The following is a 46,383-nucleotide window of genomic DNA, read 5'->3' as shown; positions in this document are numbered from 1 at the left end:
CGATAATGCTTAGAGTTCAAATCTATTTTTGAATAATAATTGCCATTAAATTTATATGGTTAATGATAAATATTGCTTTAATTCAATTAATTACAATTAATTTTTCATAATTGTTTAGTGTGAGAAATATTTGAAGTCACTGTGTTTTTTGTTCGGTGCTAGCTTCTATCGTTCATCGAAGAAATCCTTATTGCGGATGTATTTACTCATGAGGTGATAAGAGAAGGGGCGAACTAGCCAGCTCAATAAAGACCTGCCTAATCGAATGAACGTTGGTGTGTTTTCGTAAATACGCCCATTGTAAAGCCACAGCAATTTACCCACATGCCAATAGATTAAAGGAATGGGTGGCATAAAGGTGACGATGTCGAGGTCACAACAGATACGATAGGTTTTGTGACTAAGCGCGTAGCGTTGACGAAAACGCCAATTACCAATCGCGGGTTGGCCGAATGTCACAATGCGTTTGATGCATTTTGGGTATTTCTTTTCGATGTAGTCAGCAAAGATACACCCAATAGCCCCACCCGAAGAGTGACCAGTGATGGCAATGCGTTTGCCGCTCTCGATCAGAGGAACAACGACGGCTTCCAGCCGCTGTAAAACAGATAGGCCGAGTTTATCTTCGTTGCGCGTTGGCAGGCTCTCTTGATGCAGGAGATGGTAAAAGCCCGCATGAATACGGTAATCCAATCCTAAGTGCTGACAACTGCGTGTCCACATCGCAAAGTTCAAAAGCCAATCACTGACACTGTGCGAACCTTTAATGACGACCACGGCCTCTTCTTGGTTTTTACTCCACAGCACTCGAATCATGATTTTACCAAACTGGTTACGGATGATGTGCTGACCGTTCGGGTCAAAACCGTAACGTGTCTGCCTAAACACTCTGGGATAAGCAAGGTTGCACAGCACGGCATAGCGTTCGTATTGATAGCGTTTAAGTGGTTTCACATGACAGATCTCGAAGATATTGAGCTAACGTAGCGATTGAATGTGAATGCTTTATGAACGGTGCAGTTTAGGGTGGGGGAGTATTTATATTTAAATGCTGTCAGCCATAAAGATGCGAAGGACAGAATGTCAAAATTCCCTCCCCTTCAAGGGGTAGGGTAGGGTGGGGTGTTTCTTGGTTGCTGACACCTCTGTACACCCCCTCCTAACCTCCCCCTGAAAGGGGGAGGAACAGAACGGTTCAGCTTCCACTCTAGAGCATAATGTGGCAAAAATGAGCCAGCGAAGATCGGCCTGATACAAGTTTGTCGGATAGGCGACACCTGTTACCAGATGCCGCCCTCCTAAGAACCGTACGTGCAACTTTCACTGCATACGGCTCAAGCCTCCACTAAGGCGTTATTGTTACCCAGCAACTCACAAAGCAGTGGCGACAGGATTAAACCATGAGTTGCGACCTGTATTTTTCACCTTACGTTCATTGAGAAAACCTTCCCAAAAAGGATCAAACGGATTCGCTTGACTCATGATTTTAACATGTCGCTTAATTGGCACCTTAGCGATGTCAAACAGCCTGAACACGCCATACTTTCCTGCCTTTTTGAACCAGCCATGGAAAGTCCATTGACCTTGCAAGTTCAGAAAATACTTATGTGCGACCCACTTGCGCCCCTTGTTTGGGTGACGCCTAACTGACCATCGCCATAACGCTAGAAACATCTGATGACCAACATAGCCGAAGGTTTGTTTAGCAACACAATGGCGATAGTAATTCGCCCATCCTCGTAGCTTTGGATTTATCATCTTGATGAGATCGGCTACTGGGATTGTTGCGTGTTTTCTAATGAGGTCACGCATGTTTCGTAAGAATGATAATACGTTGGACTTGCTCGGTTTAATGAGCAGTTTCCCTTTGTACTTTCTGGCGTTGAAGCCAAGAAAGTCAAAACCATCATTGATATGAGTTACGTGCGTTTTCTCTTCAGAAAGCGTTAAACCTCTTTCTTGTAGGAAAGCCATCAGTTGCGGCTTGATGTCATTCACAAGAACTTCCTTTGAAGACCCAGTGATAACAAAGTCGTCAGCATAACCTATAAAGTTTACTCTGCTGCCTGTCTTGCGAGCGATAGACTTAGTTAGCTTTTCTAGTCCGACAAGAGTGAGCAACATCAGGGTGGGTGAAATTATCCCGCCTTGTGGTGTTCCCTCCGCCGTTTTGTAGAAGAGACCTTTGTCTATATAGCCACATTCCAGCCATTGCTTGAGCATCCTTTTGTCTGTCGGGATATTATCAAGTAGCCATTGGTGACCTATCTTGTCGAAACAAGCTTTGATATCCCCCTCAAGAACCCATTGTGCTGCTCCCTTTTTGCATAGACATTTGAAGCACTGTTGTATTGCATCGGCTGCGCTTCGATTGGGTCTAAACCCATAGCTGTTAGGGTCGGCAATTGTTTCAGATATTGGTTCTAGTGCTAGAAGATGTAACGCTTGTTGCGCACGGTCTATCATGCACGGGATACCTAATGGTCTGAGCTTGCCGTTTTTCTTCGGGATATAGATCCTTCTGAGCGGTTTGGCTCGATAGCCTTTTCTGCTCAGTAAACTGACTGCCGCCATTCGACGTGCATCGGTGTTCCAGATGTCGCCGTCAATTCCTGGCGTTTTACTGCCTTTGTTTTGTGAGACTCGACGAACAGCGAGAAGCTTTGCTGCTTTCGAGTGAGTCAGTATCCACTGTAGTGCTTTCGCCTTACCGTGTTTACCTTCTCGGATTGCTTTTGCAATGCGCATCTGGAGCCTTAACACATGGCGCTCAACCGCTTTCCAGTCGATGGATTGCCATTGGGCGCTGCCAGAAGGGGCACTCACTTCATGAGAAGAGATCATCTGCGTTCCTTCTTAAATAAAGTTTTCCAAATCATCTTGCAATGGGAGACCAGTTGGAAGTGGGCACACTTTCGTGTCAGACATCTGTCTGTATCTGCATCATTACAATGCAGCGTTCGCTTTTTCCAACCTCCTTTACCAGCACCGCTATCGGCTCTCTTCACAGACAGCTTTCCCGAAGGAACGATACTGGCTTACCGTGTTCCGCATGTCGCGCAATATCAGGTTAGATGCCCACTATAGTGCGAGGAGCCTGTCGATCACGAAAGAGCACTGTCCAATCTCTTTCCTACTCCCATCGCCGTTTTGGCCACAGCGTATTAACCACTTCCGCTGCTTCATCGCATAACGCACCTTACATGGATTCACTTTCGTTCATCATACTGATTCCCTAGCACTCACCCAATTCGTGGTTATCAGGAGGAGCATCCCCTCACGGTTCTGCTCCCGTTTGGCACAATGCCAAACTTCGTTACATTGTCAGGCTCGCTGCTTTATTCAGAGCCTTAGGGTCGTCTGGTGATACAAACGGTTCACTCTTTTCGCGGTGAACAGCGCTTCATGCGACTTCACGTCGCACGGACAGAAGCGTGTCAGTGACTTTGCTAAATTAGTAATTTTTTAATTACTTGAAGTACTGAAAACTAGGTTAACGGTGATAAAATTTATTGAGCCTCGCCCACCGAAAATGTACTATACACACTGTGTTTCATAGAGGTGACAGTTCTTAATAGCTGTCCACTCTTAGAAGTAAGAGTGAAACTAATTTCGAAGGGTTCGCCCTTAGTGTATCTTGTATATGCTTACTCCAGTAGGAGTGTTAACTTATTGTAACTAAACTACTTCTATGAAGCACACCCTCAACATTAGGAGAAGATGGTGGCTTTAGCTGACAATATTTGGTGGACAAGAAAAGCACGAATTCAAACTGAAAAACGACTTTTGTCTAACGCCTTTCACTCACAGGTAATACTACTCTGGTATTCATTCTTCTCTGTCGCCGTATCCGTTTATTATCTAAAGAACCCACAAAATGGAATCGAAGCGATCTCTTGGGTTGTATATTCTGTCCTAGTACTTTGCATTTCAGGATTCATCAATGGACTTTCGTTTAAGGAAAGAGCAAACCTAATCAAAGAATGTTATGAAAGTTTGAATAGCATTATGCATCACGCCTCCAAGCCAAATGCTGAAAATGCTGATTTGGCCAATTTATCAACAACCTACGAATCTAAGCTAAATGCTTGTGAAAACCACACTGATAAAGATTTTGCCATCGCACTATGCCAAGAGTATTGGGCAAGTACTAGCACCGTAAGGCAAGTAAGCAAAGATTTCCATTCAGACACCTCGGAAAACAAACAAAAACCAAAACAAGCTCTTACTAGAATACCCACATCACATCACTGGTTTTTAGCGGCATCTTATTTTATTGCTAGGTTGTTAACTCTTGTATTTTTTTATGTATTGCCTGTACTGATATTGCTTGCATTAAACTCGTCTTTATTCTTATCCGCTCCAACGTGTAATGGTGGATAAAATGCGTGTAGAAGACCAATTCAATAAAGAGTTTAGGCACGAGAATCTAAAAGAAATCTTTTCCAATCATGTTGTATATTCTGGTGCGACTGGCATAGACAATATGAATCAGTATGCTTTTAGAAAACAGTTAGACCCGCAAGTCGAAATCATTTCTCGTAAAATGATTGAAGGTTCGTATACGTTTTCCAAGTACAAGCTAAAATTGCTGACTAAAGGGAGAAATAAAGCTCCTCGTGAAATCTCTATCCCTACAGTGAGAGATAGAATTGCATTACGTGCTATGTGTAACTTTCTACAAGAGCGATTTGCAGAATCAGTGAAGTTCACGCTTCCTCAAGATGTCATTAAAGATGTCAAAGCTCACGCTTTATCTGGTGACTTTGATAGCTATATTAAGTTAGATGTTTCGAATTTTTACCCATCGATCAGACATAAAAACCTACGCTCTCAATTGAGAAAGCGCATTAGGCAAGATCACATACTAGACATGATCTTTTCGGCTGTGACAGCCCCTTCAGTTCTAGTTTCGAGAAAGGATGATGAGCCGAGTGAAGTCGGCGTACCTCAAGGATTGGCTATTTCCAACATCCTTGCAGCGATCTACCTCCAAAACATTGACAAGTTCTTATCTGAATTGCCTAACGTAAAATGCTACCGCTACGTTGATGATGTATTAGTTCTTTGTTCTGCTGATCAAGCACACGATCTAGCACAAATCATTATCAAGAAGTTTCGCAATATTGGTTTAAAAATACACTGCCCTGTGAAAGTACCAGAGAAGTCAAAAATTGACTCACTTGCTAATGGTTTTGATTATCTTGGGTATCAATTCACCAATGAGCATATCTCTGCAAGAAACGGTTCGATTGAAAAGTTAAAGGCTTCTCTTGCTGGGATTTTCACAAGCTATAAGCACTCTAAAAATAAGAGCTTAAAAATTTTAGAATGGCGATTGAACCTACGAATCACTGGCTGTGTGTTTGAGAAGAAATGCAAGGGTTGGCAATTTTTCTTCGCTGAGATCAATGATGAAAAGCTACTCCACAGATTAGATCACTATGTCCTGCGCCTATGTAAGCGTTTTGGGGTAGAAATGAGACCTAAAAAGTTTGTTCGTACTTTCAAAGAAATTAGCCACAACAAATATAACACCAGTTATGTACCAAACTTCGACCAGTATGACATACCTGAGATGAAAGAGGTTTTAGTTCAATATTTTAGTTTTGATTTGACCAATATGGTTGATGAAGAAGTTCGTTACCACTTCCATAAAAAAATAGGTTCTCAAGTTAAAGAGCTAGAAGTTGATGTGAAAGATTTTGGCTACTAGGTTAAGTGTAAAACAAGGGAATATGTCCCTCGTTCTTTTAAAAACCAGACTAGCATTAGGAAAAATAGGGCAAATGGTGATTCTAAGACGTGAGATCTAAATAGTGGCCAACTTGAAATGGAGCAAAAACATTCCAACAAACTATATCGCTCATCATAAATAGCATACCCAATACTCACGAAACTAATTCCCTCCCCCTAAAAGAGGAGGAACACCCCGTCATAAGCTTCTACTCGAAAGCATAATGAGCGTGTTTATATAACTTCTGCCAAGTGTTTTGACAGAGGAAAACTGACAAATTTTGTTGTAAATGATCAAGTTTGATTGGAAGTGATCATACTATATAAATTATCTTTCTATACCTGTCGTCCCCTAGTATTCACGATAAGGTGTTTATTTCTCTCTGATACTCCTCTTTATGGCTACCTCTTTAGGGTAGTTTGAGTTTGTAATTGATTTACATCAGTAATTCATTTTCTTTCATAATTAAAAATCTCGCTTAATGAAACGTTACCATAATTAGGAACCCATATGAGCAGGATGAAGCTGGTTGTCATCGGTAATGGCATGGTTGGCCATCGCTATATCGAAGATTTGGTCGAAAAAATGGAGGCATCGGCTGTTGATGTCACAGTTTTTTGTGAGGAACCGCGTGTTGCCTACGACCGCGTCCATCTTTCTTCCTACTTTTCGCACCATACCGCTGAAGAGCTTTCGCTTGTTAAGCCGGGTTTCTATCAAAAGCATGCGATTAATGTCTTGATGGGCGAGCGGGCGGTTAACATTAACCGCGAAAAGCGCGTGGTCTATTCAAATACTGGCCGTGAAGTGAGCTATGACAAATTAGTCTTGGCGACGGGCTCTTATCCTTTTGTACCGCCGATCAAAGGCAATGAAAGTAAAGACTGCTTTGTCTACCGCACCATTGAAGATCTAAAGGCCATCGAAACGTGCGCGAAAAAGAGCAAAAGTGGCGTAGTGATAGGCGGTGGTTTACTTGGCCTTGAAGCGGCTGGCGCGCTGAAAGCGTTGGGCGTACAAACCCATGTGATTGAGTTTGCTCCGGTATTAATGGCTGAGCAACTTGACTTGCAAGGCGGTTTACAACTGCGTAATAAAATTGAGCGGATGGGGGTGCAAGTTCACACTAGCAAAAATACGCTAGAGATCGTTGCTCAAGGCGAGAGCGCTCGTAATACCATGAAGTTTGCCGACGGTTCGGATTTGGAAGTTGACTTCATCGTATTTTCCGCAGGGATACGTCCTCAGGACAAATTAGCTCGTGAAATGGGCCTAGACATCGCGCCGCGTGGTGGGGTTGCCATTAACGATCACTGCCAAACATCCGATCCTGATATTTATGCGATTGGCGAATGTGCTTCTTGGAATCAAACTTTCTTCGGTCTGGTCGCTCCTGGTTACAAAATGGCAACGGTTGCGGTTGATCATCTTGTGGGCAATGAGAGCCAATTTAGTGGTGCAGACATGAGCGCCAAGCTCAAACTGCTGGGTGTGAAGGTGGGATCGATTGGTGATGCCAATGGACGAACTCCGGGTTGTAAAAGCTACGTCTATCAAAATGAAGAAGATGAAGTTTATAAGCGCATTATCGTTTCTGAAGACGGTAAAAAACTGCTTGGTGCAGTTTTAGTTGGCGACACGTCAGATTACGGCGATTTACTGCAACTCAAACTCAATGATATTGAGCTGCCCAAACACCCAGACACCTTGATTCTACCCGCGCATGCTGGCGCTGAAAAACCGGCATTAGGCGCGGATGCACTACCTGATACTGCGGTGATCTGTTCTTGTTTTGATGTGACGAAAGCGAAAATTGCCCAAGCCGTGGCCGATGGTCATCATACGCTCGGCGCGATTAAAGCGGTGACAGGGGCAGGAACAGGTTGTGGTGGTTGCGTGCCTTTAGTGACGTCGGTTCTGAATGCGGAACTGGCTAAATCGGGTGTGGAAGTCAAAAACGATATTTGTGAGCACTTTGCGTATTCACGCCAAGAGCTGTTCCATTTGATCCGGATTAACGGTATCAAACGTTTTGATGAGATGTTGGCAAAACATGGACGCGGTTATGGGTGCGAAGTCTGTAAGCCAACAATTGGTTCTATTCTGGCTTCGTGTTGGGGGGATCATGTGCTCTCGCCATCGCTGGTCAGTTTGCAAGACACCAATGATAACTTCTTGGGTAACATGCAAAAAGACGGTACTTATTCGGTGATCCCACGCATGGCGGGTGGTGAAGTCACACCACAAGCGCTTGCGGTGCTGGCGAATGTCGCTCAGGAATACAAACTTTACACCAAAGTGACAGGCGCGCAGCGCATTGGTCTGTTTGGTGCTCAAAAAGACGATTTACCTGAGATTTGGCGCAAACTGATTGATGCTGGATACGAGACAGGCCAAGCCTATGCCAAAGCTCTGCGCATGGCAAAAACGTGTGTCGGTAGTACGTGGTGTCGTTTTGGTGTGCAAGACAGCGTCGGTTTGGGTGTGCTGATTGAAAACCGCTACAAAGGTATCCGTACACCACACAAGATGAAGTTTGGTGTCTCAGGTTGCACCCGCGAATGTGCCGAAGCGCAAGGGAAAGATTTAGGCCTGATCGCGACCGATGCGGGTTGGAATATGTATGTCTGCGGTAATGGTGGTATGAAGCCTCGACATGCCGATCTGCTGGCCTCTGATTTAGATGAAGCAACACTACTGAAATACATCGACCGTTTCATGATGTTCTACATTCGCACAGCCGATAAATTACAACGCACCTCAGTGTGGCTAGACAACCTAGAAGGTGGCGTTGATTACCTGCGTGAAGTGATTGTGGACGATAAGTTGGGCATTAACGATCAACTCGAAGCAGATGTGGCAAAGCTTATTGCTGATTATCGCTGTGAATGGACAGAAACGCTTAATCATCCTGAGCAATTAACTCGTTTTACTCACTTCATTAATTCTGATTTACGCGATGAGAACGTCGTGTTCGTCAGCGCTCGTGAGCAGCACCGTCCTGCGACTTATAGCGAAAAACACCCAGAAGCGAAAGGCGATATATTCCACATTGCGCTTGCTGATTCGGCAATCTCTATCCCTGTTTTGGAGAAATAACTATGGCCAATAACACAGTATTTCAAGCCATCTGTGACATTAATGACATTGTTCCCGGAACGGGTGTGTGTGCACTGGTGAATGGTGAGCAAGTGGCTCTCTTCCGTCCGACTGAGGCGCAAGAAGTGATGGCGATAAGCAATATGGATCCCTTTGCTCGAGCCAATGTGTTGTCACGCGGTTTTATTTGCCAACATCAAGAGCAGTTCTGGATAGCAAGCCCGCTTAAAAAGCAGCGTTTCAATCTCATAACAGGCCAATGTATGGAAGATGAACGCTTTAGCGTGAAAGCTTATGCCGTGCGAGTCACCGACGGTGTGGTCGAAGTCGCGGCTTAACAGCCGCTTTTGAGACGATGAGATTCAATAGCAAAAAGGTTCCTTGTTCATCAAGTTCTCTTGATTATGCATTGATGGTTGGGAGCCTTTATCTATTCAATTTCCCTTTTTAATTTTAACTTTGGTGACAATAAGGACCATTATGTCTTATGTAAAACCTGCCGATTTTGTGCAAACAATGATTGACGCTGGCGAAAGCAAAATCTTCATGTCAACGCGCGATACCCTGATTCGCGGCATTATGGCGGGGGCGATTCTTGCTATCGCCGTCGCTGTGGCCATTACTGCGGCTGTGCAAACCGGAGTGCCTATTGTTGGTGCTCTGGTCTTCCCTGTGGGGTTTTGTATTTTGAACCTAATGGGCTTTGATTTATTAACGGGTGTTTTTGCTTTAGCGCCTTTAGCTTTGTTTGAAAAACGCGCCGGAGTAACCAAAGCGGGCGTTCTACGGAATTGGGGCTTGGTTGGGCTAGGTAACTTAATCGGTGCCGTTGCCGTCGCCTTTTTAGTGGCGCTAACCTTCACCATGAATTTCAGTATCGAGCCGAGCTCGGTTGGGCAAGCGTTTATCAAAGCGTCTACTGCTCGCACTCTTGGCTTTGCCGAACACGGTATTAATGGCTGGATCACCGTGTTTGTGAAAGGCATCTTGTGTAACTGGATGGTGTGTCTAGGTGTTGTCGGTGCTATGACATCAACTACTGTGAGCGGCAAAGTGGTCGCGATGTGGCTACCTATTTTTATTTTCTTCGGTTTGGTTTTTGAACACGCCGTAGTGAACATGTACCTGTTCCCACTTGGCATGATGTTGGGCGCTAAATTCACCATCGTCGATTGGTTGGTGTGGAACCAAATTCCGGCCACATTGGGTAACTTAGTGGGCGGCTTGTTATTTACCGGGTTAAGCCTTTACATGACTCACGGTAAAACCTTGCCACAACGCAACCTTGGCTAACCATTGTTAAGTGAGGTTTAACCTCGCTTAATGACGATATCCTTTTGTCGATAAGGTAGAGAGTAATCATGGTAAGCAGTGTAACGAGTCGCGGTTTTGTCTCTTTAGTGGGCGCAGGGCCAGGCGATCCCGATCTACTGACGGTTAAGGGGCTACGCGTGATCAGCCAAGCGCAAGTGGTGGTGTATGATCGTTTAGTTTCGCAAGCGATTTTAGATCTGGCGCCAAGCAGTGCGGAGATGATCTATGTTGGCAAACAGTTGGATTTTCATTGTGTGCCGCAAGATCAGATCAACCAAATTCTGGTCGATAAAGCCAAAGAAGGTAAAAAAGTTGTCCGTTTGAAAGGCGGCGATTCCTTTATTTTTGGCCGAGGTGGTGAAGAGCTCGAAACGCTGGCTGAACATCATATCGCTTATGAAGTGGTTCCGGGCATCACGGCAGCAGCAGGCTGCACGGCTTACGCGGGGATTCCGCTGACGCACCGTGATCACGCGCAAAGTGTGCAGTTCATTACGGGTCACTTACAAAAAGAAGGTAAAGCGATCAATTGGCGATGTTTAGCGCAAGATAATCAAACCTTGGTTTTTTATATGGGGTTAAAGCAGTGTCCGAACATCACACGAAACTTGTTGGATGCTGGCCTGAGCGCAGAAACGCCTTGCGCGATTATCGAACGCGGCACTACAGATAAACAGAGAGTATTGACGGGCTCGCTTGACGATTTACCCCTTTTAGCGCAACAAGCACAAAGCCCAGCCTTGATTGTGGTCGGCAGTGTGACTCGCTTGCACGACAAATTGAAGTGGTTTGGCGTATACTAAGCGCAATTTGCAAAGCAGCGGCGAACAGGCCGCTGTTTTTGTTTCTATTTGAGAAGAGAGCTCATGGAAAAAGTTGCCATTCTTGTCGACGTTCAAAACGTCTATTACACCTGTAAAGAGAAGTACCGCCAGCATTTTGATTACAACCAATTTTGGTATGTAGCCACTCAAGGGCGAGAGGTGATCAAAGCCAATGCCTATGCGATTGCTAGCCAAGATCCTAAGCAGCGCCAGTTCCACCATATTTTGCGCGGTATTGGTTTTGAGGTTCAGCTTAAGCCCTTCATTCAGCGTCGTGATGGCAGTGCAAAAGGGGATTGGGATGTCGGTATTACTCTCGATGCGATTGAGCTGGCAGAGCAAGCGGATGTGATTGTTCTGGTATCAGGAGATGGTGATTTCGAGCTATTGGTCGAACGGATTAAACAGCGTTTTAACAAAAAAGTAGAAGTGTACGGAGTACCAAGGCTGACGGCTCAAAGCCTTATTGATGTCGCCAGCCAGTTTGTTCCAATCGAGCAAGACTTACTGTTGTAGCTCACCTTCAGCAGGCACAATCTCACTATGTTGGGTATCTACCGTGCTGGTTGAAGCGGCTTGCTCTGCGTCTAATTTTTCACGTTCAGCTTTGGAAATATAACGAGGCTTATTGCTGCCGTGCAGCTTGGCATGCTTCTTTTTAAGATGCTTTTGCAGTGTTTGGTTAATTTTCTTTTTGCGGTTCATAGTCGTCTGCTCTTTGACACAAAGTCTTGGGTACATGAGGAACAAGGTGGCGCAGGATACTTGTTTTTATCTGCGATCTCAATGGGAGTTATTGGCAATGGAAAAAATGCATAGCGATCTTTTAACGGGAGAGCTGCTCAGTGAGTTTCGCACCGTAGAGGCGATGGTGAACATTTATTGTCAGCGCCATCATCGCTGTCAATCTGGCCTCTGTACGTGTTGCAAAACCTTGTTGGAATATGCGCAAGTACGCTTAGATCGCTGTCCTTATGGCCAACATAAACCCACCTGCAACCGTTGCCCAATTCATTGCTATAAGCCTGAGCCGAAAGAACAAATGAGATTGGTGATGCGTTACGCAGGGCCAAGAATGTTGCTCTCTCACCCTATATTGGCGATCCGCCATCTACTGCATGAAAAACGTGCACTACCAGAAAAACCAAAGGCGCATGCATCAAATCGCCATCAACGATTGAACCGTGCGCCTTGCGATAAAATATGATCCGCTTTGCTGCGACTTATTTCCCCGCCACCCACTGGCGTTTGGTTTTGAGGCTTGAAGCCAACATATAAATACAAGTCGCCAGTAAAGCAATAAAGAGATAACCCATTAAGCCTTGCGATCTTTGCATAAACCAATCAGCGATCACGGGGCCAACCACAGAGCCGATACTGTAGCTAAACAGCATAACTTGTGTCGCTGAGACAATGTAATTGGCATCGAGCTTATCACAACCTAAGTTGATGGCGATTGGGTACAGGGCAAACGTCGCCATGCCTAAGAAAAACAAGCTGGCAGCTAATATCATCATCGTTGAATCGAACAAGGTTATGGTAATCGCCGCAGATCCAATTAAGCAAAATAGTGCCATTAATAGTGTTCGGCCCAAAAACTTTGATAGCCAAGGCACCATAGGTTGCACCGCCATGCCACCCAAAACCACAAGCGCCATTAAGCTGCCAATATCGGTATGGCTGATACCGCGTTGTTCCAATTCAACAGGCATTAGACCGTAGATAGCCCCCAAAGTGAGCCCTGAAACTCCGCAACCGAGCAAGGCGGCATGGTTTAGTTTGAGTACCTGTTTCAGTGATAGGCTGACGGCATGCTGCGTTGACGGTTGGTCAGATTCGCCATAAATCAGCACCACACTGGCGATTAATAGCAAGGTAATGATGGCAATGAAAGGCACGCCGCCTGATACGCCTAAATAACCAATCCCTAATTGGCCCAATGCCGTGCCGCCGTAAAGCGCCGCCATATAAATACCAAGGCGTTTTGCTCGGCCTTTTTCATCACCATGCAATAGCCAAGACTCGACGACTACAAAGACACCAGCCACCGCAATACCAGCAACAAAACGTGCCACTAACCAAGCACTGGCATAGTGCAGAGCAGGTAAGGCAAAAATGGTTAACATGAGCAGCGCTAAGCACCATACAAAAGCGTTTCGGTGGCCAACGCGGTTGACAACAGGTTCAACGACTAATGCGCCGATCAATAAGCCAGCGTAAAAGACACTGGCAAGCCAGCTTGCCAATGAGCTCTCAAGCCCGTAGTGCGGCAACATCAATGGGATCAGGCTCATTAAATAGCCTGAGGCAATCGCATAAAGCGATAGCGCAATGACCGGAACGGAAATGCGAGGTGAAGACGCGTTCACAGTAATGTTGTCCATTGACTTTGCCTCAAAACCAGAATTGATGGGATATTTTGCGGCGAATATGGAGCTGATATTGAGAAAGGTAAAACGAAAAATTATGTTCTTAACGATTAATTTTATTAATCGAAAATAAAGCAAGAGAAATGAGCAGTAAAGTTGGCATAAATCGATAAAAAATGCCAACTTTATTATTGGTTATAATGATAGATTATTTCAATATGGCTTGGTTTAACCATTGATCAAATTGACTTTTTGGTAAAGCGCCATTGATCATATCGACTCGTTGACCATTTTTAAACACCATAATGGTTGGAATGCTGCGAATTTGAAATTTTGTGGCGAGGCTTTGTTCACTTTCAGTATCAATTTTTATAAAGCGAATGTTTCCTTTTCGTTCCGTCGCAGCATCACTGAATACCGGAGCAAAACCCATACACGGATTACACCAAGGTGCCCAGAAATCGACGACAACGGGTTGGCGACTATTAAGCAGTGCTTCGAAATTGGCTTCCGTCCCTTCAATGGGCGCTCCATCAAATAGGGGAGCTTGGCATTTACCGCAATTCGGGCTTTCTGTTACTCGTTCTATCGGAACTCGGTTCATTGCGTGACACGAAGGACAACGAGTATTGAATGTTGACATGGTTTCCTCTCTTTATTTTTGTGTTTTGCTCCAGTCGCATTTAACGCACTAGACTTAACGTCGGAGCAAAAGCGCGTATACTGACTGACATCAAAAGGACCTTTTGAGTCTCATTTCTCTTTCATACGATGAGTTTTTAATTTTAGGTCTTTGGATTGCATTAGAAAATACAACAAAAACAGGTTAACAATGACAAAATTCTATGCCGAAATTACAGGTTGGGGTAAATGCCTACCACCTGCAACGCTCTCAAACCATGACCTTAGCACCTTTATTGAAACTTCCGATGAGTGGATTAAAACTCGCACCGGGATTGAACAGCGCCGCATTAGCCATGTGAATACCTCGGATTTAGCTACGGTGGCTGCCCAACACGCCATCGCTTGTGCTGGGATTGATGCAACTGAGATTGATCTCATCATCATCGCAACCTGTTCGCCAGATTCTCTTATCCCAAATATTGCCTCGAAAGTGCAGCAGAACCTTGGGATTAAAAATGCAGCCGCTTTTGACTTAAATGCAGCCTGTACCGGTTTTGTTTATGGATTAGAAACTGCGACGCGTTTAATGCAAGCAAGCCATTACCGCCATGCGTTAGTGGTGGGTGCTGAGCGTCTCTCTTTTTACATTGATTGGACCAAACGTGATACCGCCGTGTTATTTGGTGACGGTGCTGGCGCTGTTGTCTTGAGTAAAAGCGATAAAGTAGTGGGTTTGCAAGATGCACAAATCGGTTGTGATGCAGAAGGGCGTGATATTTTGGCGGTGCCTAAATTTGGCTCATCGATGGATCGTTTTGCCGCTGACAATGGGTATTGGGATTTTGATTTTGTTGGGAAAGAGATTTTTAAACGCGCGGTTCGAGGCATGGGCGCAGCGGCGCAAACTGTGCTGGCGCGTTCCGGTCTTTCAACCGAACAAGTCGATGTGGTGATCCCGCATCAAGCGAATATTCGCATCATTCAAACCTTGTGTGACTTATCAGGTATTAGCCAAGATAAAGCATTCGTTAACATCCAACACTATGGTAATACGTCTGCCGCGACCGTACCTATTGCATTGTGTGAAGCGGTAGAACAAGGGAAAATCAAACCGAATGATAACCTGCTGGTGGCCGCTTTCGGGGCGGGCTTAACTTGGGGGGCTGGGCACATCAAATGGGGCGAGCGTGTTACCGCTATTAGCCGTAGCCAAGCGCAGTTACCAGAGTGTCAGTCCAGTGCGTTAGAATTATTGGCCAATGCAATTGAGCACTGCCAGCAGCGCCCGCTATCTAAATAACGCTTAGAAAACGAATGTTCACACAGTACAAGCAGTATGAGAACAGGCCACAATGTGGCCTGTTTTACTCTCAATGCTAGGTGTGTAAACTAGGCAATAGCCATGGCGAGCAGGCTAATTGGATGAATGGTTTCTAACGCGGTATTTTCTTCAATTTGCCATTTACAGGTTTCACAATCGGTAATCGCATAGTCAGCTTGCGATGTTTTGATTGCATCAAACAGGTGCGCGCCAATTTTCATTGAAACGTCATAGTTCTCTTCTTTAAAACCGTAGGTTCCCGCTAAGCCGCAGCATTCGCTGTCTAAGACCACTAACTCCAATCCCGGGATCATTTTTAATAATTCAATGGTAAAAATGACATTACCGCTGCGTTCAAGGTGGCAAGGGGTGTGGTAAACCACTTTCAAGTTAACGGGTTTCATTTTAGGCGCATTACCGCTCATGAACTCTTTGAGTAGAAAGCGCGTGACGTACTCGATTTGTTTGACCACCTTACTATTATCAACCCCTAAAACATGAGGATATTCTTGTTGTAAGGTAAACGAACAGGTTGATGAGGTGGAGAGGAGCGTTGTTTGACGATCAACTACCGCGGCTTCGATATTTTTCACATTCAATAACGCATTTTTACGTGCTTTATCGTGAAAACCATTGGCAATCAGCGGTACACCACAGCATTTCTCGTTATCCAGTAACCGTACGCCGATATTCATCGCATTCATCACAGAGACAAAATCTTTACCTAACTGCGGGTGGTTATAGTTAACGTAACAGCCGTGGAAATAGGTCACTTGCCGGTTATACAAGGGTTGGCGTGTGCAGTTCTGCTTAAACCAACGACGAAACGTGCCGTGTGAGTATTTGGGAAGTGATTTATGATCGTGCACACCAATGGTCTTGTGCATCAGTTTTTTTACCATCGGCATAGCCGTAGCAGCGTTCACTATCGGTGCAAATGGTGTGGCGATCGCGCCAAAAAGATCGGTATGGCTCAGCACGTAATCACGCACCAGCTTTGGACTCAGCGTTTTTTTACCATGTTTGCCACGCGCCACAGCAATGATATCGCCAATTTTTACTCCGGAAGGACAGGCGGTTTCACAACGTTTGCAGTTGGTGCAGAGCTTGAGTAGGTCGTCATAATACTCTGCGCTTTTAATCCTCAAGCGTTCGCCATCCGGCCCGCACTGTTTTGGCCCCGGATAGAGTGGGTTTGCTTTAGCAACCGGGCAATAAACGGTACAAACAGTGCATTTGATGCATTGATCAAAAGAGGTATTTTTGGGTGCGGCTTCAACAAAAGAGGTGCTCATACTAATACCTCCTGAATGACGGGTCGAGATTGAGTTTGAGCCATAATTTGAGAGGTAGCGTGGTAAGCGCTGGCAATAGCAACGCCTCCACCGCTGCCTTCAAAGACAGGATCATAACCCGCGAGCATCGAACCACAGCAGTATAAATTGGTAATGATATTACCTTGATGAGTTGGATTCAGTGACGTGTTGGTCAGCACACCAAAGGTCATGAAAGGGTGAGAGTTTGCTGAGAAAAAGGCATGGTTTCGCCATAGAGCGCGATCATGACAGCTCTCCGTCTCTAATTGGAACACGGGTTCGCTAATACCGTGATGAGAAGCCTGTAAACCTTGGCTGAAATAGCTCCCTGTAGCCATCACGAAATGGTCAGCTTGAATCGGCATATCATTGAGATTTTGAGTATGAATGGCGGTCAAACGGTTGCCATCAAATTCACCACTGATGACTTTATCGCCTTTTAAATGGGTACCACCCATAGTTAAAAAAGCTCGGCTGAGTGTCTCTTCAATGCGGATGCCCATTAATGATGGCGGCATGGTCGGGACTTCATGCAACTGCAAGTTGGTTTCCAATTTGAGTTTGTTCAGTAAGGTTAACCCATCACCATTGCCCATGATGGCAGGTAGGATCACTAGATCTTGCACAGTGGCATGACGGATCAGTTGATCACAAAAACTGCGCCATGCATGTGGTTGTTTGAGCAAACGAGCAATATCGATGGATCGCAGTTCGTTGGGATTATGGCGAAGTGCTTCGAAACCCGGAATCGTGATATTGATGATCTCACTTGGGATAGCCGAAAATGCAGGTAGAGCGCGTAAGTTATCTTGCAGCATATGTGGTTGAAAATCTCGATAACCATCGATGGCGAGCAGCACAATACGCTTGAAATCAGCATTCGTTTTATGTTGATAAACATAAGGTTGTGATAACCAAGTGGCTTTCAGTGTCCCCATCGGAGTAATGCGATAGTGGTTACTATTATCCGCTTGGTGTGTCAGCGGCATGCCGCGCTGCTGCAGCGTTTTTTGAAACCACATTAACCCTTGCGAAATAGTGTCAGCGCCAATTTTACTGTAAGGGTGATTCGGGGCTTGTTGACGTAATGCTTCCATGGCGAGCAAAGGGGATTCAACCGCTTCGCCGCTAGGCAGTTTACCCAGAACATCGATGGAACCGGATGAAAAATGCAGAGCACTTTGGCCTTGACTGATCAGTGCTGTTTTTAGGCCCGCTTGTAAGCAGCGAAGACCTGCACTGTAACCTGCAATTCCACCACCGATAATTGTGACGTCGTATTTCATCATAACGTCTCCTCACTTTCATTTTGCTTGTGTTGCGTTGGAATGTCATTGGCTCCGAACAAGCCTTCGTAAATCCAGTAACTGAATTCAGCCTCGCGCAGTGCATCTCCCCAGAAAATCGGTTTAATGCCTTTCCAGCGCTCTTCTAAAAACTCAACCAACAGTTGGCTCGATTGGTTTCCCGAAACGTGACCATATTCTTGAAATAAGCTAGCGGCGCGATAGCTGCAAAGCTCTCCTTGGCACGGCCCCATACCTAAACGAGTGCGGCGACGTAAATCGATCAAGTTATTTACATCGAGTTGTTTAATTGCGTATTCAATTTCGCCCGCGGTCACCATTTCACATTCACAAATAACCGCTTGGCTCTTTGCATCATCAGATAAGAAATTTTGTGCGCGCTCACCATGGCGATAAATAGCCGATTCATAGACGGGTTTGGCAATGCTGGCGGTTTTTTTCACCTGTTTTGGGGTTTCGTTGGAGCCGGGTAGGGCGCGAGTATGAGTTTCGCAAGGGGTATTATTGCCCAGTTTTTTGGCGACTAAATCGGTCGCCCATTCTGCCATTAGGCGGTAAGTCATTAATTTACCGCCTGTAATCGTGGTGAGGCCTTTCAATCCATCGCGTTGTTCGTGGTCAAGTAATACGATGCCGCGACTGATGTTTCGGCCGCTGCCATCATCATTAATAGAGACCAATGGACGCACACCCGCATAAGCGCGTAATACACGAGTATTCGCCATGATGGGGGCCAGTTTCGCGCCTTCGGCCAGTAGTATATCAACCTCTTTTTCAGTCACGTGCAGGTTGTCAATTTGGTCGTAGTCAATGTGTTCAGAGGTAGTACCGATCAGTGAAATGGTATCACCAGGGACAAGAATATCGGCATCAGAAGGCTTGCGACAGCGGTTGATCACAAGGTTGTTGATACGATAGTCAAGGATCAACAATGAGCCTTTTGCGGGGAACATTTTGATGTTGAGATCGGCGTATTCACAGATGTTTTGTCCCCATATTCCAGCTGCGTTAATCACTTCTTTGGCGAAAATCTCATATTGTTGATGAGTGCTCAGCTGTAAACAGCGCACGCCTAATACTGTGTCACCTTGGCGGATCAGCGACGTCACAATGGTTTTGTTCATGATCCGCGCACCATGCTCTTTGGCGTCTAGCACATTGGAAGCGCATAAACGAAAAGGATCGAGTGTGCCATCGGGTACTTTGATCGCGCCAACAAGGTTTGGGTTAACGTGAGGCTCTAAACGCAGTGCTTCTTTGGCAGAAAGCGGCTCGGTTGTAATCCCTGCTTGAGCGCACGCGTCGATAAACGTGCTTTGAAAAGCAAGATCGTCTTCAGGCAGAGTAATGAACAGGCCGTCGGTTTTCTCTACACAATGTCTAGCGATATTTTTTAAAATTTGATTCTCTTGGATGCACTCTTTGGCCGATTCAGGATCGGTAACTGCGTAACGTGCCCCTGAGTGTAATAAACCGTGATTTCGCCCGGTGGTACCAGAAGCAATATCATCCTTTTCTAGCAAAATACACGCAATGCCGCGCAGTGCGCAGTCGCGCATTATCCCAGTACCGGTTGCTCCGCCACCAATGATAACAACATCGGTTTCAAATCGTGTGGTTGTGGTCATGGTGAAACCTTATTCGATGAAAAACTTATATTTAGTGTGGCATTTTCAATAGAAAATGTTCGATATATTGCTCACAAAAGCGCGAATGAGCGAAATTGTGTTTCATTTTGGCGGTAATTTCATCTTTGTATGTTATTTCATATCAAAATGATGAACGGTTTAACAATTTAGGTTGGGTTAATTTAACAACTGAAGTGGATTTTAGAGAACAAATGCGCTTACGAGCTGATCCGATGACTTCATCATCATGCCTCTCTTAGCAGTATGAAATCATATCTCTATCCGTTATTGCACTTGATTATGTCGTTGTTTATAGAGACACCCTTAGTTTCCTATCATTTGTTAAGCTCTGCGTTAATGAGCAGAAGATCAAAATAATGAGTTAATTAACAAAAAACGATATTGCAAGTAACAAAATTGTGTTCGAACGCTCATAAATGCTGTTTTTTAATTTTCGTGGGAAGAAAAATGTGCAAAATTTGCCACACACAAACATTGTGTACACAAAAAATAAACAAGGACACTTACTATGACTCGAACAAAACAACATACTCTTCTCGGAGAGTGTATCGCGGAGTTTATCGGCACCGGATTGCTGATTTTTTTCGGTGTAGGCTGTGTTGCTGCCTTAGTTCTTACTGGCGCACAATTTGGTCAGTGGGAAATCAGCATCATGTGGGGCTTAGGTGTGGCAATTGCCATCTATTGCACTGCGGGTGTTTCTGGAGCTCACATTAATCCGGCGGTGACCATTGCACTGGCCGCCTTCCACGGCTTCAACAAAGCAAAAGTACTTCCCTATATTGCGGCGCAAATGCTCGGTGCATTCTGCTCTGCTGCTCTGGTTTACGGCTTGTACAGCAACCTTTTTACTGATTATGAAATCGCACACAATTTTGTACGTAGCAGTCAAGAAGCGTTAGCCACAGCGGGTATTTTTTCTACCTACCCTAATGCTTCATTATCATTTGTTGGTGCATTGGCGGTCGAATTTGTCATCACAGCAGTATTAATGTTCGCTATTTTGGCACTAGGTGATGAAAATAACGGCGCACATCGCAATGCAATGAACCCATTGCTGATTGGTATTCTGATTGCGGTTATCGGTGGTTCACTTGGCCCATTGACTGGCTTTGCAATGAACCCTGCGCGTGATTTTGGCCCTAAATTGTTTGCCTACTTAGCTGGCTGGGACTACGCACTAACAGGTGCAAAAGATATCCCATACTTCATCGTACCTATCATTGCTCCTATTGCTGGTGCCTGTTTTGGGGCATGGGCTTACCCTAAATTTATTGGCGCGTACTTACCTACTGTCGGCGTAGGCTGCACCATTCCAAACCAGTGTGATGACGTAGAAGAAAGTGAGCAAGCTCACGTCTAAAATAACGACAACACTTTATAAAACGATTAACGTGAAAGATAAGGAAAAGACCATGACTGAGCAGAAATATATTGTTGCCCTTGACCAAGGAACAACAAGCTCACGTGCTGTAGTGTTAGATCATGATGCTAACATTGTCAGTGTTTCTCAGCGTGAATTTACCCAGATCTACCCTCAAGCTGGCTGGGTTGAACATGATCCACTGGAAATTTATGCGACGCAAAGTTCGACGCTAGTAGAAGCACTTGGCAAAGCAGGTATTCGCAGTGATGAAATTGCGGCGATTGGTATTACCAACCAACGTGAAACTACGGTGGTGTGGAACAAAGAAACGGGTAAACCAGTCTACAACGCGATTGTATGGCAATGTCGACGTACCGCATCCATTTGTGAAGAATTGAAAGCACGCCCAGGGCTAGAAGAGTACATTCGCGAGAATACAGGCCTAGTGCTTGACCCTTACTTCTCTGGCACCAAAATCAAATGGATTTTGGATAATGTCGAAGGGGCTCGTGAAGACGCCGAGGCTGGAAAACTACTGTTTGGTACAATTGACTCGTGGCTCGTTTGGAACATGACACAAGGCCGTGTTCACGTTACGGATTATACCAATGCCTCTCGCACTATGCTTTTCAATATCAACAACTTGCATTGGGATGAGAAAATCCTAAAAGAGTTTGATATTCCTTTGTCTATGATGCCTGAAGTGAAGAAATCTTCCGAAGTTTACGGCCAAACCAACATTGGTGGTAAAGGCGGGACACGTATTCCTATTGCTGGAATTGCGGGTGACCAGCAAGCTGCGCTTTATGGGCAGATGTGTGTTGAGGCGGGCCAAGCAAAAAATACTTACGGCACTGGTTGTTTCTTATTGATGAACACAGGTAAAGAGAAAGTCACCTCACATAATGGCTTGCTAACAACTCTAGCTTGTGGCCCTGCTGGTGAACCTTACTACGCGCTTGAAGGTGCAGTCTTTATGGGCGGTGCATCGATTCAATGGTTGCGTGATGAATTGAAACTGATTTCAGATGCGCATGACTCAGAATATTTCGCTACGAAAGTTGATACGGCCAACGGCGTTTATGTTGTGCCAGCGTTTACTGGTTTAGGCGCGCCGTATTGGGATGCTTATGCCCGTGGTACGATTGTTGGTTTAACGCGTGGCGTGAATTCGAACCATATTATTCGTGCGACCTTGGAAAGTGTCGCTTACCAAACACGTGATGTACTTGATGCAATGCAAGCTGATTCTGGCATCAAACTGTCAGCATTACGCGTAGACGGTGGCGCGGTAGCCAATAATTTCTTAATGCAATTCCAATCAGATGTGCTTGATACCGAAGTACACCGTCCTAAAGTGACGGAAGTGACCGCGCTAGGAGCAGCCTATTTAGCTGGTCTTGCGGTTGGCTTTTGGGGAAGCTTGGATGAGCTTGCTGATAAAGCCGTGATCGATAAAACATTCGTTCCTCATCAAGATGAAGAGAAGCGCGATCGTCGCTATAAAGGTTGGAAACGTGCGGTGAAATGTGCTCAAGCTTGGGCAACTATGCACGATGACGAAGAGTAATACTTAGCCTTATGGCCTCTATGTATCCCCCTGCTAGAGGCTTTTTGCTTGGCTATTTATGTTTTTGCTCTCTGATTTATCGATAAAAAATGCTCTGTCATCGTGGCAGAGCATTTTTTTACACGTCAATTTTTATTATTTTGGGTTTATCATGCAGCGCTTTTGGCGTCAGCCGTTTTTTTTTCTCGTTGCATCTTTGCTAAAAAGTAGATATTTACGCAGGCGATAAAACCGTTGGTGAGCACTACAGGCCATGAATCAATCATTAGTCCGTAAGCGGTAAACAGTGCACAACCAACAAAATTAAGAATACGCAGTTTAACGATATCTTTCATTGTCAGCGAGATTGCCACCATGATCGAAGCTGCATAGCCCAAAATTTCAACCACATTCATTTCCATAATTTGACCCTCTTAATATATGCCGAACGATGTCGGTACCAATCTTCTCGCCGTGAGATAAGTGAGGAAGCTCCGTGCCTCGAATGGTCATAATTGATTTACTGTGTATAAATATAACAATAGCTAATATGTGATAAAAGACTCAAAACTAGGTTCGGTGAAGGTTAGCGATTACGCAAACGTTTAATGTCTATCACATAAAATTTATCGCACTTTTTGTTGATAGAAATATTGATTTGTTTTGTGAATGTTTTGGCCATAAAAAAACCCGTCTTAAGACGGGTTTCGAAGATGGTCGGCATCAATTTTACTTTTTGCCTTGAGTCATTTGTTTATCTTTATCGGTCAGCTCGCGAATACGACGGCTAATATCACGGCGCTCTTTTGAAATTTCTGCGCTTTTGATGATGTGATCATCGACGCGATCTTCATAATCGGCTTTCATGTTATTGATGATCGCCATGACTTCTTCGTGGGTCATATCCGGTTTCATGTAATCGAGTAAGTTTTCAAGCAATTCAACTCTTTTACGGTTATCACGAACTTTTTTCTCGTTATCTAGCAGTTCACGTTTCAGTTTATTTTTACGGCGAGCTTGGTTAACAATTTCAAATACGATACTCATAGGTTCCTTTTCCCAACTTGAATGTCAATGCCATTGATTAAATCATATCGAGCTGATTCATAACAGCCTTTAGATCAATCCTGACTCACTCTTGATTAAGAAATAATCACTCTAGTCATGAGTGATTGTATTGGTACGGATAGGCGCTATATCATGTACCTTTCAAATCGCTATCTTATGGTATTTAGAGATGCAACTTTCAGAAATTTTAGTACCTAAAAGAAAAGATGTACCTGCAAACGCTGAACTGCATCACAGTGTTAAATTGCGTGAAGCTTATATTAGCGAACGTGAGAAGCTGGAGATGACCGAGTTAGAGTTAAGCCGTGCAAAGATTGTGATGATTGATAGCAATGGGAAAATCATCCGAATTTCACTGTTGTTAGAACACTAATGCAACATCGATTGTGGCCTCGATTAGGAAACTCCGCTTAGAAAAAAGGAAATTATAATGAACATTGAGCTCTCTCCCCTAGAAGCACGAATTATTGGCTGCTTAATTGAAAAAGAAGTGACCACGCCTGATTACTACCCATTAACGCTCAATAGCTTGACCACCGCATGTAACCAAAAAAGTAACCGTGAGCCAGTGCTGTCATTAACCGAAGCTGAGGTTCAAGATGCCGCTGAGGGCTTGATCGCTCGTCGCCTGATGAGTGATGAAAGTGGTTTTAATAGCCGAGTGAGCAAATATCAGCACCGTTTCTGCAACACCGAATTTGGCGATTTAAAGCTGTCAAATCAAGAGCTTGGTTTGGTGTGCTGCATGCTGCTGCGTGGGCCACAAACGCCGGGAGAGTTGCGCACTCGCACTAACCGATTATGCAGTTTTACCGATGTAAAAGAAGTCGAAACTATTCTAGACGGTTTAGCCAACCGTGAATCAGGCCCGCTGGTGGTGAAGCTGCCGCGTGAACCGGGTAAGCGAGAGTCGCGTTATCAACATCTCTTTTCTGGAGAGGTTGACGTTGAAAGTTTAGAGCAAACTTTTGCTCATGCTCCGGAAGGTGGGGCGACTGCTCGTATTGATCAGCTTGAACAGGAGGTTCACGCACTAAAAAATGAAGTCGCCGAGTTACGCGCTTTGGTGGAAAGCTTACTGTAAGTGAATAAGGTTTCCCACAAAGATAGCCCGGACTGGTGGGTTTATTTGGTTCGAACCCGCCATCAAGCACTGTATTGCGGTATTACAACGGATGTTGAACGACGCTTTGTACAACACCAAACAGGGAAGGGTGCAAAAGCGTTACGAGGTAAAGGACCGTTGTTATTGGTTTGGTCTCAACGTGTAGAAGGCGGTAAAAGCCTCGCTTTAAAAACTGAGCTAGCGATTAAAAAACTGACCAAATTGCAAAAAGAACAGTTGGTGGCAGGGCAAGAGAATGTTCATTTCTCTGTTAGTGGTATGGATGATTTTAGTGACGATTAGGTTTGGTCAGCGGCATTATTCGCCAATTTCATGTGCAATGTAAAAAATTGTATTAACCTTGTTTAGGGAATAATAACAACAAGGTTGGTTGCAATATGAACAGTTACAACAAATGGTCAGTGGTATCGTTGCTATTGTTGGCTTGTGCTTCTGCACAAGCGGCGAACACGATAGCTGACGCACGTGGTAATGGAATGGGGAATACTGGCGTAACAACGGCCGATTATCTGCTAGCCCCATTCTATAATCCTGCTTTGGTGGCCGTGTATCGGAATAATGACACGTTTGGCGTACTTTTCCCTGCGGTAGGTGGTGCGGCTAGAGACCCAGACAAAAGTCTAAAATCCATTGATGACCTGCAAGATAGCATCAAAGCGTTTGAAAATTCGGGTACACCCAATCAAAGTGATATTGATAAACTCAATCAGTATTTGGACCAGCTTGCCGATGACAAGCCTCTTGCTGCATCGGCGGGCATTGGTATGGCGATAGCAATTCCTCTCGATCTAGTTTCACTTAATATTTTTGCGCGTGGGCACGCAGAGGTGATTGCGCGTTCTGATATTGCGGCAAATACAGGCAGTAGCGGCACCGACGTTGAGAATCGTTATAAAAATTCAACCGTTGATCTGATTGCATTTGGTTACTCAGAATTTGGCCTAGCACTGGCCAAAATATACAACATTCGTGGCCAACAATTTTCATTTGGCATTACGCCAAAAATTCAACAATTAAGAACCTATAAGCAAAATGTTTCGGTAAAAGAATTCGATCTTGCTGATTATGACAAAAGCGAAACGAACGATAATGCCTTCAATCTTGATTTAGGGGCTGTGTGGTTAATTAACGATTTTCGAGTGGGTGTTGCGGTAAAGGATCTTTTTGCTCAAGAATTAAAAACCATTGATGGTTTAAGCTCATATGATTTGGATACGCAAGTCACAATCTCGGGTGGATATGTCACTGAGTTTTTCACTGCTGCAATCGATTTAGATGCAACAAAGCAGAGTCGCTTCCAAGACCAAAAAGATGATACACAATACCTACGCTTTGGCTTAGAAGGTAATGCTTGGGGATGGGCACAGCTTCGTGCGGGTTATGAAATCGATTTAGAAGATACTTTGGACAACGCCGTCACGTTTGGCATTGGCATCAGCCCCGGAGATCTTGTCAGTTTCGATCTTGCAGGAAACTATGCTGGAGATAATCAATTTGGCATTTCTGGAAATTTAGCTTTCACCTTTTAAGTATAGGAAAGCATTCTGATGCTTTTGTTTAGTAAATGAGCGGTTATGAGTGCAAGCCAGCTTTTTTAGTGGTTTGCACTATCATTTATGAGGAACATACTTAATAATCAAGATGATATACGGGCTACTTGTTTGATCCTTCATTGGGTAGTCCGAGAATATGATGAGTGCGAAATCAGCCATTGTGTGTCATTAAATCCAGAAGTTAGTGTAACGAGAATGCCATGAGAAAAATCCTGCTCCTTTCATTTGTATTCAGTGTCAGTTTGGCAGCCTCCACTCAGGCTGCAGCGCAAGTTTTAAATGGCTATTGGCGATATCAAGAGTTTTTAGATCTTAATCCTGCGCAACAGGCTCTTACCGACCAGATGATACAGGCAGTGCGTCAACCTCCTGCTTTACTCTCAATAGAGCAAGATAAACCTATTCATATTTCTGTTGTTTATCCCGGTCAACAAGTTTCCGATTATTGGGCGCGCAATATCAAAGCCTTTGAGATGCGTTTAGATGAACTTGGGATTAGATACCAAATTAACCAAGTCTTCACTCGTCCGAATGTCGATATTCGCCAACAAAGTTTATCGTTGATGGAAGCGATCAGAAATAAATCCGATTACTTGGTGTTTACGCTTGATACCATCCGCCACCGTAAATTTATCGAGCAGTTGTTAAGTTCAAATCAAACCAAAATTATTCTGCAAAATATCACTACGCCAGTAAAAAGTTGGGGAGATCGTCAGCCTTTTATGTACGTGGGGTTTGATCATGAAATTGGCACAATGAAACTGGTGGATTACTACAAAAAGTCGGCGCCAAAGAATAGTGCTTATTCCGTCCTCTATTATTCTGAAGGCTATGTTAGCGATGCTCGCGGTGATAGTTTTATCCAAGAAATGAGTCGAGACAGTAAATATCACTTGGCCTCTTCGTTTTATACAAAAGCGACACGAGATAGTGCATTTGATGCAACTTTGCGTATTCTTAAACAAACACCAGATATTAATTTTATTTACGCATGCTCTACTGATGTTGCTCTCGGTGCCATGGATGCGTTGCAGCAGCAAAATAGAGAAGATATTACGTTAAACGGCTGGGGCGGTGGTGAGGCTGAATTGGACGCGCTGCAAAATAGCACACTTGATGTGACTATCATGCGTGTCAATGATGACGCCGGTGTTGCTATGGCGGAAGCCATTAAGTGGGATCTTGAAGGAAAGCTGGTACCTACGGTTTACTCTGGTGATTTTGAATTGGTAACCAAAGAGGTCTCTTCAGCGTATATTGAAAAGCTCAAAAAACGAGCATTTCGTTACTCTGACCATTGATATATCGAGTCATTAATGAGTTTAAGGTCAAGCACCGTCAAGAAAAAACAAAAGATAGCTACCGTGATCACCAAATCAATGATTGCGGTGATTGGCGCATTGACGCTCAGCGTTTTATTTCAAAGTTATCAGATCAGTAGCAAAATCATTGCTCAAGAAGTGCAACGTACGGCTTCTCAAACCTCTAGTCTCATCCAGAACCTCTTTAACTTCCGTCTTTCATTACTGCAGATAAACCAAGATAGCAGCGCAAAAAATGCAGGTTTAGTTAAAGCAATTCGTAAGGGCGATAATGACAGCATTGATCAGTTCTTTTTTGGAGTTGACCAGCTAGAAGTAGCCAACACGCCTGACATTCGTTTCATTTCTGATTCTGACAGCCTGATGTGGGAAGATGGCAATGCTCAGTTTTATGGTATTGAACAAAACGAGCTGGTAAACATGTCTCGTAAAGTCGCGTTAAGTAATAACTGGCATATGATCAAATCTCCCTCTCAATTGGGCTATGCCTACCTAATGGTCAGACGTACTCCCGTTATTGACTCGCAGTCCGGAGAGGTGATTGGTTTTTTGCATCTTGCTACCGTACTTAACAACAATTACGTGCTGGCAGAAACATTACGTGAAGGGAGTAACTCAGAAAATCTCGTGATGACGACGGGTGAAAAGGTCTTAGCCTCAACAATTAATGGTGATGAGACCTACACGGAACGTGATGTTTTAGAAGATAATTTTGACGCCTATAGTTTTGCCGATTACATGGTAAGTCGTACCGCGTTAACCATAGAAGGCGTACCAATTTATATTAACGTCCTCAGTGTGCAGAGCAATGAGAACGTATTGCAATTACGTGAAAATTATTTTTTTTGGATGATTTTTGCCCTTTTTGCGATGGTGATAGTCTCTATTTTGACTCGTTGGTGGTTACAGCAGCGTGTCAAAAATGAAATCAGTAGCTTGATGAATTACACCCACAAAGCGGCAGAAGCTGGGAGTTATGAGCTTTTTTCTGGTTCTAAAATCTATGAATTTGATCACTTCGGCAGAACGCTAGAACACACATTTCAACGTTTATCTGAGCAAGAAAAACAATTTGAAGATCTGTTCAATTTTTCACTTTCGCCCATCATAGTATGGAGTATCGACGGTGATATCATCAAAATGAACCCATCAGCAAAGAAATATTTCATGCGTCGCAATGATCAACAGCAGTGCATTCTTGATGCATTAAAGCAAGAACTGCAGCCAAAGATACGCCTTGCGGTTGAACAAGAAACGTTCCGAGAGATAAACGTTGAAGTTGGCAACAAGGTTTTTCGCTGGAATTTATCCCCCATTATTTTTGAGCAGAGAATTGAGTCAATCATCACTCAAGGACAAGATATTACGACAATCGCTGAGGCGGCCAAACAGAGCCGACTCGCAAGGCAAGAAGCGGAAGAGTCGGCGCGTATTCGTGCTGAATTTCTTGCAAAAATGAGTCATGAGCTGAGAACACCATTGAATGGGATTTTAGGCGTTTCTCAATTACTTAAGCGTGAAATCAGTGACCATGAGCAACTTGAACAAGTGAATGTGTTATGCAGTAGTGGTGAACATTTATTGGCAGTGCTGAATGATATCCTTGATTTTTCAAAGATAGAGCAGGGACAGTTTAGAATTCAAGAGTCTGACTTTAAGCTGGTTGAGGTCATCTCTGCCGTGGAAAGTATCTATCGGCCATTATGTGCTGAAAAAGAGATTGAATTCAGCCTAAAGAGCAATATTCCGCCTGATATGATGATCCATAGCGATCAAGTTCGCCTGAACCAAATTCTGTTTAATTTATTAAATAATGCGACTAAGTTTACCCACCATGGGTTGATTAGCATTGAGTTCCAGCAAAAGAATAACCACCAATTGTTTATTTCGATTAGTGATACAGGTATCGGCATCAGAGAGCAAGATCTCGCGCTTATTTTTGAGCCTTTTACTCAAGTAGAATCAAACACTACACGAGAATACGGCGGTAGTGGCTTGGGGCTTGCGATTGTCAAAAGCTTAATTGAGATGCTTGGTGGTGCCGTAAACGTGAAAAGCCAATTTGGAGTAGGTACTACATTTTCTGTTGAACTCCCGCTGGTTGTCGTCAGTGACTGCGCTAAGGATATACCATCTTATGAGCGCGCGCCGCCACATGAAATGTTTGAAAAACCAATCAAAGTGTTGCTAGTCGAAGATAATCATACCAACGCTTTTATTGCTCAAGCATTTTGCAAAAAATACGGTATGGAAGTGACAAGAGTAGAGGATGGTCTACAGGCGATTGATTATTTGAAAGATCATCCAGTGGATCTTATCTTAATGGATAACCAACTGCCTTACTTAGGTGGGGTTGAAACAACCCACTTGATCAAACATGAGTTGATGATGGATGTACCTATTTATGCGTGCACGGCTGATGGTATGCAATCGACTAACGAAGCATTTATGGCCGCTGGGGCAGAGTATGTGATAGTTAAACCTATCAAAGAGAAAGTATTGCATGAGGCTTTTTGTCACTTCCAAAAACGGCAGAAATAAAGCACCGCGCAACGTTCTTATACGCTACCAGCCATAAAAGCGCGTTCTAATATTTCTTTTTTCAATGCTGCTGTCATTGCAATTGATTCAAGAAATTTAACGCCTACTAACATTCCTTTACCTTGTTGACGCACACTGACGATTTGGCAAACGAGATCTTGTGGTAGAAGTGGGGAGAGTGTGGACTTTATCTCAATAAACATATCTTTTTCTAAATGGTGCAAGCCAGGAATAAATAGCGCGCAGCCAGAAATAGAAAAGTCGATCAATTTCCCTTTAAATTGATGCTCTCCTTCATGCATAACGGCAGGCAAAGAGAGTTTATAGCGCTCGTGCTCACGGATTGGTTTGGTCACAAAGTGCTTAGGAAACTTGATAAACAGTAATCCGAACGGTTTAGAGATACTACGAATAATCGAGGTTTTGAACGCGAGTATATGACCTAATTCAGTGTCGCAAATTCCACGCAAAATGATTTGGATATTAACTATTTTTCGCATCACCAAGTCTTCACGAGCTTTAACAGGCATATCGATCAGTACGTATCTTTCACGTTTACATCCGACAATTGTCGTTGAAAAGCTGTAAGAATCCTCAGGTCCGAACTCAATAGTGGCGAGGATTTTCATGCATGGCTTAAGGAGTTTGATGAGATCGTCGCTGTTAGTATTCGGAATTGGCATTGAGTGGCATCGTCGTTACGGAAATATAGCTTTACTATACCCCGTGATTTTTACGTCACCTACTAAGAAAAAATAAAAAACTCTCAGAAGATCATGTTTCTAAGAGCTTTTCTCAATTTTAATTCTAGTGGCTACACCTTGTGTTAAGCACTGATGCGTTGACATTCACAAGTTGATGATTGGTCGATATAATCATTTAACTGATCAATTTGTTCAGTGTTAAATGTTAAGCCGAGTTTACTTCTGCGCCATAGGATATCTTCACATGAAGAAGCAAATTCATAATGTAAGAGATAATCGACTTCGCATTGATAGAGCCCAAACGCAAAATGTTTACCCAGATCAGCACTACTTTGCACATTATCGAGCATCACCGAAGCTCGGCTACCATAATTAGTGATCCAGCGGTTAATGGTCGCTTTATCAAGATCTGGAAAGCGCTGCTCAAGCTGCTGTTTGAGCTGTGCTGGGTAAAAGGCTTCTCCACCAGGCAGTGGTTTGTTTGCGGTCCAACTGTCAGACATTTGATTAAAAAATGGCTTTAATTGACCCATAGCAGATTCAGCTAACTTGCGATAAGTGGTTAACTTTCCACCAAAAATAGACAGTAGTGGCGCATTATCAGCTTGTTGATCCAATGAGAGTGTATAGTCCCGAGTAATGGCTTGTGGTGAGTCAGACTCGTCATCACACAGCGGGCGTACACCGCTGAAGTCAGCCAGAATATCATCTAATGTGACCTGATGGATAAAGTGCTTATTCACCACATCCAATAAGTACTGTTTTTCTTCGACGCTAATTTTCACTTGACGGGGATCACCTCGGTATTCGACATCGGTGGTGCCTATCATTGAATAGTGATCAAGATAGGGGATCACAAAGACGATCCGCTTATCTTCGTTTTGTAAAATATATGCCTGCTCTTCATCGTGAATTTTCGGCACGATAATATGTGATCCTTTGATAAGCCGGATACCGTAGGGAGAAGTAATTTCAATCTGCTCATCAATGAACTGTTTAACCCAAGGACCTGTTGCGTTGACAAGCGCGTGGCTGCGGCGAGTAAAACGAGTTTGTGTTTTTTCATCAAACAAAGTCACATGCCATAACTCGTCAACACGACGAGCTGATTCAACGCGGCAATAGTTTTTTACTTCGGAACCGAGTTCACGTGCTTGCATCGCATTCAGTATCACTAAACGAGCATCATCGACCCAGCAGTCTGAGTATTCGAAACCCATTTTCATCTCATTTCTAGTCACCACACCCGCGTTAAGGGCTATTTTTTTGCTAGCAGGTAGTGAGGTTCGTTTGCCTAAATGGTCATAAAGAAAAAGTCCGGCACGAATCATCCAAGCAGGTCTTAGAAAAGGGCGGTGTGGTAGACGAAATCGCATTGGTTTTGCAATGTGAGGCGCTTTGCGCAACAGTACTTCGCGTTCAGCCAATGACTCACCGACTAAACGAAATTCATAATGTTCTAGGTATCTCAACCCACCATGAATTAATTTTGAGCTCGCAGAAGAGGTAGCGCTAGCAAAGTCTTTTGCTTCATACAGGCCAACTTTCAGCCCGCGGCCAGCAGCATCTACGGCGATGCCTGCCCCATTGATACCGCCACCGACAACAATAATGTCGAGCACATTGTTTTCGGCTTCAATCGAGTTGCAAACAGAATGGTTGTTCATTGAGCGTACCTATTTCGTTTTTGTTCTGTAATGTTCGTATGAAACCATTTTTTAGTCGAAATAGTTAGTTTTTTGTTTTTTTATTTTGATCTCGATCATTATTTTCTAATGCATATGCTCACTTAACTAATAAAAAAGGCGCCACGTATTCACGTAGCGCCTTTTTTATTGTGAGAGGCAATACCTTAACGAGCAAGTTTGCGATGGGCGCGTGAAAAATGGCCAGCGCAGAACGCACCGACAATAGAAAGTTCACCAGCCAGACAGAGTGATGCTGCCACTTCGGCTAACGCTTGCGAATGACCAGTACCGTGCAGACCGAGAATATCCAAACATGCTTTTTGACTCGGTAACCCTGTACCGCCACCAACGGTCCCTAACATTAAATTGGGTAAGGTTACACTGGCGTACAAACCACCATTTTTGTCCACTTCCATGCGTGTCATACCAATTGCCGATTCAGCAACGCAAGCGGCGTCTTGCCCACAGGCAATATACAAAGCAGCGAGTGCATTAGCGTAATGCGCGTTAATGCCTATCGCGCCGCTTAATGCCCCACCAACAGTCGTCATTTGGCCAAATTGCATCATAGACTGTGGCGTCGTATGCAGATGTTTATGGATGAGTTCGGCAGATAAATGCACCTCGGCAGTCACTTTTTTTCCTCTCACACTACGCAGTGTTTGGCTAGTGGCTTTTTTATCACCCGATAGGTTGCCATCAAGGAATGCGTATTCAGGCTGCACAGGAGTATTCGCCAGAATGGTTTGGAACACGGCATTGGTGGCAATAGTGACCATGTTTTGCCCTGATGCATCGCCGGTTAAAAACTCAAACACGAGGTAGACATGGTTCCCTTCAATATTGACATTAATGTCTGACAGTTTTCCGTGTGCTGTCGTGTTTTCTGCAACTTGTTTAAAGTGGTCATATTGAGTCACTATCCACGCAACAAACTGCCCAGCTTCGATTAAGTTATAAAATGCAAAGCCTGGCGTGCGAGTAACGCCTTCATTTAACAACATGGCGCTTGCACCTCCTGCCGCAGTGAGCAGTTTTGCCCCACGATGATAAGAGGCAACCAAAGCGGCTTCGGTTGTCGCTAACGGGACGAGATAATCACCTTTGGCAAACAGTCCGTTGACTCGTAATGGCCCTGCGATCCCAACTGGAACTTTGACTGTGCCAATAAAATGCTCAATATTTTTGTGGTAGCTGAGCATATCTTGCTCTGTTGAGTCATCTAAAAGCGCACTTTTGTTCGTTCGCGTGTTAAGTACTTGCCAACGGCGTTCTACATTTTTTGCGGTTAAATACGGACTTGGTGTTAATTTGAGCGTTGGAGAAGTGAGTTTGGGTTGAAGTATTTGATCTAGCTGCTGGGCTGATATATCACCACCCAAAATAGAAACATAATCTCTTCGATGCAGGTTTAGCTTAGGCATAGCGAATCATGGTAAAGAATTTGCGGGCATTGTACTAACCATGCACATAAACACAATATTTGCTTGTGTTGCAAGTTGTGTGAAGAGTTAGGCTTGGATATCCAATATTGAACCCAGCATGTCTTGATCTCGTTGGATAATATTGGTGCCAATGCGGTTGTATTGTGTAGCTTGGTTCAATTTTAGTAGGCTATCAATTTCTTCAGGTTTTTCTTCAGCTTTAGCAACAACTTTATCAAACTCAACTTTATTAAAAGCAAGCGCTTTGTCCGCTTTATCGACAGGAGAGATGTCTTTTTCCATATTGAGCTCACGAGCCGCATCCTCAGCCATTTTATTTGACTGATTGATCAGTTGATAGCCAGAATGAACACCAGATATAGACATAAGCTTACCCTCGTCGATGTCTAAAGTTTAGGCTCCGTTTACTTTTTGCACAAGAAGAAATTCGTGACTAGGAAAAGAGGCTCGAAAGCACATTCAGCTCATCATCAGTGAGCAAATTATTCGATTCATTTTCCAAAGAGTGCTTTATCTCGCCTTGTAATAAACGCAGTTGTTGGGGTGTTAAATGCTGTAATTGTGATTTTAAAGACTCAAATTGATTATGCGTCATCGACTCATGCCTCAGTAAAAAATGCGCTGCCTTCTCACCGCGGTAAGTTTGATGTCCTTTCATGGCCTTACACCTGTAAGAAAATACTTAATCTGAGATTATTCTCGACGTGGCGATTTTTTGTCCGAAAAATGTCAAGTTATAACAAGAGAAAGGTGAGAGCCGCCCGAAATTGAGCTGCTCTCATTATTACGACAATTGCTAGTTTACACGGACGGCAAACTTACTGGCGAGAGAGTGAAGCTCAGGTAGCATGCGATAAATAAGGTGCAGTTGTTGTAAGACCATTCTTACCGAGCTTTCATCTTCTTCACGCCATTCGGCTAAGCGTTTCTCTAAGCCTGCGTCGTCAATGTCGCTGGTATCGCATTCATCACAATGTTCATAAAGTTGTTTGTGCAACACCTCTAAGTGTTGGTGGATCACTCGGTGAGTTTCAAGTACCAGTTGGTGCGTTGCTTCATCTTCGATGCGTGTCCGATGGGCCCCAAGAGCGGAGATATAGCTGAGCAGTGCATGGTTCAGTGTCAGAAAACGGAAACTTTCATCGATTGCCGCGCGATATTTACCCGGTTCTGCCAGCATATTACTGATCGCTGCGGTTAAATTTGCGTCTTGGTTGTGGGCATTGCGCCGTGAGATGCGATAGCTCAAGTTGTCTTTTTTGCCGATACGGTACTGACCAATAATCTGTCCCAAATAGGCTTTGTTGGCATCGATCGCATCCGCCATGACTTTATGTAATCGTTTTGATTGCCAGTCAGGGAGGATCAGCACTACCGCTGCGACGGCCAATGCGCAGCCAATCAGAGTATCGGCAAGCCGAGGCAGTACCACGGCGTAACCTTCACCCAATTGATTAAAGCAAAACAGCACTAAAAGAGTAATAAAGCCAGTCGCATAGCCGTAGTTGTTTAGTCTAAAGGCGAAAAACATCACACCTGATAGTACGATAAAGACCAATTGGCTTTCTGGCGATGGGAACAAGGTTAAGAGCAGCACGCCTAAAAACAGCCCCGATAACGTGCCAATGATTCGGGCCGTCAGTTTTTGCCGAGTGGCTGAGTAGTTTGGCTGACAAACAAACAGTGTCGTGAGTAAAATCCAATAGCCTCGTTCAATTCCAAAACCTTGGATGATTCCGTAACCGATAGTGAGTGCGATAGACATACGCAGCGCATGACGAAATAGCATGGAATCTTTATGCAGATTTGCCTTCACCCGTAACCACATGGCTTTAAGAGTGTGGGCTTCTGTATCATACAACATGCCCTCTTCGAGCTTGTTAGTATCAGGGTTGTTAACGTTATTGAGCTGCTTTTCTACTGTTGCTAAGTTATTGAAAAGATAACCTAATTGCGCTAGTGACACCCGCCAGTCAGGGCGTTGTTGTTCTTGTAGGTAGTTTAATGAGCTTTGCAATTCATCCAGAGCCATGATTGACTCAGAATGGTGCTGATAGCTTCGCCCTAACTGAATCGATTGGGCTATTTCACGGCAGGCTTTAGCCTGTGTTTCTAATAAATGTTTAAAGCGAAACAGCACATCTGAGCGGCCAAAGTGTTCGGCAAGTTCTTGATAGCGATAATGACTTGAATTGACACGTTCATGGATATCTTGTGCCATAAAATAGATGTTGAGAAATCGGTCACTGGCACCATCAATATGGCCTCTTTTTGAACGACTCAACAAAGTAGCTTTACATTGATTGAGTGCGGTAACCGTTGCCGCGTTTAAATTGGCTTCAGCAATTCGATATGGCTGAGGGACTAAGTTCGATACGGGATGGAAGAGATGGCTTTTGGACTCAAGATAATTGGCCAATTGCAAAAAAACATTCGCTAAGCTTTGCTGTACTGGTTGCATTGGCCAAAACATATGCCAAATCATCGACATGAAGTAATACCAAGCGGCACCCGTCAGGAGCAAAACGGGTTGAAACCACAAATTCACGCTTTGGTGTGCACCCAGCATGGTGTAGATGGCGATAAGTAAGGAGCCAAAGGCGATGCTGGCATAACGTGGGCCAATTGCGCCAAGAATGATAAAACCAAACGAGGAGATGAATAACCCAATCGCAAACAGTGGCGGGGTATGGAAAAGCAGTTCGATAGAAAATGCAGCGATAGCAAAGCAGATAAATGTCAGAGTGAGGGATTTTAACCGTCCACTGAAACTATCATCACTTTCAGCCAGTGCTGCGGCAATCACGCCAAGGATCAGTGGCGTAATCCAAGTATTGAGGTTGTAGTGCCACGCAGGAATGACCACACCTAATAGAGTGATCAAAATGAGAATGCTGTAATTGACAGTTTTATTCGCCCAATAAAGGCGAATTTTGCTAGAGAGCGGCACGATACTTCAACATCCAAAAAGAAAACCATAGTGTAGCAGAAGCGTTGATTAACACTCTGATCAAGATAAAGAAAAACGTCTACTTGATTACAAAATCAACAACAGTAATCTTGACATTAATTTTTCAATGCCCACTGTGATTGGTATATCATATTCACATTCTTATAAAAGAGCATAAAACCATGCAGCTGAGCGCAAATAAGCCTGCACAATTTCTCATTCAAGACGAATATAACCAAGTTGAACTTGACCAACAGCGTTTGATTATCTCCTCGGCTGTCAGCGAAGAGCGGATCCCGTTCACGGTTTGGAACGGTAAAGTCCGTGTTAAGCGTGGTTTGTTTTGGGGAGCATTGCAGTTTTTTGCGCATGAAGATGAAGGTGTTCAACAATCATGGTTGGTGCAAGGTTTGCCTTGGCCCGAGTGCCGACAGTTTGCCCATACGGCGGTAGCGGCTTATCAACAATGGCACAATCGTCAATGTGTGCAGTTAAGTCAGTATCTGCCTCGCTGGGAGCAAGAGCTCAATCGCTTGAAGCGTTTACCCTCTTTTTTGCCACACTCCTTATTAGATGTTTGGGCTTTGCAAGTGGAAGCTGATTTTTCGATGATGGACATGAAATTAGCCGAAGCACGTCAACGGCTACCTGATGCTATTGCTCAGCTCTCGCCTTGGCTTACGGATCGCTCGGCGTCCCTTGCCCAGCGAAATCAACACTGGCTTGAATTGGAACGTCAAAACTGGGAAGTCTTATTCTCTCAAGTTGAAAGTTCTCCACTTAATTTGTCGCAGCAACACGCAGTGCTACTCAATGATGATCACAACCTCATCCTAGCGGGTGCAGGTTCGGGCAAAACCAGCGTTTTGACGGCGCGTGTTGCGTATCTACTCCAAAGTCACCTTGCACAGGCCCACGAAATTCTACTGGTGGCTTTTGGTCGCGATGCGTCGAAAGAGATGGAACAGCGATTAGATAGCAAAATCGGCATGGCGGCGGAACACGTTCGCGTTAATACCTTCCATCAGTTAGGGCTGAAAATTTTAAACGAGGTCGAAGGGCGAGAAGCGATCATTTCGCCAGTGGCTCTAGACAGTAACTTAAAGTTGGCATGGTGTATTGATTGGTTGAAGAAACATTGGATGACGCCGACCAATTTTAAGCGTTGGCAGAAGCATTTGTCTAAATGGCCAATTGCTTATTTAGCTGGTGATGATGAACTGGGTAGCCATGTTGAAAACCCCAAGCTGATTGCATGGTTGGAAAAGCAACTTGAACAACTGGCTATGCTTGGTCTTGGGAAAAAGGAGCTGCAACAACGTTTGATTGACCATCCAGACTATTCAAGGCTGAACAGTGAGCTCTCTTTGTGCTGGCCATGTTACCAAGCTTGGTTACAAATGCTCAAAGAGCAAAATCAAATCGATTTTAATATGATGATCAGCCGCGCAACGGAATACGTTGAAAAGGGTAAATTTAAATCGAATTGGAAATTCATCATGATCGATGAATACCAAGATATTTCACCACAGCGATTGGCGTTGATCCAATCTTTATGTGAGCAGCAGCCAGGAGCGTGTAACTTGTTTGCAGTGGGTGATGATTGGCAGTCAATCTATCAATTTGCTGGTTCTGACGTGGATCTTACGACTGGGTTTAGTGAACGCTTCCCACACTCGACGGTTCATTATCTGGATACGACTTATCGTTTTAATGATCAGTTGGGTGCGGTAGCTAACCAGTTTATTCAAGCTAATCCGAATCAGTTACCAAAAACACTTAACAGCTTCAAGCAGCAAAAACAAAAATCAGTTTTTATTGCACCAAGCAACAACATTGAAAAGATCTTGGATCAACTCAATCGCCAAGCGAATAGTACGCAATCTGTGCTATTGCTTGGACGAAACCATTATCATAAACCAGAGCTGCTTAACGACTGGAAAAAGCATTACCGCTCACTCAATATAGAATTTATGACTTGTCACGCCAGTAAAGGTAAAGAAGCCGATTTTGTGATTGTGCTCGGTGTTGATGAGGGGCAGTTTCCGGCTCGAGTGAAAGCGCTGCATATCGATAGTGCATTGAGCCAATCGAATGATGATTTCCCCTACGCCGAAGAGCGCCGTTTATTCTACGTTGCAATGACCCGCGCTAAAGAGAAAGTGTGGATCACGCACTCGGGCAGTGGCTCGGTTTTTGTTCGCGAATTGCTATCAGGGGATTACCCAGTGGTGAAGCAGAAATAACGCATCCTTTGAAAGGGGATGCGTTCACGCAGGCGATCAAGTTGTCTTATGTGGTGATTTGGATTTTGACTGTGTGTCTCTGTGCGTATGTAAAGGTTATAGGTTACATGCGTTCAGCTAGATAAGCTTGGTAATCAGGGATCTCGATATCGACCTCTTGCTCTATCAACTGTGAAGAGAACAAAAATTTAGCACTGGCGCGGTTTGTGGCAACTGGAATGTTCCAAACGCTGGCAATTCGTAGCAGAGCTTTTACATCGGGATCATGCGGTACGGCATTGAGTGGGTCCCAGAAGAAGATCAATACATCAATTTTACCTTCAGAAATCAACGCACCAATTTGTTGGTCGCCGCCCATCGGACCACTGATCATGCTTTTTATAGCAAGGCCAGTCTCTTTGCTGAGCATGTTGCCAGTGGTTCCTGTCGCGTATAAAAAATGGCGCTGTAGTTTTTCTTTATTTTCTTTTACCCAGCGAAGTAGTTCCGGTTTGCAGTTGTCGTGAGCGACGAGAGCGACATGCTTATGCGCAGGCATAGTCCGAGTCGTTGTTTGCATTGAAGAGTCCCTATGATTCAAATCAGTATGTTAAATAGCGAAATCGCCACTTTTATTCAATCTCTTTTACGCTAAAAGTCGGCCTATATTCAGATGGAGATAACGAATCTGCAATTATCTGCGGATTGAGTGACATAGGCGTTAAGGATTCGATAATCGGTGCGGCTTTTTTTTCATAAGGTTGCTGATTGAAAAAAGCCGCAGCTTGTTGAATGGAAAGCCTGCCTTGCTCGACCATTTTATCCGTTGGCGCAAATTCGACTCGGCCACGCAGCAGCCCGCGGTAGACGCCATGACTTAAATAGGTTGCCACCAAACCGATGTGGTTTGTCATCCCTGAGGTTCTCAATTCGCTGATCGCCGCTTCAATCGCGACGGCGCTGCCCACAATATAGCGAAGGTCAGCTCGCTCCAGCGCTTGTTGTACTAAATTACGCTGCAGTTCTTTATCATTATCTGCCCATAGGCTTTCCACTACGTTGATATCGCTGTCTTGTATTGCGCGATAAAAACCTTGGCTAACGGGTTGAGTACCACCACTGGTTTTCGGGCCAAGTAGCAAGGCTATATTGGTTTTCCCACTGCCTTGTGGGTGCTTATCAGCAAGATATTTTCCCGCGTAGTATCCCATCCAATACCAATCGACACCCACTTGACCTTGTAGCCGTGCAGCCTGCTGCTGATTGAGAATGAGCTGATTAACCGTTGCAAACACAGGCGTAGAAGCGACGTATGTGCTTAAGTCTGTCGTGTAAAGATCCGGTGCCACAGTACCGAGAATAATCGCATCAGCGCCCCAACGAACGCACAATGAAAGCTGTTCTTTTTGTCGTTCATGATTAGGATAACCACCCGATTCTAACACGCGTAAATTCAACTTCTGTTTTCTCGCCTCGTCAACCATTCCATAGTTGACTGATAACCAATAGGAATCTTTGAGGTGAGGGTATAAAGCGCAGACTTTCTTATGGGGTTCGGCGAATGTTGTGTTGCTAACCAAGCTTAAAATCAGCAGTAAAAGCGTTGGGGAAATAAGGTTTAAGATCAATTGCATTCGCTATTCGTTGGCATAACGTGAGTAAACACTGCAAAATATAGCCCATTCCGTGTTGCTTAAGAAGTAATGTTTGAGGTTGGGTGCCATGTTGTTAGCCAAAGCCAGTATTGGCCGAAAATTAATGTTGTCCTTTTCGGTAATGGCCCTGCTCGTTTTGTTATCGGCGTTGATAGGTGTGTTTGGTTTTTCGCTGGTGGCTAAAACCGAACGTAATGTGGTGAATTCTGCCATTCCTTCGATGCTGGAAGCGCGTCAAGTGTCGGAGTTAAGCACACGAATCATTACGTCTGTGCAAATGTTAACCAACTCAAAAACAGAGCAAGAGCGCCAGCAGTATGGCAAAGCGCTTTTCGATCAGCTCCAATCTTTGCTTAATCACATCAAGCAGTTGGGTGCCGATTCCTTTGATTCAGAACTGCTGACACGCCTAGAAAATGATGTTCAAAGCGTTATCGATACACTGGCTCAGCTTGGTATTACGGTTGAGCGTAAGTTGTATCTGGCACATGACTTAAGTGTTCGAGTGGAAGAGATGCGACAACTGGCGCTGCAATTGGAAGAGCTGACGCGCACTCAAGTGCTCAATACCAGTACCATCGCAGTGGCGAATGTGACGCATATTTATGACTTGTTACAAGCCGATAAAACGTCACAAGCGTACAAAGCGTTAGACGCTTTAGTGGAAGTAGACCTCGATCTTTCAGAGCGCTTGCATGAGCTTCATTTGCTGGCGTTCAAAATGCTCAGCCACATCGAAGAGACACGCACGGTTACCGATGTTGAGCGAATCCAACAAATCCAAACAGAGTTTTTGCATAACCTCACCATCATGCAGCGCAGAGTACGCGCGGTAGAAGACCCGACGCGTTCGAAGCAAATGACAGAGCTGCTTAGTGAGTTAGAAAAGCGCAAAGTGGTTTTTAGTGTTTTGCAGCAACGTTATGATAACGAACAGGTCGCGAAATCGCTCACACAAAACACCTTAGTACAGTTTTCAGATCTCAATACTACCGTCAGCCGCTTAGTGGATGACTCCAATCGTACAACGACTCACGCTGTTGCGCAGCTCTCTACAACCTTGAACATGGCACAGTATACATTGACCTTATTAACCTTGGTTGGCCTTCTCATTGCAGCTTTCATTATGTGGAAGGTCGTCTATCTGTCGGTGGTAAAACGTTTAGCCGAATATTCATCGGCACTGTTATCCATCGCAAAAGGGCAACTGCAGGTGGAAGTAGCAGTTCAAGGAGAGGATGAACTGGCGCAAATGGGGCAGGCGATCATCACGGCTCGCAATACCGCGCAGTCTCTTAAAGTGGTGGCGGAAAGTGAAGCGCAGGCGAGAGAGGCGTTACAAGAACACAAAGAGCACTTAGAGGAAGTGGTTACCGAGCGAACAGAACAATTACAACACACCAATGAGAAACTCAATATGGAAGTGTTGAATCATGCCAAAGCTCGCAACTTAGCCGAGCAAGCCAACCGCGCTAAATCGGCATTTTTGGCTACCATGAGCCATGAAATTCGCACACCAATGAATGGCGTATTAGGCACGGCTCGTTTATTACAAGAGATGCCATTAACCGTTCAACAGCGCCAGTATGTGGACGTGATTAACCGCAGCGGCCACACCTTGTTGTCCATTTTGAATGATGTGCTGGATTATTCAAAAATTGAGGCCGGACACTTAGAAATTCGCAATGCCAACTTTAATTTGCATCAAATGGTGGACGATGTTTACCAACTGATGAAAGGACGTGCTGAAGAAAAGTCGCTTGAATTTACCAAGCAGATTGAACTGGATGTTGCTCCTTTTTGGGTGGGTGATATGACTCGCTTAGGTCAAGTGCTGACTAACCTTGTGGGTAATGCCATCAAATTTACCGATCAAGGTTATGTGGATATTTATGTCAGTCTTGATGCTGAAATGCCTAATCAAGTGACATTTGAAGTGTCGGATTCCGGTGTTGGAGTCAGTGAACAGGATCAAATCAGGCTGTTTGATGCGTTTACTCAAGCTTCCAGTGAGCAAAGTTACAAGGGTGGTACTGGGCTTGGTTTGGCTATCAGCAAACGGCTTGTTGAAGCCATGGGCGGCGAGCTTAAGCTTGAATCAGATTTAGGCAAAGGAAGCCGTTTTGAGTTTACTGTTCCTTTACAGCGAGGAGAGGCAGTGAATGAAGTGGTTAAAAGGCCGATAGCCGCGACGCGAGAGGCCAACATCTTGCTGGTAGAGGATAACCCTGTTAACTGCATGGTTGCTGAAGGGTTTTTGACCAGTCTCGGCCATAATGTGCTCACCGCGAAAACAGGCGCTGAAGCTCGGGTTCTGTTTAGTGAACACAGGTTTGATATCGCACTGCTCGATATTAATCTACCTGACATTAATGGTGTTGAGCTGTTGGCGCCGCTCAAACTTATCGAACGTGAACAGTATTCGCATCTACGCCCCACACCGATGATTGCTATTTCGGCTCATGTGTTTAATGAAGAGGTGGAAAGCTATTTAGCGGCTGGTTTTGATGGCTATTTGCCCAAACCTTTAGTCAAAGAAGATCTTGCACAACTTGTCCAGCAACGTATTGAACACAATACCTTACCCGTTGAGTTGATTGTGCCTACGCACGTAACCTCGGATAGCCAAAAATCCGCTCGTCCGATTATGGACGAGCGGATCCTACTCGCGGATATTGAAGTGCTAGGGCGTGACAAGATGAATGAAATCATTGAGCTGTTCGCAGATTGCACGCATGAATACCTACACGAGTTTCGTCAATCGAGGGAACAGGCTCAGGTCGTTAAGTCGTTAGCACACCAATTGAAAGGTTCAGCTGGCAGCTTAGGTTTGCATGCCTTGTTTGATCTGTGTTTAGTCATTGAGAAAAGTGCTGACTCTGCGCAAACTTATCAAGAGCTACAAGCGGAATTAGAAGCCTTAGCTGCTCAATCCATTCATTCACTCAGGTTACTGTTTATACCCAAACAACTTGGAGTTGCAGGTAGGCGGCAAGTGAGTGAGTCCCCATGAGCATAGGCAAACTATGTGATTGGGGTGAACGAACGTAGCCAACACCGCTGCAGCTTCAAGTAGGAAGGGTATATATAAATAATTGGCTGTTGGCATCTATATAAAAACAGCTATACAAGGTGGTTTAGGGATGATAATAAGAAGCCTGCGGAAAATGCAGGCTTCTTATTACCTTAGTAAAAATCATTAATATTTAGAACAATTTTCAACACGCCAAGGTGTTGTTATAAAGCTACCACTAAGTTTTATTTTTACGGCATTAATAGCATTCAAGTTACCCATTTCGTCAGGGTTTTTTAATTTAATAGTCCAGTTGGTAAATAATGTTGGTTCGAATAAATACACACCAAAATCTTCGCTTAACTCACCGTTCACTTCTTCTGTAAGAACCGATCCTTCTTTGACATAAGTGTAAAAACGATTTGAGCCATTAGCACTGAATTTATAAGTTGATTTGTTGAAAAAATCAGTAAACCCGCCAGGATGAGATATTTGAAATTCATATCGTCCATCAGGAAGATTATCTCCTAAAAGTTGGATTCCCATTCTTGTCAAACGTACTCTTTCTTTACCTTGAAATAAGCATTGAGCAAATGTATTATGGTTATCTTCATCAATTTTAAATGAAAAAGAACCAGTTGACTTTAATTCATTTAGCAACGCTTCATCATCCAAAATAAAGCTATTGTCAAATGACTGTGGAGGGTTAGAGGCAAATGAACCAATAGCATTGATAAGGTCGGTATTCATTCTCATTAGGTCTTGGTTATACTCAATATATGAGCCATTAACCTTAGGTGAAACAGTGCTATCCTGAAATGTATAATATCTAAATGCAGCGTTATAGTTCAGTTGTGCTGCGTATAGTGGTCTCTTAAACGAGTTATAAACTCTAAATAAATATTGCTCGACAAGTTTAAGGTCATCCTCGGTACTTTCTATGCTATCCAAAATACCTTCTATGCGTTGTATATCTTCAGTTATTACCTTTTTCTCTAATTCTAAATCAGCTACCCTTGCTATCATCTGCACTAGAGATAACTGCGTAGAACTTATAGATGAACCCCATATCATTAAGGTTCCTAACTGAGCATGATAGGCATGTGCACCGAGGATATTCTGACCCTTAGCAATTTCCAAATTTGCATCAATATCACCTGAAGCAAGTGTCCAAGTAAGTGAGGTTGCTTCTATATCAGGGATTGAAAAAGTTAATTTATCTAACTCTGCATGTAAGTCATAATCAAAAATTCCATCCCTAATATATTGAAGAAGTCTAGTAAAGGCATCGGTCAACTCCTGTAAATTTTTCATCGTATGTGCAATCTTTTTTAGATTATTAGCATCAAAGACGGAATCACTGACTTGATTTGCCATATCAGCGGCATTTTCGGCCACTTGTCCTATATCACCCAGATATGCAGATATAATGCTACTCCCTAATTCCGCCACTATACTGAGACAATTAAAGACCATTTCAAACCCTTGTTGAACTTGCCATTTAATCAATCCCTCTTTGAATTTACTTTCAGCCTCTTCGACTATACTCAACTGCTTCTTGAAAGAGTCTATTCGTTCATTAATGATTGTCGTATATTGTTCGATTGTAGAATTCTGGTTATCTATAATTCCTTGCTGTGCAGTCAATGCACTTTTTAAATGTTCGAGCATTAGTGTTGCACTTTCTTTTCTTTTTTCCAGATCCAGTTGCTGATTATCGAAATTATTATACTCAAGCTGATATGCACTCATAGCGCTGAGAATCGTTTGATAAGAATCTGAATAAACATTATGTTTTAGTTCAGGAATATAGTTGGCAGATCTATTGTTGGATTCATAGAAAGAGTGCAGGATTTTTATTGAATTATATAAGTCTGAAAAATCAGGATTATCTTCTAGTAAATTCTTTGATTTCATTAATAAGCGACTATACCAATCTAGAATACTAATACTTAGCTCAGGTTTTTGATCGTAAACTGATGATGCTAAATCAAATGCTTGATCAAAAATAAAGGTCTTTCTCTCTGGCAAACTGTCTATAAAACCAGTGATATCCAATTCATCACTTTGCACTATATTGGCGTTGCCATTTATATTGTAATACCTAAAGAAGCTACCATTATCTACATTTATAGTAGTAGCTGATGATGAATCTATGATGGTGATTTTTGATTCTGGACTAACACTACCAGAAAAAATTGTAAATGATGTTACACCATCATCTTTAATACTCATTGTGAATGTTCTATTACCTTGAATACTTCTTGCGATGATTTGTACTTGTTTACCTGTGATATTATCAAGCATATCATTATCAAGCTCTAGTACATCTGCAATAATTACAATTCGTTTAGCCTCTAATTGATTGTTAAATGCGTCGTTAATATCACTGGCGGTCATATGCATCTTTTGGATAACATATTGAGTTTCCGATGAAGATACGACATTATCATTGTAGTAATGAGGAAAGTGTTCTGGTTCGACAACATTATAGTAATCAGTCCACTGATTTGAATATGTGTTGGTGCTTATTATTAGCATAGATGTAAAAATGATATTTTTCTTGAATTTCATTTCAATACTCTTCTGTGAATTTGAGAATGTGCGATGAATAAATT

The 46,383-nt window shown here is 43.8% G+C and carries 38 protein-coding genes; 19 read left to right on the top strand and 19 right to left on the bottom strand.

The window, feature by feature from the left end; genetic code table 11:
- Positions 1-165: 165 nt before the first annotated feature.
- A complete protein-coding gene (locus AACT18_RS07930) occupies positions 166-954 on the bottom strand; it encodes a lipase family protein (RefSeq protein WP_013867930.1) in 789 nt (262 codons plus the stop codon).
- Positions 955-1,371: 417 nt separating this feature from the next.
- A complete protein-coding gene (gene ltrA / locus AACT18_RS07925; protein WP_094125582.1) occupies positions 1,372-2,844 on the bottom strand; it encodes a group II intron reverse transcriptase/maturase in 1,473 nt (490 codons plus the stop codon).
- A gap of 876 nt (positions 2,845-3,720) precedes the next feature.
- Between ltrA and AACT18_RS07920 the strand changes: the two genes are divergently transcribed.
- The 7 genes from AACT18_RS07920 (at position 3,721) to AACT18_RS07890 (ending at position 11,490) form a co-directional block, all read left to right on the top strand.
- Entirely contained in the window at positions 3,721-4,383 is a 663-nt protein-coding gene (locus AACT18_RS07920; protein ID WP_047689630.1) for an SLATT domain-containing protein, read from the top strand.
- Position 4,384: 1 nt separating this feature from the next.
- Positions 4,385-5,716 carry a reverse transcriptase domain-containing protein gene (locus AACT18_RS07915; protein WP_047689631.1) on the top strand — a complete coding sequence of 444 codons (1,332 nt, stop codon included), beginning with the start codon at positions 4,385-4,387 and terminating at the stop codon, positions 5,714-5,716.
- Positions 5,717-6,247: 531 nt separating this feature from the next.
- A complete protein-coding gene (nirB, locus tag AACT18_RS07910) occupies positions 6,248-8,836 on the top strand; it encodes a nitrite reductase large subunit NirB (RefSeq protein ID WP_094125581.1) in 2,589 nt (862 codons plus the stop codon).
- Positions 8,837-8,838: 2 nt separating this feature from the next.
- Positions 8,839-9,174: a nitrite reductase small subunit NirD gene (gene nirD / locus AACT18_RS07905; protein WP_094125580.1), complete on the top strand. Its 336-nt coding sequence runs from the start codon at positions 8,839-8,841 to the stop codon at positions 9,172-9,174.
- A gap of 142 nt (positions 9,175-9,316) precedes the next feature.
- Positions 9,317-10,129, top strand: coding sequence for a formate/nitrite transporter family protein (locus AACT18_RS07900; RefSeq protein ID WP_094125579.1), 813 nt, complete (start codon positions 9,317-9,319; stop codon positions 10,127-10,129).
- Positions 10,130-10,197: 68 nt separating this feature from the next.
- Positions 10,198-10,953 (top strand): uroporphyrinogen-III C-methyltransferase, encoded by a 756-nt coding sequence (cobA, locus tag AACT18_RS07895; RefSeq protein ID WP_017047244.1) that lies wholly within the window; start codon positions 10,198-10,200, stop codon positions 10,951-10,953.
- A gap of 63 nt (positions 10,954-11,016) precedes the next feature.
- Positions 11,017-11,490, top strand: coding sequence for a LabA-like NYN domain-containing protein (locus tag AACT18_RS07890; protein WP_010319683.1), 474 nt, complete (start codon positions 11,017-11,019; stop codon positions 11,488-11,490).
- On the opposite strand, the gene AACT18_RS07885 is transcribed toward AACT18_RS07890, so the two are convergent.
- Positions 11,479-11,679 (bottom strand): DUF2986 domain-containing protein, encoded by a 201-nt coding sequence (locus AACT18_RS07885; protein ID WP_010319684.1) that lies wholly within the window; start codon positions 11,677-11,679, stop codon positions 11,479-11,481. The genes AACT18_RS07890 and AACT18_RS07885 overlap by 12 nt on opposite strands.
- 97 nt (positions 11,680-11,776) lie before the next feature.
- Here AACT18_RS07885 and AACT18_RS07880 point away from each other — a divergent pair, with 97 nt between their 5' ends.
- Positions 11,777-12,181, top strand: coding sequence for a nitrous oxide-stimulated promoter family protein (locus AACT18_RS07880; protein ID WP_202599014.1), 405 nt, complete (start codon positions 11,777-11,779; stop codon positions 12,179-12,181).
- Between the two features lie 16 nt (positions 12,182-12,197).
- Here the strand turns inward: AACT18_RS07880 and AACT18_RS07875 are convergent, their stop codons facing one another.
- Together AACT18_RS07875 and trxC are read right to left on the bottom strand one after the other, a co-directional pair.
- Complete coding sequence (locus AACT18_RS07875; RefSeq protein WP_047689642.1) at positions 12,198-13,358, bottom strand: MFS transporter; 1,161 nt, start codon at positions 13,356-13,358, stop codon at positions 12,198-12,200.
- A 193-nt stretch (positions 13,359-13,551) separates the two neighbouring features.
- Positions 13,552-13,986, bottom strand: a complete 435-nt coding sequence (gene trxC, locus AACT18_RS07870) for a thioredoxin TrxC (RefSeq protein WP_094124855.1) — start codon at positions 13,984-13,986, stop codon at positions 13,552-13,554.
- 189 nt (positions 13,987-14,175) lie between these two features.
- On the opposite strand from trxC, the gene AACT18_RS07865 reads away from it, so the two are divergent.
- Positions 14,176-15,267, top strand: a complete 1,092-nt coding sequence (locus AACT18_RS07865; RefSeq protein ID WP_088733430.1) for a ketoacyl-ACP synthase III — start codon at positions 14,176-14,178, stop codon at positions 15,265-15,267.
- Positions 15,268-15,356: 89 nt separating this feature from the next.
- On the opposite strand, the gene glpC is transcribed toward AACT18_RS07865, so the two are convergent.
- From glpC to glpA, 3 genes are read right to left on the bottom strand one after another with little or no spacing between them, the layout of a single operon-like run.
- Positions 15,357-16,583, bottom strand: coding sequence for an anaerobic glycerol-3-phosphate dehydrogenase subunit GlpC (gene glpC, locus AACT18_RS07860; RefSeq protein ID WP_094124854.1), 1,227 nt, complete (start codon positions 16,581-16,583; stop codon positions 15,357-15,359).
- Positions 16,580-17,893, bottom strand: a complete 1,314-nt coding sequence (glpB, locus tag AACT18_RS07855; RefSeq protein WP_017047242.1) for a glycerol-3-phosphate dehydrogenase subunit GlpB — start codon at positions 17,891-17,893, stop codon at positions 16,580-16,582. Before glpB ends, glpC begins: the two co-directional genes overlap by 4 nt.
- Complete coding sequence (gene glpA, locus AACT18_RS07850) at positions 17,890-19,539, bottom strand: anaerobic glycerol-3-phosphate dehydrogenase subunit A (protein WP_094124853.1); 1,650 nt, start codon at positions 19,537-19,539, stop codon at positions 17,890-17,892. Before glpA ends, glpB begins: the two co-directional genes overlap by 4 nt.
- Before the next feature lie 529 nt (positions 19,540-20,068).
- Here glpA and AACT18_RS07845 point away from each other — a divergent pair.
- Together AACT18_RS07845 and glpK are read left to right on the top strand one after the other, a co-directional pair.
- The gene (locus AACT18_RS07845; RefSeq protein ID WP_010319894.1) at positions 20,069-20,923 is read left to right on the top strand and encodes an MIP/aquaporin family protein; all 855 of its coding nucleotides are present in this window, start codon (positions 20,069-20,071) and stop codon (positions 20,921-20,923) included.
- 52 nt (positions 20,924-20,975) lie between these two features.
- Positions 20,976-22,496: a glycerol kinase GlpK gene (glpK, locus tag AACT18_RS07840; RefSeq protein ID WP_026027877.1), complete on the top strand. Its 1,521-nt coding sequence runs from the start codon at positions 20,976-20,978 to the stop codon at positions 22,494-22,496.
- Between the two features lie 149 nt (positions 22,497-22,645).
- Here the strand turns inward: glpK and AACT18_RS07835 are convergent, their stop codons facing one another.
- Positions 22,646-22,897, bottom strand: coding sequence for a YgjV family protein (locus AACT18_RS07835; protein WP_013867916.1), 252 nt, complete (start codon positions 22,895-22,897; stop codon positions 22,646-22,648).
- 307 nt (positions 22,898-23,204) lie between these two features.
- Complete coding sequence (locus AACT18_RS07830) at positions 23,205-23,522, bottom strand: DUF496 family protein (protein ID WP_010319897.1); 318 nt, start codon at positions 23,520-23,522, stop codon at positions 23,205-23,207.
- A gap of 190 nt (positions 23,523-23,712) precedes the next feature.
- On the opposite strand from AACT18_RS07830, the gene AACT18_RS07825 reads away from it, so the two are divergent.
- From AACT18_RS07825 to luxQ, 6 genes are all read left to right on the top strand, one after another.
- The gene (locus AACT18_RS07825) at positions 23,713-23,916 is read left to right on the top strand and encodes a hypothetical protein (RefSeq protein ID WP_026027876.1); all 204 of its coding nucleotides are present in this window, start codon (positions 23,713-23,715) and stop codon (positions 23,914-23,916) included.
- Between the two features lie 57 nt (positions 23,917-23,973).
- A complete protein-coding gene (locus AACT18_RS07820; protein ID WP_094124983.1) occupies positions 23,974-24,627 on the top strand; it encodes a YceH family protein in 654 nt (217 codons plus the stop codon).
- Positions 24,628-24,951, top strand: a complete 324-nt coding sequence (locus tag AACT18_RS07815) for a GIY-YIG nuclease family protein (protein ID WP_094124982.1) — start codon at positions 24,628-24,630, stop codon at positions 24,949-24,951. It begins immediately after the preceding gene.
- A 95-nt stretch (positions 24,952-25,046) separates the two neighbouring features.
- Complete coding sequence (locus AACT18_RS07810) at positions 25,047-26,198, top strand: conjugal transfer protein TraF (RefSeq protein ID WP_017046397.1); 1,152 nt, start codon at positions 25,047-25,049, stop codon at positions 26,196-26,198.
- Between the two features lie 224 nt (positions 26,199-26,422).
- Positions 26,423-27,523 carry an autoinducer 2-binding periplasmic protein LuxP gene (locus AACT18_RS07805; RefSeq protein WP_094124981.1) on the top strand — a complete coding sequence of 367 codons (1,101 nt, stop codon included), beginning with the start codon at positions 26,423-26,425 and terminating at the stop codon, positions 27,521-27,523.
- Positions 27,524-27,538: 15 nt separating this feature from the next.
- Positions 27,539-30,085 (top strand): quorum-sensing autoinducer 2 sensor kinase/phosphatase LuxQ, encoded by a 2,547-nt coding sequence (gene luxQ, locus AACT18_RS07800; RefSeq protein WP_094144278.1) that lies wholly within the window; start codon positions 27,539-27,541, stop codon positions 30,083-30,085.
- Positions 30,086-30,102: 17 nt separating this feature from the next.
- On the opposite strand, the gene AACT18_RS07795 is transcribed toward luxQ, so the two are convergent.
- The 6 genes from AACT18_RS07795 to yccS all read right to left on the bottom strand — a co-directional run bounded on the left by AACT18_RS07795 (position 30,103) and on the right by yccS (position 36,872).
- Positions 30,103-30,768, bottom strand: a complete 666-nt coding sequence (locus tag AACT18_RS07795) for a PilZ domain-containing protein (protein WP_176428329.1) — start codon at positions 30,766-30,768, stop codon at positions 30,103-30,105.
- Between the two features lie 143 nt (positions 30,769-30,911).
- Positions 30,912-32,456 carry a glycerol-3-phosphate dehydrogenase gene (gene glpD, locus AACT18_RS07790; RefSeq protein ID WP_094143421.1) on the bottom strand — a complete coding sequence of 515 codons (1,545 nt, stop codon included), beginning with the start codon at positions 32,454-32,456 and terminating at the stop codon, positions 30,912-30,914.
- 185 nt (positions 32,457-32,641) lie between these two features.
- Positions 32,642-33,901, bottom strand: a complete 1,260-nt coding sequence (locus AACT18_RS07785; protein ID WP_094125068.1) for a hydroxymethylglutaryl-CoA reductase — start codon at positions 33,899-33,901, stop codon at positions 32,642-32,644.
- An 87-nt stretch (positions 33,902-33,988) separates the two neighbouring features.
- Positions 33,989-34,288: a hypothetical protein gene (locus AACT18_RS07780; RefSeq protein ID WP_013867906.1), complete on the bottom strand. Its 300-nt coding sequence runs from the start codon at positions 34,286-34,288 to the stop codon at positions 33,989-33,991.
- 67 nt (positions 34,289-34,355) lie between these two features.
- Entirely contained in the window at positions 34,356-34,580 is a 225-nt protein-coding gene (locus tag AACT18_RS07775) for a hypothetical protein (RefSeq protein ID WP_013867905.1), read from the bottom strand.
- Positions 34,581-34,718: 138 nt separating this feature from the next.
- The gene (gene yccS, locus AACT18_RS07770; RefSeq protein ID WP_094125069.1) at positions 34,719-36,872 is read right to left on the bottom strand and encodes a YccS family putative transporter; all 2,154 of its coding nucleotides are present in this window, start codon (positions 36,870-36,872) and stop codon (positions 34,719-34,721) included.
- Between the two features lie 182 nt (positions 36,873-37,054).
- On the opposite strand from yccS, the gene helD reads away from it, so the two are divergent.
- Complete coding sequence (gene helD, locus AACT18_RS07765) at positions 37,055-39,118, top strand: DNA helicase IV (RefSeq protein WP_161439636.1); 2,064 nt, start codon at positions 37,055-37,057, stop codon at positions 39,116-39,118.
- Between the two features lie 103 nt (positions 39,119-39,221).
- Here the strand turns inward: helD and AACT18_RS07760 are convergent, their stop codons facing one another.
- Together AACT18_RS07760 and torT are read right to left on the bottom strand one after the other, a co-directional pair.
- Positions 39,222-39,677, bottom strand: a complete 456-nt coding sequence (locus tag AACT18_RS07760) for a methylglyoxal synthase (RefSeq protein WP_026027464.1) — start codon at positions 39,675-39,677, stop codon at positions 39,222-39,224.
- A gap of 52 nt (positions 39,678-39,729) precedes the next feature.
- Positions 39,730-40,731 (bottom strand): TMAO reductase system periplasmic protein TorT, encoded by a 1,002-nt coding sequence (torT, locus tag AACT18_RS07755; protein ID WP_088729656.1) that lies wholly within the window; start codon positions 40,729-40,731, stop codon positions 39,730-39,732.
- 88 nt (positions 40,732-40,819) lie between these two features.
- Here torT and torS point away from each other — a divergent pair, with 88 nt between their 5' ends.
- Positions 40,820-43,765 carry a TMAO reductase system sensor histidine kinase/response regulator TorS gene (torS, locus tag AACT18_RS07750; protein ID WP_337247159.1) on the top strand — a complete coding sequence of 982 codons (2,946 nt, stop codon included), beginning with the start codon at positions 40,820-40,822 and terminating at the stop codon, positions 43,763-43,765.
- A gap of 186 nt (positions 43,766-43,951) precedes the next feature.
- On the opposite strand, the gene AACT18_RS07745 is transcribed toward torS, so the two are convergent.
- Positions 43,952-46,339 (bottom strand): hypothetical protein, encoded by a 2,388-nt coding sequence (locus AACT18_RS07745; RefSeq protein ID WP_094144277.1) that lies wholly within the window; start codon positions 46,337-46,339, stop codon positions 43,952-43,954.
- Between the last annotated feature and the right edge of the window lie 44 nt (positions 46,340-46,383).

Source organism: Vibrio sp. V04_P4A5T148 (assembly GCF_963875605.1).
In the GTDB taxonomy this organism is placed as follows: domain Bacteria; phylum Pseudomonadota; class Gammaproteobacteria; order Enterobacterales; family Vibrionaceae; genus Vibrio; species Vibrio anguillarum.
This window is presented reverse-complemented; position numbering and strand designations above follow the sequence as displayed.

What these genes read in the sequence shown, in the direction of transcription:
- AACT18_RS07900 (WP_094125579.1), top strand. Translation starts at nt 9,317, where the DNA reads ATGTCTTATGTAAAACCTGCCGATTTTGTGCAAACAATGATTGACGCT.
- cobA (WP_017047244.1), top strand. Translation starts at nt 10,198, where the DNA reads ATGGTAAGCAGTGTAACGAGTCGCGGTTTTGTCTCTTTAGTGGGCGCA.
- AACT18_RS07885 (WP_010319684.1), bottom strand. Translation starts at nt 11,679, where the DNA reads ATGAACCGCAAAAAGAAAATTAACCAAACACTGCAAAAGCATCTTAAA.
- AACT18_RS07780 (WP_013867906.1), bottom strand. Translation starts at nt 34,288, where the DNA reads ATGTCTATATCTGGTGTTCATTCTGGCTATCAACTGATCAATCAGTCA.
- AACT18_RS07830 (WP_010319897.1), bottom strand. Translation starts at nt 23,522, where the DNA reads ATGAGTATCGTATTTGAAATTGTTAACCAAGCTCGCCGTAAAAATAAA.
- trxC (WP_094124855.1), bottom strand. Translation starts at nt 13,986, where the DNA reads ATGTCAACATTCAATACTCGTTGTCCTTCGTGTCACGCAATGAACCGA.
- nirB (WP_094125581.1), top strand. Translation starts at nt 6,248, where the DNA reads ATGAGCAGGATGAAGCTGGTTGTCATCGGTAATGGCATGGTTGGCCAT.
- AACT18_RS07825 (WP_026027876.1), top strand. Translation starts at nt 23,713, where the DNA reads ATGCAACTTTCAGAAATTTTAGTACCTAAAAGAAAAGATGTACCTGCA.
- AACT18_RS07920 (WP_047689630.1), top strand. Translation starts at nt 3,721, where the DNA reads ATGGTGGCTTTAGCTGACAATATTTGGTGGACAAGAAAAGCACGAATT.
- AACT18_RS07820 (WP_094124983.1), top strand. Translation starts at nt 23,974, where the DNA reads ATGAACATTGAGCTCTCTCCCCTAGAAGCACGAATTATTGGCTGCTTA.
- glpA (WP_094124853.1), bottom strand. Translation starts at nt 19,539, where the DNA reads ATGACCACAACCACACGATTTGAAACCGATGTTGTTATCATTGGTGGC.
- luxQ (WP_094144278.1), top strand. Translation starts at nt 27,539, where the DNA reads ATGAGTTTAAGGTCAAGCACCGTCAAGAAAAAACAAAAGATAGCTACC.
- ltrA (WP_094125582.1), bottom strand. Translation starts at nt 2,844, where the DNA reads ATGATCTCTTCTCATGAAGTGAGTGCCCCTTCTGGCAGCGCCCAATGG.
- glpB (WP_017047242.1), bottom strand. Translation starts at nt 17,893, where the DNA reads ATGATGAAATACGACGTCACAATTATCGGTGGTGGAATTGCAGGTTAC.
- AACT18_RS07795 (WP_176428329.1), bottom strand. Translation starts at nt 30,768, where the DNA reads ATGCCAATTCCGAATACTAACAGCGACGATCTCATCAAACTCCTTAAG.
- AACT18_RS07880 (WP_202599014.1), top strand. Translation starts at nt 11,777, where the DNA reads ATGGAAAAAATGCATAGCGATCTTTTAACGGGAGAGCTGCTCAGTGAG.
- AACT18_RS07835 (WP_013867916.1), bottom strand. Translation starts at nt 22,897, where the DNA reads ATGGAAATGAATGTGGTTGAAATTTTGGGCTATGCAGCTTCGATCATG.
- torT (WP_088729656.1), bottom strand. Translation starts at nt 40,731, where the DNA reads ATGCAATTGATCTTAAACCTTATTTCCCCAACGCTTTTACTGCTGATT.
- AACT18_RS07805 (WP_094124981.1), top strand. Translation starts at nt 26,423, where the DNA reads ATGAGAAAAATCCTGCTCCTTTCATTTGTATTCAGTGTCAGTTTGGCA.
- AACT18_RS07890 (WP_010319683.1), top strand. Translation starts at nt 11,017, where the DNA reads ATGGAAAAAGTTGCCATTCTTGTCGACGTTCAAAACGTCTATTACACC.
- AACT18_RS07915 (WP_047689631.1), top strand. Translation starts at nt 4,385, where the DNA reads ATGCGTGTAGAAGACCAATTCAATAAAGAGTTTAGGCACGAGAATCTA.
- AACT18_RS07875 (WP_047689642.1), bottom strand. Translation starts at nt 13,358, where the DNA reads ATGGACAACATTACTGTGAACGCGTCTTCACCTCGCATTTCCGTTCCG.
- AACT18_RS07845 (WP_010319894.1), top strand. Translation starts at nt 20,069, where the DNA reads ATGACTCGAACAAAACAACATACTCTTCTCGGAGAGTGTATCGCGGAG.
- AACT18_RS07775 (WP_013867905.1), bottom strand. Translation starts at nt 34,580, where the DNA reads ATGAAAGGACATCAAACTTACCGCGGTGAGAAGGCAGCGCATTTTTTA.
- AACT18_RS07745 (WP_094144277.1), bottom strand. Translation starts at nt 46,339, where the DNA reads ATGAAATTCAAGAAAAATATCATTTTTACATCTATGCTAATAATAAGC.
- glpC (WP_094124854.1), bottom strand. Translation starts at nt 16,583, where the DNA reads ATGAGCACCTCTTTTGTTGAAGCCGCACCCAAAAATACCTCTTTTGAT.
- AACT18_RS07865 (WP_088733430.1), top strand. Translation starts at nt 14,176, where the DNA reads ATGACAAAATTCTATGCCGAAATTACAGGTTGGGGTAAATGCCTACCA.
- glpK (WP_026027877.1), top strand. Translation starts at nt 20,976, where the DNA reads ATGACTGAGCAGAAATATATTGTTGCCCTTGACCAAGGAACAACAAGC.
- nirD (WP_094125580.1), top strand. Translation starts at nt 8,839, where the DNA reads ATGGCCAATAACACAGTATTTCAAGCCATCTGTGACATTAATGACATT.
- AACT18_RS07760 (WP_026027464.1), bottom strand. Translation starts at nt 39,677, where the DNA reads ATGCAAACAACGACTCGGACTATGCCTGCGCATAAGCATGTCGCTCTC.
- AACT18_RS07785 (WP_094125068.1), bottom strand. Translation starts at nt 33,901, where the DNA reads ATGCCTAAGCTAAACCTGCATCGAAGAGATTATGTTTCTATTTTGGGT.
- AACT18_RS07810 (WP_017046397.1), top strand. Translation starts at nt 25,047, where the DNA reads ATGAACAGTTACAACAAATGGTCAGTGGTATCGTTGCTATTGTTGGCT.
- helD (WP_161439636.1), top strand. Translation starts at nt 37,055, where the DNA reads ATGCAGCTGAGCGCAAATAAGCCTGCACAATTTCTCATTCAAGACGAA.
- torS (WP_337247159.1), top strand. Translation starts at nt 40,820, where the DNA reads ATGTTGTTAGCCAAAGCCAGTATTGGCCGAAAATTAATGTTGTCCTTT.
- glpD (WP_094143421.1), bottom strand. Translation starts at nt 32,456, where the DNA reads ATGAACAACCATTCTGTTTGCAACTCGATTGAAGCCGAAAACAATGTG.